The 57671-nt window shown below is 46.9% G+C and carries 55 protein-coding genes (1 of these 55 only partly in view); 49 read left to right on the forward strand and 6 right to left on the reverse strand.

What is annotated here, in order from left to right:
- Nucleotides 1–13: 13 nt before the first annotated feature.
- A complete protein-coding gene (locus WFI24_RS07145; protein ID WP_336759703.1) occupies nucleotides 14–931 on the forward strand; it encodes an NAD(P)/FAD-dependent oxidoreductase in 918 nt (305 codons plus the stop codon).
- A gap of 112 nt (nucleotides 932–1043) precedes the next feature.
- Here WFI24_RS07145 and WFI24_RS07150 read toward each other — a convergent pair whose 3' ends face one another.
- Nucleotides 1044–1253: a hypothetical protein gene (locus tag WFI24_RS07150; protein WP_145318416.1), complete on the reverse strand. Its 210-nt coding sequence runs from the start codon at nucleotides 1251–1253 to the stop codon at nucleotides 1044–1046.
- Nucleotides 1254–1494: 241 nt separating this feature from the next.
- Between WFI24_RS07150 and WFI24_RS07155 the strand changes: the two genes are divergently transcribed.
- The 5 genes from WFI24_RS07155 to WFI24_RS07175 all read left to right on the forward strand — a co-directional run bounded on the left by WFI24_RS07155 (nucleotide 1495) and on the right by WFI24_RS07175 (nucleotide 4637).
- The gene (locus tag WFI24_RS07155) at nucleotides 1495–1848 is read left to right on the forward strand and encodes a DUF3243 domain-containing protein (RefSeq protein WP_145318413.1); all 354 of its coding nucleotides are present in this window, start codon (nucleotides 1495–1497) and stop codon (nucleotides 1846–1848) included.
- Nucleotides 1849–2138: 290 nt separating this feature from the next.
- Nucleotides 2139–2705, forward strand: a complete 567-nt coding sequence (locus WFI24_RS07160) for a hypothetical protein (protein WP_336759704.1) — start codon at nucleotides 2139–2141, stop codon at nucleotides 2703–2705.
- 158 nt (nucleotides 2706–2863) lie between these two features.
- Nucleotides 2864–3721 (forward strand): heme o synthase, encoded by an 858-nt coding sequence (gene cyoE, locus WFI24_RS07165; protein ID WP_336759705.1) that lies wholly within the window; start codon nucleotides 2864–2866, stop codon nucleotides 3719–3721.
- 195 nt (nucleotides 3722–3916) lie between these two features.
- Nucleotides 3917–4399 carry a tetratricopeptide repeat protein gene (locus WFI24_RS07170; RefSeq protein ID WP_336759706.1) on the forward strand — a complete coding sequence of 161 codons (483 nt, stop codon included), beginning with the start codon at nucleotides 3917–3919 and terminating at the stop codon, nucleotides 4397–4399.
- Nucleotides 4400–4430: 31 nt separating this feature from the next.
- Nucleotides 4431–4637, forward strand: coding sequence for a hypothetical protein (locus WFI24_RS07175; RefSeq protein ID WP_336759707.1), 207 nt, complete (start codon nucleotides 4431–4433; stop codon nucleotides 4635–4637).
- A gap of 40 nt (nucleotides 4638–4677) precedes the next feature.
- On the opposite strand, the gene WFI24_RS07180 is transcribed toward WFI24_RS07175, so the two are convergent.
- Complete coding sequence (locus WFI24_RS07180; RefSeq protein ID WP_336759708.1) at nucleotides 4678–5553, reverse strand: LysR family transcriptional regulator; 876 nt, start codon at nucleotides 5551–5553, stop codon at nucleotides 4678–4680.
- A gap of 165 nt (nucleotides 5554–5718) precedes the next feature.
- Between WFI24_RS07180 and WFI24_RS07185 the strand changes: the two genes are divergently transcribed.
- The 9 genes from WFI24_RS07185 (at nucleotide 5719) to WFI24_RS07225 (ending at nucleotide 17052) form a co-directional block, all read left to right on the forward strand.
- Nucleotides 5719–6666: a DMT family transporter gene (locus tag WFI24_RS07185; protein ID WP_336759709.1), complete on the forward strand. Its 948-nt coding sequence runs from the start codon at nucleotides 5719–5721 to the stop codon at nucleotides 6664–6666.
- A gap of 187 nt (nucleotides 6667–6853) precedes the next feature.
- The gene (locus WFI24_RS07190) at nucleotides 6854–7885 is read left to right on the forward strand and encodes a LacI family DNA-binding transcriptional regulator (RefSeq protein WP_336759710.1); all 1032 of its coding nucleotides are present in this window, start codon (nucleotides 6854–6856) and stop codon (nucleotides 7883–7885) included.
- Between the two features lie 248 nt (nucleotides 7886–8133).
- Entirely contained in the window at nucleotides 8134–10680 is a 2547-nt protein-coding gene (locus WFI24_RS07195) for a beta-mannosidase (RefSeq protein ID WP_336759711.1), read from the forward strand.
- Nucleotides 10681–10893: 213 nt separating this feature from the next.
- Entirely contained in the window at nucleotides 10894–12804 is a 1911-nt protein-coding gene (locus WFI24_RS07200) for an AraC family transcriptional regulator (protein ID WP_336759712.1), read from the forward strand.
- Nucleotides 12805–13023: 219 nt separating this feature from the next.
- Nucleotides 13024–13701, forward strand: coding sequence for an SOS response-associated peptidase (locus WFI24_RS07205; RefSeq protein ID WP_091016984.1), 678 nt, complete (start codon nucleotides 13024–13026; stop codon nucleotides 13699–13701).
- 187 nt (nucleotides 13702–13888) lie between these two features.
- The gene (locus WFI24_RS07210; RefSeq protein ID WP_336759713.1) at nucleotides 13889–15019 is read left to right on the forward strand and encodes an NADH-dependent flavin oxidoreductase; all 1131 of its coding nucleotides are present in this window, start codon (nucleotides 13889–13891) and stop codon (nucleotides 15017–15019) included.
- A gap of 138 nt (nucleotides 15020–15157) precedes the next feature.
- Nucleotides 15158–15925: a DeoR/GlpR family DNA-binding transcription regulator gene (locus WFI24_RS07215; protein ID WP_336759714.1), complete on the forward strand. Its 768-nt coding sequence runs from the start codon at nucleotides 15158–15160 to the stop codon at nucleotides 15923–15925.
- Nucleotides 15926–15944: 19 nt separating this feature from the next.
- Nucleotides 15945–16403: an OsmC family protein gene (locus WFI24_RS07220; RefSeq protein WP_336759715.1), complete on the forward strand. Its 459-nt coding sequence runs from the start codon at nucleotides 15945–15947 to the stop codon at nucleotides 16401–16403.
- A 58-nt stretch (nucleotides 16404–16461) separates the two neighbouring features.
- On the forward strand, nucleotides 16462–17052 hold the full coding sequence (locus WFI24_RS07225) for a DUF2062 domain-containing protein (protein WP_336759716.1): 591 nt from the start codon (nucleotides 16462–16464) through the stop codon (nucleotides 17050–17052).
- Here the strand turns inward: WFI24_RS07225 and WFI24_RS07230 are convergent.
- Nucleotides 17030–17959, reverse strand: a complete 930-nt coding sequence (locus tag WFI24_RS07230) for an AEC family transporter (protein ID WP_145318349.1) — start codon at nucleotides 17957–17959, stop codon at nucleotides 17030–17032. The genes WFI24_RS07225 and WFI24_RS07230 overlap by 23 nt on opposite strands.
- A gap of 215 nt (nucleotides 17960–18174) precedes the next feature.
- On the opposite strand from WFI24_RS07230, the gene WFI24_RS07235 reads away from it, so the two are divergent.
- The 13 genes from WFI24_RS07235 to WFI24_RS07295 all read left to right on the forward strand — a co-directional run bounded on the left by WFI24_RS07235 (nucleotide 18175) and on the right by WFI24_RS07295 (nucleotide 34018).
- Nucleotides 18175–19257: a lactonase family protein gene (locus WFI24_RS07235; protein WP_310334641.1), complete on the forward strand. Its 1083-nt coding sequence runs from the start codon at nucleotides 18175–18177 to the stop codon at nucleotides 19255–19257.
- A 366-nt stretch (nucleotides 19258–19623) separates the two neighbouring features.
- A complete protein-coding gene (gene hxlA, locus WFI24_RS07240; protein WP_336760255.1) occupies nucleotides 19624–20256 on the forward strand; it encodes a 3-hexulose-6-phosphate synthase in 633 nt (210 codons plus the stop codon).
- Between the two features lie 4 nt (nucleotides 20257–20260).
- Nucleotides 20261–20824 carry a 6-phospho-3-hexuloisomerase gene (gene hxlB, locus WFI24_RS07245; protein WP_047842632.1) on the forward strand — a complete coding sequence of 188 codons (564 nt, stop codon included), beginning with the start codon at nucleotides 20261–20263 and terminating at the stop codon, nucleotides 20822–20824.
- Between the two features lie 267 nt (nucleotides 20825–21091).
- Nucleotides 21092–21451 carry a winged helix-turn-helix transcriptional regulator gene (locus WFI24_RS07250; RefSeq protein WP_336759717.1) on the forward strand — a complete coding sequence of 120 codons (360 nt, stop codon included), beginning with the start codon at nucleotides 21092–21094 and terminating at the stop codon, nucleotides 21449–21451.
- Nucleotides 21452–21817: 366 nt separating this feature from the next.
- On the forward strand, nucleotides 21818–23620 hold the full coding sequence (gene pepF / locus WFI24_RS07255; protein ID WP_336759718.1) for an oligoendopeptidase F: 1803 nt from the start codon (nucleotides 21818–21820) through the stop codon (nucleotides 23618–23620).
- Nucleotides 23621–23730: 110 nt separating this feature from the next.
- Nucleotides 23731–24246: a DUF2500 domain-containing protein gene (locus WFI24_RS07260; protein ID WP_336759719.1), complete on the forward strand. Its 516-nt coding sequence runs from the start codon at nucleotides 23731–23733 to the stop codon at nucleotides 24244–24246.
- A 235-nt stretch (nucleotides 24247–24481) separates the two neighbouring features.
- Entirely contained in the window at nucleotides 24482–25975 is a 1494-nt protein-coding gene (locus WFI24_RS07265; protein WP_336759720.1) for a rhamnulokinase, read from the forward strand.
- 1 nt (nucleotide 25976) lies between these two features.
- On the forward strand, nucleotides 25977–26738 hold the full coding sequence (locus WFI24_RS07270) for a DeoR/GlpR family DNA-binding transcription regulator (protein WP_336759721.1): 762 nt from the start codon (nucleotides 25977–25979) through the stop codon (nucleotides 26736–26738).
- A gap of 88 nt (nucleotides 26739–26826) precedes the next feature.
- Entirely contained in the window at nucleotides 26827–27555 is a 729-nt protein-coding gene (locus WFI24_RS07275) for a (Fe-S)-binding protein (RefSeq protein WP_336759722.1), read from the forward strand.
- On the forward strand, nucleotides 27552–29072 hold the full coding sequence (locus tag WFI24_RS07280) for a LutB/LldF family L-lactate oxidation iron-sulfur protein (RefSeq protein ID WP_336759723.1): 1521 nt from the start codon (nucleotides 27552–27554) through the stop codon (nucleotides 29070–29072). The genes WFI24_RS07275 and WFI24_RS07280 overlap by 4 nt, the downstream gene beginning before the upstream one ends.
- The gene (locus WFI24_RS07285; RefSeq protein WP_336759724.1) at nucleotides 29062–29787 is read left to right on the forward strand and encodes a LutC/YkgG family protein; all 726 of its coding nucleotides are present in this window, start codon (nucleotides 29062–29064) and stop codon (nucleotides 29785–29787) included. Before WFI24_RS07280 ends, WFI24_RS07285 begins: the two co-directional genes overlap by 11 nt.
- A gap of 215 nt (nucleotides 29788–30002) precedes the next feature.
- A complete protein-coding gene (locus WFI24_RS07290; protein ID WP_336759725.1) occupies nucleotides 30003–30557 on the forward strand; it encodes a glutathione peroxidase in 555 nt (184 codons plus the stop codon).
- A 287-nt stretch (nucleotides 30558–30844) separates the two neighbouring features.
- Nucleotides 30845–34018: a bifunctional cytochrome P450/NADPH--P450 reductase gene (locus WFI24_RS07295; RefSeq protein WP_336759726.1), complete on the forward strand. Its 3174-nt coding sequence runs from the start codon at nucleotides 30845–30847 to the stop codon at nucleotides 34016–34018.
- Nucleotides 34019–34218: 200 nt separating this feature from the next.
- On the opposite strand, the gene WFI24_RS07300 is transcribed toward WFI24_RS07295, so the two are convergent.
- Nucleotides 34219–34641: a hypothetical protein gene (locus WFI24_RS07300; protein ID WP_336759727.1), complete on the reverse strand. Its 423-nt coding sequence runs from the start codon at nucleotides 34639–34641 to the stop codon at nucleotides 34219–34221.
- Between the two features lie 124 nt (nucleotides 34642–34765).
- Here WFI24_RS07300 and WFI24_RS07305 point away from each other — a divergent pair, with 124 nt between their 5' ends.
- The gene (locus WFI24_RS07305; protein WP_336759728.1) at nucleotides 34766–35110 is read left to right on the forward strand and encodes a hypothetical protein; all 345 of its coding nucleotides are present in this window, start codon (nucleotides 34766–34768) and stop codon (nucleotides 35108–35110) included.
- A gap of 171 nt (nucleotides 35111–35281) precedes the next feature.
- Here the strand turns inward: WFI24_RS07305 and WFI24_RS07310 are convergent, their stop codons facing one another.
- A complete protein-coding gene (locus tag WFI24_RS07310) occupies nucleotides 35282–36571 on the reverse strand; it encodes a Gfo/Idh/MocA family oxidoreductase (RefSeq protein ID WP_336759729.1) in 1290 nt (429 codons plus the stop codon).
- Nucleotides 36572–36698: 127 nt separating this feature from the next.
- Here WFI24_RS07310 and WFI24_RS07315 point away from each other — a divergent pair, with 127 nt between their 5' ends.
- The 19 genes from WFI24_RS07315 (at nucleotide 36699) to infC (ending at nucleotide 56174) form a co-directional block, all read left to right on the forward strand.
- Entirely contained in the window at nucleotides 36699–37577 is an 879-nt protein-coding gene (locus WFI24_RS07315) for an AraC family transcriptional regulator (protein WP_336759730.1), read from the forward strand.
- A 19-nt stretch (nucleotides 37578–37596) separates the two neighbouring features.
- Nucleotides 37597–38043 carry a RidA family protein gene (locus WFI24_RS07320; RefSeq protein WP_336759731.1) on the forward strand — a complete coding sequence of 149 codons (447 nt, stop codon included), beginning with the start codon at nucleotides 37597–37599 and terminating at the stop codon, nucleotides 38041–38043.
- 9 nt (nucleotides 38044–38052) lie between these two features.
- Nucleotides 38053–38643, forward strand: a complete 591-nt coding sequence (locus WFI24_RS07325; protein WP_336759732.1) for a GNAT family N-acetyltransferase — start codon at nucleotides 38053–38055, stop codon at nucleotides 38641–38643.
- Between the two features lie 42 nt (nucleotides 38644–38685).
- A complete protein-coding gene (locus WFI24_RS07330; protein ID WP_336759733.1) occupies nucleotides 38686–39498 on the forward strand; it encodes a phosphotransferase family protein in 813 nt (270 codons plus the stop codon).
- A 110-nt stretch (nucleotides 39499–39608) separates the two neighbouring features.
- The gene (locus WFI24_RS07335; protein ID WP_336759734.1) at nucleotides 39609–41801 is read left to right on the forward strand and encodes a class I SAM-dependent methyltransferase; all 2193 of its coding nucleotides are present in this window, start codon (nucleotides 39609–39611) and stop codon (nucleotides 41799–41801) included.
- A complete protein-coding gene (locus WFI24_RS07340) occupies nucleotides 41798–42376 on the forward strand; it encodes a histidine phosphatase family protein (protein WP_336759735.1) in 579 nt (192 codons plus the stop codon). The genes WFI24_RS07335 and WFI24_RS07340 overlap by 4 nt, the downstream gene beginning before the upstream one ends.
- A 54-nt stretch (nucleotides 42377–42430) precedes the next feature.
- The gene (locus WFI24_RS07345; RefSeq protein ID WP_145318287.1) at nucleotides 42431–42805 is read left to right on the forward strand and encodes a hypothetical protein; all 375 of its coding nucleotides are present in this window, start codon (nucleotides 42431–42433) and stop codon (nucleotides 42803–42805) included.
- Between the two features lie 178 nt (nucleotides 42806–42983).
- The gene (locus WFI24_RS07350) at nucleotides 42984–43982 is read left to right on the forward strand and encodes an ABC transporter substrate-binding protein (protein ID WP_336759736.1); all 999 of its coding nucleotides are present in this window, start codon (nucleotides 42984–42986) and stop codon (nucleotides 43980–43982) included.
- Between the two features lie 300 nt (nucleotides 43983–44282).
- The gene (locus WFI24_RS07355) at nucleotides 44283–45749 is read left to right on the forward strand and encodes an AraC family transcriptional regulator (RefSeq protein ID WP_336759737.1); all 1467 of its coding nucleotides are present in this window, start codon (nucleotides 44283–44285) and stop codon (nucleotides 45747–45749) included.
- A 607-nt stretch (nucleotides 45750–46356) separates the two neighbouring features.
- A complete protein-coding gene (locus tag WFI24_RS07360) occupies nucleotides 46357–46674 on the forward strand; it encodes a hypothetical protein (protein WP_336759738.1) in 318 nt (105 codons plus the stop codon).
- A 36-nt stretch (nucleotides 46675–46710) separates the two neighbouring features.
- The gene (locus WFI24_RS07365) at nucleotides 46711–47043 is read left to right on the forward strand and encodes a hypothetical protein (protein ID WP_336759739.1); all 333 of its coding nucleotides are present in this window, start codon (nucleotides 46711–46713) and stop codon (nucleotides 47041–47043) included.
- 89 nt (nucleotides 47044–47132) lie between these two features.
- On the forward strand, nucleotides 47133–47465 hold the full coding sequence (locus WFI24_RS07370) for a hypothetical protein (RefSeq protein ID WP_336759740.1): 333 nt from the start codon (nucleotides 47133–47135) through the stop codon (nucleotides 47463–47465).
- Nucleotides 47466–47634: 169 nt separating this feature from the next.
- A complete protein-coding gene (locus tag WFI24_RS07375) occupies nucleotides 47635–49908 on the forward strand; it encodes a putative PEP-binding protein (RefSeq protein ID WP_336759741.1) in 2274 nt (757 codons plus the stop codon).
- 115 nt (nucleotides 49909–50023) lie between these two features.
- A complete protein-coding gene (locus WFI24_RS07380; RefSeq protein ID WP_336759742.1) occupies nucleotides 50024–51961 on the forward strand; it encodes an LTA synthase family protein in 1938 nt (645 codons plus the stop codon).
- Between the two features lie 220 nt (nucleotides 51962–52181).
- Entirely contained in the window at nucleotides 52182–53189 is a 1008-nt protein-coding gene (locus WFI24_RS07385; RefSeq protein WP_336759743.1) for an LLM class flavin-dependent oxidoreductase, read from the forward strand.
- A gap of 99 nt (nucleotides 53190–53288) precedes the next feature.
- Entirely contained in the window at nucleotides 53289–54035 is a 747-nt protein-coding gene (locus tag WFI24_RS07390; RefSeq protein ID WP_336759744.1) for a metallophosphoesterase family protein, read from the forward strand.
- A 101-nt stretch (nucleotides 54036–54136) separates the two neighbouring features.
- On the forward strand, nucleotides 54137–54460 hold the full coding sequence (locus tag WFI24_RS07395; protein ID WP_145318263.1) for a (2Fe-2S) ferredoxin domain-containing protein: 324 nt from the start codon (nucleotides 54137–54139) through the stop codon (nucleotides 54458–54460).
- A gap of 169 nt (nucleotides 54461–54629) precedes the next feature.
- Nucleotides 54630–55562: a manganese-dependent inorganic pyrophosphatase gene (locus tag WFI24_RS07400; RefSeq protein WP_036670609.1), complete on the forward strand. Its 933-nt coding sequence runs from the start codon at nucleotides 54630–54632 to the stop codon at nucleotides 55560–55562.
- A gap of 120 nt (nucleotides 55563–55682) precedes the next feature.
- Nucleotides 55683–56174, forward strand: coding sequence for a translation initiation factor IF-3 (infC, locus tag WFI24_RS07405; protein ID WP_017688902.1), 492 nt, complete (start codon nucleotides 55683–55685; stop codon nucleotides 56172–56174).
- A 130-nt stretch (nucleotides 56175–56304) separates the two neighbouring features.
- On the opposite strand, the gene WFI24_RS07410 is transcribed toward infC, so the two are convergent.
- Nucleotides 56305–57129: a protein-glutamine gamma-glutamyltransferase gene (locus tag WFI24_RS07410; RefSeq protein ID WP_336759745.1), complete on the reverse strand. Its 825-nt coding sequence runs from the start codon at nucleotides 57127–57129 to the stop codon at nucleotides 56305–56307.
- A 274-nt stretch (nucleotides 57130–57403) separates the two neighbouring features.
- On the opposite strand from WFI24_RS07410, the gene WFI24_RS07415 reads away from it, so the two are divergent.
- Nucleotides 57404–57671: the 5' portion of a PAS domain-containing hybrid sensor histidine kinase/response regulator gene (locus WFI24_RS07415; RefSeq protein ID WP_336759746.1), read on the forward strand. It continues 2480 nt past the right edge of the window; 268 of the gene's 2748 nt are visible here — the first part of the coding sequence; its start codon is at nucleotides 57404–57406; the stop codon falls past the right edge of the window.

Consider the following 57671-nt stretch of genomic DNA (forward strand, 5'->3'; position numbering starts at 1 on the left):
GAGGAGAAGGAGCATGCGAGAGGTTGATTGCATAATAGTAGGTGGAGGGCTCGCAGGGCTTCAGGCAGCCATTCAGCTTGGGCGTTATTCGGCCCATCAGGTCTTGGTGATTGATGCGGGAGAGGGCAGATCGACATTGTGTCGGACGTATCATAATATTCTCGGTTTCCCCGATGGGGTGTCCGGCGAGGAACTCCGTGCCCGAGGCAGGATGCAGGCAGAGCAGACAGGTATAGCTTTTGAGAAAGATCGTATCGTTAAAGCAGGACGTCAGGGTGAGAAGATTCAATTATTCGGTACTTCCGGATCTGAATATAGAAGCAAAACGGTGCTTCTGGCAACGGGTCTTACGGATCGAGTGCCGGATATTCCGGGACTAACCCCAACGTTGGGTCGCACAGTCTATGTCTGCCCTGATTGCGATGGCTATGAAATTCAAAATCAGCGGACTGTTCTGTTGGGATCTGGTGAAGCAGGAGCCAATATGGCGATGATTTTAATCCAGCGTACCAACGACTTGTTATACATCAATCATGAGCAGACCGCCATATCTGCAGAGCTTCATCGCAGTATGAAAGAGGCGGGCGTTCGTTATCTGGAAGCAGCTGTCCAGGAAGTGCAACAGATTGAGGATGGCCATATCACCGGTGTTCTGACCGAAGATGGACAGATTTTTGAGTCAGAACGAGGGTTTATCGCTTTTGGAGGAAATAAGGTGCACTATGAATTGGCAGAGCAGCTGGGAGCTGTGATTGCAGATAATAAACATGTAGAAGCCAACCCGCGCAGCTTGCAGGCAGCAACGAATGTGTGGATTGCCGGGGATCTGGGTTTACATGCAGAGCAAGCAACCGTTGCGATGGGTGAAGGTTCCATTGCGGCGATCTGGATTCATAAGGCGTTACAGCAGATGACAAAGGATTCACTTTGAAATCTCCGGATAAGAGGCTGATTATCAATCATTACCAAAAAGTCCTCCCAAGCCATGCGTATGGCTGGAGGACTTTTTAAGCTAACTTTTGCTATGGAGAAAAGGATCTCGCTTATTTACTCGATGAATCCGTTGACTTGGAAGAAGACGTCTCGTCCTTCGAGTCATGTGAGAAATCTTTGCGAATATTATCCACGATATCGCCTACTACACCTTCAATCATATCGGTTGGCCCAGGATTTTGCTTGTCTGGATGGATCACGGTGTTCACGCCTGGTTCAAGTTCATCGTTTGTTTTCTCATGTTTGGCTTTGTCGCTCATGGGAAATCCCTCCTTGTTCCGTAATGTACAGGTGTTTCTTAAGATATCCAAACACCATTACGTATATGTAAACGATTAACCGCTGGAGTTCATTTGAAACGTGATGTTCAAAGATCAATACGCAGACAGGATAGAAATTTACTGATTAATCTTGGGCGAGCAGTTTATATTATAGATAACCGGTTAATGTTAAGCATGCTGTATGTTCCAATGAACAATTATTCTCAAGGAGGTTATTCAGATGAATGAACAAAATCACGTAATCCATAAAGATGGCCAAGTTTCTACTGACAAAGTGGACAATGCAATTGAGAAGATTGCACCGGAAGAAAGAGAACAGATTTTACAGAACTTTGACGCATTCAAAGAGTACCTGGGTAAGCGAATTGCGATGGGAGAATCCATTGGACTAAGCGAGGAGCAGATGGCTAAAATCGCTGAGAAAGTGGCAGACTATCTGGCAGCTCGGGAGGAACCTCGCAATCGTGAAGAGAAGTTGCTTCAGGAGCTGTGGAATGTAGGTAAGGAAGATGAACGTCATATGCTGGCTCATATGCTCGTTCGTTTGGCGCAAAGCGCTACAACCAATCATTAAGATGAGCTTCTAAGCATAAGATACATTTACAAGCATAAGAATCGTATATATGTATTGAACCCCTGGATGGAGATGGCATCAGGGGTTCTTTTACCTTTTATGTTGACTACAAACTGGAGTGGTGACGCGCATTGTAACTATTTTTAATCTGGCTGATACTTTTATAGTCCCTATTGCAAGTATGATAAGAAAAGAAAAGAACGTTGGAATTAATAGTTCAGATGAGCGTTTGAGGTGGAAGACTTCCGGTTAAGGAATAGTAACGTTCATATTAAGGAGAGATGTTACCTATGAAGAACGCGGCAAAACAATGGAAACTACGAATGATCGGTGCAGTTGTTGCTTTACTTGGCATGATTGTGCTGACTACATATTTACTTACCCCTGCGAATGCTCAAGGTAGTTTGGAGGCTCAACAACCTTCTGCCAAAGAAGCTCAGGTCGCCAACTCTGAGATGTTTACAGCCTATGTGGAAGGTATGCACCAAGAGAATGGCAAGTTGGTTATGACAGTGGACAAGATTGGCTGGTACCAAGGTGAAGAAGCCGATGCGATTTTTGCACAGCGCAACCCGGAAGCAGGTATAGACGGTGCTCCAGATGGTTACTATATTGTCAATGACAGCAAAGAGCAGGAACAGGTTGAAGTTAGTGCCAATGCTGAAGTATTGATGCAGTTATATGATCGGGATGGTACGATGCAGGGCGCAGACATTCAGTGGAATGAACCTGTGACATTATCCAAGTTTGAATCGTTGTATGAGAATACCCGTATTCTCGATCTGTCCGTATTCCCTTATCATCTGACAGTGCAGGACGGAAAAGTTACCAAAATTGTGCAACAATACATCCCATAAAAGTGAGATGGGATTCATCAGTCAAGCATTCCTCCCGTTCAATAGAACGGTGAGGGATGCTTTTTGGTTATGACAAATTCATGAAAGCGATTGTAATTAATGGGAGGTACATGTATCATTATTGGAATGGCGTTTTTACATAGTTCAGGAGGAGCCTCATGCTTAAAGACATGATTGCATTAACCAAACCCGGACTTCTAAGGCTGAATGTGTTTGCGGTGGCGGTAGGATTCTGGGTAGCTTCAAAATGGGATATCCATTGGTTATCTCTGCTCATGGTCGTGATTGGATCAACATTGGTTATTGCTTCAGCTTGTGTAATCAACAATTATTGGGATCGTGAATTGGACCAAAAGATGGAGCGTACCAAAAAAAGGATGGAGTACATTAACCATCTGAAACCAGGTTTTGTTCTTGGCTATGGCATTATCCTTGGTGTTGTGGGACTAGCAGTCCTGTATCTCCTGGTGAATCCATTATCGGGCTGGATGGCACTGCTCGGATGGCTCGCGTACATCGTGATCTACACGATGTGGTTGAAGCGCAGTTCGACCTGGAGCACGTCGCTGGGTGGAATTGCAGGAGCGATGCCGCCGGTCATCGGTTATACGGCTGTAACGAATGAAATTGATGCAGGTGCCTGGTTGCTGTTTGCATTATTGTTCTTGTGGCAGCCACCACACTTCTGGTCATTGGGTATTCGCCGGGTGGAGGAGTATCGCGCTGCCGGTTTCCCGTTGTTGCCTGTCGTAAAAGGGGTAAAACGTACCAAGCTTCAGATGATTCCTTACGTTTTCCTACTGCTTCCTGCTGTATTCCTGTTGTATTACTACAACTATGTTGGTCTGGTATTCCTGATTGTATCTGTGATTGGTGGACTAATCTGGTTCGTGCATACACTTAGCGGACTGAAGACACAGGATGATGAGAAGTGGGCAAAAGTGAACTTTCTGATCTCGGTTAACTATCTCATGCTCGTATTTATTGTTATGGTCGTGAACACGACATGGTCCTAATCAAGGGATGAACAGATTACTTTGAGAGAAAAGCACCTTAAGCGAGTTGGCTGCATCGAATGAAAAAGCACACTATGGAATAGCGTTTGGACAACCTTGGGTTGTTACAACATATTCTCTAGGGTGCTTTTTTGGTATAATAAAACAATTGAATCATATATGTGGAAATTATAATGCAAGATGGGAAGTGACAGCATGAGTAATTTGGAACAGGCCGTGCGGTGGAGACAAGAAGGCAAGGTGAAGGAAGCGATTGAACTTCTGCAAGAGATTACAGTCCAGGAACCCGAGAATGCGAATGTCTGGTACCAACTGGCTTGGGCACATGATTCGCTTGGATTGGAGCGGGAAGCTGTCCCGCATTATGAGCAGGCACTGGATCTGGGTCTCTCAGGAGAAGACAGGGCAGGCGCAATACTCGGACTGGGCAGTACATATCGAACGCTTGGAGAGTACGAGCAGGCGAAAGCTTGGTTTGAAACGGGGATGAAAGAATTCCCGGCGTACCGGGAATTTGAGGTTTTCTATGCCATGGTGCTCTATAATCTGGGTGAACATGCAGAAGCGATGCAACGACTGCTCGTTCAAATCGCGGATACTTCAAGTGACAAGAGAATAAACGAATATAACAGAGCAATTCGTTTCTACGCAGATCAGCTGGATCGGGTGTGGGAATAGACCGAATACGCCAAAAAAAGGAGATGGACGAATGAACTCCAATCAAGATCTGAAACAGGTAAATGAAAGGTTGGATCAAATTGAGCAGAAGCTGGATAGCCTGGAACGCAACCAGCAGAACAAACGCTCACCTGGCCCGCGCTTCCTGATTGGTTTTGGCATCACGATTGCCGTTATATTTGTACTGCTGCTGACCCTCGGTGTTATACAATTTGTGAGTAACGTGAGTAATGGATAGAAAAAGTCGATCATAACGAAAGGTAGTTCGATCTCCCAAGTTACAGGGCTGGGGCAAGCCACTCTTGTACCTCTTCAATGAAACGCCGCGTAGCGGGTGATAGATTGCCCAAAGAGGGGCAGGCCATGCCAATCGTGCGATAAGGATCTCCAGCGAGTGGCACGAGCGCGAGCGAATCAGTATGATTTTGTAGAACCATTTCTGGGAGCAGGCTGATGCCGAGGCCATTACGGACCATCGCCATGATGGCTTGATCTTCTGCAACTTCATAGACGACATTGAGCTTGGCTGCATGCTGCCGGATCAGTCGTTCTATCTCGTTATCTCCGCCCCACTTGGGTAGAATAAAGGGTTGCTCCAACAGAATATCAAACGAAACAGATTCCTCTGAGGCGAGAGGATGATCCAGAGGCAGGATACACATCATCCTGTCTTTTTGCAATGGGATCGTCTCAAAAGGTGATGAATCGCCGAGGGACAGAAATCCGAGATCGATGGCACCTCCAGCCAACCAGCCCTCAATCTCAGCATAATCGCCTTCCCACAGCTTGATCTCAATTCCGGGATGACGCAGACGAAATTGTTTCAGGATGCCCGGCAACCACTGTGTGGACACACTGGCGAAAGTACCAATACGCACGGTACCAATCTCCGCGCCGCGAATGAGGGAGATTTCCTGGTTCATCAGTTCTGTCCAGCGCAGAATCTCACGGGTGTATCCCAGAATGCGTTCGCCTTCAGCGGTAACACGCACACCGGAGCGGCCGCGATGAAGCAGTGAAAAACCACATTCTGTCTCCAGACTTGCAATGGCATGGCTGACTGCGGATTGGGTGATATTCAGCGCTTCAGCTGCTTTGGTGAGACTGCCATACTCCACAACGGTATTCAAAATTTCGTATTTGATCAGTGACATGAATGGTCCCGTTCCTTCCTATTTTCAATACATGAGTTTATTTCATATAATCCATTATAAATATTCATTTTTATAATGCAAAGAGATCGTTTATACTTGCCAAGGCGAGTTAGTTTGACGCACGATCACACAGATCAGAATACATAGAATGAAGGTTGAAGCAAGATGAATGGTGTACAGGTTAATCAAGGTCAGGCAACGAGAAGAGCGGACATACAGATGCTGCTCGCAACGGTCATATGGGGGTCATCCTATCTGTTTATGAAATCGGGCCTGGAGTCCATGCAAGAATTGAATCTGGTCGCATTTCGTTTTGGAATTGCCTTTATTGCCGCAGGACTTCTTTTTCATCGGCGATTGTTTAAGATGGATCGCAGAACACTTGTGGCAGGAGCGATTATGGGGACAGCTTTATTCGCTGCATTTGTATTCATCACCTATGGTGTGCAACGAACAACAACATCCCAAGCGGGATTCTTGATAAGTTTGGCCGTTATTTTTGTACCGATCCTAACGACCATCCAGCATCGTCGTATGCCAGACAAACGATTGACGCTGAGTATCCTGGTTGCAGTTACCGGGCTTGGCTTGTTGACGCTTCAACATGAGCTTAGTCTGCACACGGGAGATATTCTCTGCATACTAGCAGCACTTGTGTATGCCATCTATATCATGATTGCTGGCAAGTTCACACCGAAGCATGATCCATTAACATTAGGGACAGTTCAATTGGGTTTTGCGGCGGTGTGGGGAATTGCAGCTACATTTATGCTGGAGACGCCACGTATGCCCGATACGGCTGAATCCTGGGCAGCCATTCTCGGGTTAGGTGTTTTGTGTAGTGGCTTGGGGTATATTCTGCAGACACTCGCGCAGCGTCATGCCTCTCCTGCAAGAACAAGTCTGATTTTTTCACTCGAACCACTATTTGCAGCGGCCTTTGCATTTACCTTTCAAGGAGAGTCGCTAACGTTGCAAGGGTATGCGGGAGCAGCTTTGATGTTGGTTGGTGTTCTGATCACAGAGATCAAACTTCCACAGCCTATCTTCTGGCGCAGAAAACGCCCGGTTTTACAGTCGGAACTCGGCGATCAGGGAGCACCAAGCGTATAATTGGGGGAAAGGGTCCTTTCGTCATCTTCTATGGGAGGTGGGGAGAGGGCCTTTTTTGGTTATGTCGCACACCTTGTGAAACAGATAAACATCTACCTAACAATAACAAAATAACATAACCTTGTTTTGTTGATTTTTGTTTTTTATGCTACACTGAATGGAAAATTAGGAAAAACGGGTGAGTAGGATGGCCAAAAGAGTAACGATGCAGCAAATTGCGGATGCTGCGGGGGTGTCCAAATTCGCAGTCTCCCGTGCGCTGACGGGCAAGCCTGGTGTGAGTGAGCATACACGCGAGATGATTGTCAGAACAGCGGGGCAGCTCGGGTATTTTAGAACTGAGCCTAAGCGTTATCCGGGCGAGACACAGATATCAACGGAGATGAAGCCAGAAGCGGAGCGACAAGGCACGATATTGATTTTGTTTCCCAACATTCGTTCTCAGAATCGATCTTCCTTATACTGGGGTCCAGTGTTTGATGGCATTTCTGAGAGGCTGAATGAGAAGGGAATGGATATTCTAACGCTGACAGAACCCTCTTCAGATCGGATGTTCTCGGTCCTTAATCCCGACGCAATCAGCGGAGTCATTACCGTGGGCACCATCTCGACATCGGTATTGCTGGAGATTTACAGGCTGCGTATTCCGCTTGTCATGGTGGATCATGAAGACCCTGCCATATACGCTGACTCGGTTTTTACGGACAATATGAAGTGTATGAAAGAACTGGTTCTGATGCTCGTTGGAAAAGGGTACAGAAGGTTCCAGTTTGCCGGGCAACTGCCGGATGCGGCAAGTTTTAGAGAACGCTGGCTTGGATATCGTACGGTGCTGGAAGAGAAGCAGTTGGAGGGGGGACAGCAAGAAGGGTTGCTGGGACCAGAGTATGATGAGATCCGGAGATCCATTGCTGGAATGGAGCTGGAGGATATCCCTGAAGTATTCGTGTGTGCAAATGACCATACAGCTGTCATTGTCATTCAGGCACTCCAAAGTCGAGGCATTCAGGTGCCTGAACGCTGTGCTGTAACCGGATTTGACAATACGCAGATGGATGAACCCATTCTTGCTTCGGTACATATTAACAAAGAGAATCTGGGAACAAGAGCAGTAGATCAGCTGTTGTGGCGGATCAAACATCTGGATGAACCTTATGAACGCAAGCTGATCTATTCGGAATTAATTATTCGTGATGAATATAACGCCAGTATAGAGTAGTGTGATATAAAGTTGATGAACTATTCTAACAATGAACATACGTGTAGATGAAATCAGGTGAAAGACATGGAGAGGTTGGAGCTTCATGTCTTTTTGGTATGCAGAGATTGTTTTAATAAATTAAATTACAAAACAGATTGACTATAAGAAGTGAATCGTGTTAATTTTGTTTTGTAAGTTATTTGTTTTTATAATAACAAAACCTAACAAAATAATATTTACCAACTCTAACAACAATGGAGGCTGTCATGAGCACAATACAATCACATGTTTTTCAGAATTGGACGTTTAAGGCTTGCGAAGATCAAGAGTGGATGCCGGCTCAGGTGCCCGGCTGTGTGCATACAGATTTGCTGAAGCTGGGCAAGATTCCAGATCCTTTTTATGGAACAAACGAGAAGGAAGTACAATGGATTGATAAGATAGATTGGGAATATCAGACGGAATTTGACGTTGCCGAAACGTTGTTCTCGCAGGAACATCTGGAACTGGTGTTTGATGGTCTGGATACATATGCGGATGTGTATGTGAATGAGGTGCATGTGTTATCAGCAGATAATATGTTCCGAGTATGGAAGGCAGATGTAAAGTCTGTATTGAAGGGGAAAGGCAACATTCTCCGAATACGTTTTCGATCACCAATTCAGGAAGATCTGCCGAAGCTGGAGAAGCTCGGATATGCATTACCGGCATCGAATGATCAGTCCGATGTTGGCGGACTTGGCGACAAGAGAGTAAGTATTTTTGCACGTAAAGCCCCGTATCACTATGGTTGGGACTGGGGTCCGCGTTTTGTAACCAGTGGGATCTGGCGTGAAGCACGTATTGAAGGTTGGACGCAGGTACGAATCAATGATGTGTATATCCAGCAAAATGAAGTAAGCGCTACCTCAGCTTCATTAACTGCTGTTGTGGAAGTCGAGACATCACAAGCGGTAGATACGATTATTCGTATCGGCGCAGATGGACAGAGATGGGAAAGATCCGTATCGCTACAACCCGGAACACAGACTGTGGAGATTCCAATCTCCATTGATGAACCAAAACTGTGGTGGAGCCGTGGGCTTGGTGATCCGCATATGTACACTTTCCTTACCGAAGTGCTTCAAGGTGAAAGAGCTGTGGCTGAATCTACAGTGAAGACGGGGCTTCGTTCCATTCGGTTGGTACGTGACAAAGACGAAGCGGGAGCATCCTTTTATTTTGAACTGAATGGTGTTGCGGTCTTTGCCAAAGGGGCCAACCACATTCCGAATGATAGCTTCATCACTGAAATTACTCATGAACGTTATCGTCATGAGATCGTATCCGCAGCCGAATCCAATATGAATATGCTGCGCGTGTGGGGTGGCGGAATCTATGAGCAGGATGTGTTCTACGAACTGTGTGATGAATACGGAATCCTGGTATGGCAAGACTTCATGTTTGCTTGCAGCATGTATCCAGGAGATGAAGCGTTCCTGAACAGTGTAAGACATGAAGCGATTGATAATGTGAAACGTCTGCGTAATCATCCAAGTATTGCACTATGGTGCGGTAACAATGAGATTGATTCGGCTTGGGCTCAATATGTTGAGAATGGTGGCTGGGGTTGGAAGAAAGATTTTACTGCCGAGCAACGTGAACGCATCTGGGCCGATTACGAAGCCATTTTCCATGATCTGCTGCCAGAAGTGGTTGAAGCGTATGCTCCAGGTGTGGATTACTGGCCTTCTTCACCTCTTGTATCACTGACAGGGGATGAGAAGCAGCATGCGCACCCGTCTACATCTGAGGGCGATATTCACTACTGGGGCGTGTGGCACAATGTAGAACCGTTCGAAAACTACAACGTACATGTGGGTCGTTTCATGAGCGAATACGGATTCCAGTCTTTCCCGGAATACAAATCAGTTCGGACTTATGCGGAAGAAGAGGACTTGGCTCTGGAATCGGAAGTGATGCTCGCACATCAGAAGAATGGGGCAGGCAATCGTCTGATCAAACAGTACATGGATATGTACATGCATGAATCGAAGGATTTCCCATCGTTCCTGTATATGAGCCAAGTACTTCAGGCGGAAGCAATGAAGACCGCCATTGAAGCACACCGTCGCCGTAAACCATTCTGCATGGGGACACTTTACTGGCAAATGAATGACTGCTGGCCGGTGGCCTCATGGGCAGGCATGGACTACCTTGGGCGTTGGAAAGCATTGCAGTATTACGCGAAACGAAGCTTCAGCGATGTGCTCGTCTCCGTGGACGGGACCAAGGAAGATACTACAGATATTTATGTCATCTCGGATCAGCTTGAGCCAGTGAAGGGTCAACTGCAGATTCGATTGATTGGATTCGATGGCACAGTATATCGTGAAGAAGAGCATGAGGTAACCTTGGCATCGAACTCGGGTCAACTGGTGTTGTCTCTGAGTCAGGCTGAATGGTTGCAAGGCCGTGATGTTGCAACAACGCTGTTGCGCCTGGATCTGAAGCAGAATGGAGTAGCGGACATTGTGCAGGAGCATTATTTTGCACCATCCAAAGATATTGCACTGCAGCCTGCACAAATTAAAGTAACTGAGGTTACCGAAAATGAGGGCAAATATCTTCAACTCGAAAGTGATGTGCTTGCCAAACAGGTATGGATTTCCTCCGAAGCAGAAGGCGTATTCTCTGACAACTTCTTCGATCTCATTCCTGGCATTCCGGTGAAGGTACAGTTCACTACTAGAGAAGGGCTGCAATCTTCCGATGCGGTCTCCAATACAGGACTCATTGAAGTTCGTTCCATGGCTGACTTTATCAAACTATAATAAGGCTTACACCAGAACGGTTGAAATCTCTCAATGAGGGATTTCGACCGTTTTTACATTGAGGGCAGCCAAACAAACTAAGCCAAAACAGAAGTGCACTTCAAAGATAGCTTCATCATTGCTATAATTGATAATCATTATCAACTATAGGTGGGTTTTAAGTCACAATGCTATGCATTGTGCATGTTTGGACCCTTAGGAAAGGGAGTCTATATGTGGATTCAGAATGATATCAAGTTATGGGACCAGGTTCAGGTTCGTGTGCTTGATGTCCGTCTTATATCACTGGCAACACATGAGTTCATGCGCAATTATGTGTTACCGACCAGTGCATTTGTGTATGTTCAAGGCAGAGGGCAAGTGTGGCTGGATGAAGAGGTATGGTCTACTGGCCAGTTCTTGCTGCTGCACGGGGGAAAAGGAAGACGTCTGACATTTGAAGCGACCGGGGGGATGGAGGTACATCTGATCTTGTACAAATCAACGCTACCATCCAACGTGCTTGTGGAGTACCGAATGATGCTAAACCAGCGAAATCCGTTTGAAGAGTCTTGGGCAACAGCGCCGGATCATGCCCTTGAACTGCGTGAGCTTGTGCGGAATATACATGAATGCTGGTCAGGACAGGAGCAATTGGGGAAAATACAGGTCAAAGTGCACTTCTTTCAATTGGTACAGCTTGTATTATTACAGCGGAGTCGCATGCTTAACGAAGTTCAGCAGCCTTCGCTTACCGATCAGGTATTGCGATATATCAAAGCTCATTTCCGGGAATCGATCTCACTTGATTCACTTGCCCAGTCCTTGAATTATAGCCCGCAGTATTTATCACGCAAATTCAAGGAACAGACGGGATGCACACCGACAGAATATGTGATTCGGTTACGAATGGGTGAGGCAAGGAATTTGCTTGCGTCCACGGAAGCTTCATTACAGGAAATCGCTGCATATGTGGGCTACATGGACCCATTCTATTTTAATCGAATTTTCAAAAAAGAGACTGGCATCACACCTGGACAATATCGGTTGAAGCAGCAGGAAAACTCAAAAAAAGTTTCGAAAAGTACATTAAATGCAACAAATGACTCCATTGTAACAGCAGGAGAGGAACGTTATCCTTTAATTGATGATGATAATCATTATCAATATAGGGGAGATGAGGAAATCAACATGTTTAATCATTTTAAATCAGCGATCATGTCGCTTGCGCTTGTACTCACATTGAGTGCTTGTGGAACAGCCCAGCAGGGGGCAGAAACATCCGAAGTTGCGGCTGAACCTGAACAACCGGCAGTCGTGGAAACCCAAATGGTGAATACGACCTTTGGTGAGGTAGAAATTCCTGCACATCCGCAGCGAGTTGCTGCCATTGATTATCTGGGTACGGTGCTTGCTCTGGGTGTCAAACCGATTGGTGGAGGACAATTTCTGATGAACAGCCCTTATCTGGAAGGCCACTTGGATGGTCTTGAAACAATAGGGGATTCCGTTGAACAATTGATGGAGCTGGAACCTGATCTCATTATTACATTGAATCCGGACAAGGCCGCTTATGAGAAATACAGTAAGATTGCTCCAACTGTTTCGATCGCATCCATCACTTTCCCGACACTGAAGGACGAAGTAAACTATTTCGGTAAAGTTCTTGGCAAAGAAGCGGAAGCAGAGAAGTGGCTGGCTGATTTTGATGAGGAGATCGCCAAAATCAAGCAGGAGGTGCAGCGTGTTGTTCCAGCTGACGCTACATTCTCCGTGATGCAGGAATATGATCACCAAGTCTTCATTTTTGGCAATCAGTCGGGCCGGGGGGGACGTAACATCTACGAATTGCTTGGTTTGCAGGCACCAAAGAACATTCCATCCGAGTTGATGCAGGGCGCCTATCATGAATTCTCCATAGAACTGCTCTCCAAATACGCTGGAGACTACATTGTGCTGACCAGCAACTCTCAGCTGAAAGAACTAGAGGCAGATCCGATCTGGGGTTCATTGCCTGCTATCAAAAATGGAAAAGTGTACATATGGACGGAAGAACAATCCTGGTTCCGTGACCCTATCGCCTTGTTGAAACAGACACAGGATCTGGCTGAATGGATTATTGGACTTAATACACCGTCTAAGTAAGGAACTTCAAAAAACCGTGCCGCCCAATTTGCTGAGCAGCACGGTTTTCCTGTTTCTATAGGACTGAACAGTAGAAGGGGATTAGCTGCTGGTTCGACATATCTTAATCTGACCCTAATCGTGTTAAAATAAGTCATTTTTTGTTCGATGTGCATGCATAATTTCCCTAAAGTTACAAACAATACATCCAACTTACACAGGGAAAGGTCGTGCTTGAGCATGTGCAATCGTTTTTCATTGGCAGCCGATTTGGACGAAGTCAGAGATCATTTCAAGATTCAGCGAGTGATGTATTATTACAAAAACCGATACAATATCAGCCCAACCCAGCATACGCCGATTATTTTGCATCAGGATGGTGAGCGTGTATTGGATGAATTCCGGTGGGGGTTCATTCCATTCTGGGGTCGTGATGCCGTTAACGCGAATCTCATGACGGTGCATGAGAATCCTTCCTATTACAAACTGGTAGAGACCAAGCGCTGCGTCATTCCCTGCAATGGATTGTATTACTGGCGGCAAGAGGGCAAGAAAAGTTATGCGGTCCGCGTTGTCATGCCGGATCGCGGTCTGTTCGGCATTGCTGGGTTATACGAGGTGTGGAGAGATACACGGAAAGAGCCGCTTCGTACCTGCACAATGCTTATGACAGGCGCGAACATGGTTACACGCGAGTTTGGCAGTAAAATGCCAGCGATCCTCTCCGAAGAAGAGATCAACACTTGGCTTGACCCGGCTAATACACGAGTCACTCAGTTGCTGCCACTATTGAAATCGTATAACAGTACTGAGATGAATCTGTATCCAGTCACCCCAATGGTCGCCAACGATGAACACGACTGTTACGAATGCGTAGAAGAGATGGATCAGAAGCTGGCCTACGTTCGGAGTTTCTGAGTCCTCTTTGGATCGAACGAAGAAGATGAAGAGGGCTGAGAGTCTGATGACACTCTGCTCTTTTTTTTCTTTCTGAAAATGAAGAGTTGCAATCGCAGTGAAACGTAACTATAATAATTACAGTAAGTGAACGCATATATTCATATATCTATTAAAAGAGATATTTATTACCAGGAGGGAACCACGAATGAATCCAAAGTTTAACCAGATGTTTGAACAAGTTTCACTACCGACTGGCATTACATTGAAAAACCGTATCGTGCTCGCTCCCATGACTCATATGTCCTCAAATGCTGATGGTACCATATCCGACGCTGAACTTGCTTATTATGCACGTCGCACCGGTGGTGCTGGCATGTCGATTACGGCTGTAGGGCATGTAACAGAGCATGGCATTGGTTTCCCGGCTCAGTTCGGCGTATATAATGACAGCTTCATTCCCGGTCTGAAACGATTGGCTGATACGATTAAACAGCAGGGCTCTGTAGCCATATTGCAAATATTCCATGCAGGCCGTCTGACGCCTGAACAAGCCGTACCCGCGGGTCAAGTAGTTGCTCCTAGTGCGGTTGCGAGTGAGCGTCCGGGATCTTCTGAACCAAGAGAGTTGACTGATGCCGAGATTACTTCCATTATCAAAGACTTTGGTGAAGCGACACGTCGCGCAATCGAAGCTGGATTTGATGGTGTTGAGATTCACGGTGCTAACGGTTATCTGATCCAGCAATTCTTCTCCCCGCATTCTAACCGACGTGAAGACCGTTGGGGCGGAAGTGTAGAGAAACGTCTGGCATTCCCACTTGCTGTAGTGGATGAGATTCAGAAAGTGGTTGCCGAGCATACGAAATTGCCATTCATCATTGGTTACCGCTTCTCCCCGGAAGAACCGGAAACACCGGGACTCACGATGGAAGATACGTATGCACTGGTGGATGCACTGAAAGATAAAAATCTGGATTACCTGCACGTTTCTCTGAACGAATTCTGGTCCAAACCAAGACGTGGCGAAGCAGATACACGTTCAAGAATGGAATTCATCCTCGATCGTGTGAACGGCAAATTGCCTATTATCGGTGTAGGTTCGATTCATACGGCTGATCAGGCCGCTGAGGCGCTCCAAACGGGAGTACCACTGCTTGCCATTGGACGTGAGCTGATTATCGAACCGGATTGGGTTGAGAAAATCGAGAGCGGACGGGAAGAAGATATCGAGACGATTCTGACCAAATCGGATCAGGAGCGTCTGGTTATCCCTGACGGGCTGTGGAATGCAATCATCCACACACCGGGCTGGTTCCCTATGGCAGAAGATAAATAAGATACACTTCAGGACTGGAATGGAGGGGGCGAGAGCTCCCTCTTTTTGCACGTGGTCCAAATTCTCCTGGTGATCGCACTGTGGTATGATGGGATGAACAGGATCAACTGGATAATCAACGGTTTGGAGTGAAGGAATATGCTCGTTGCTGAACGGTATGAGAAAATAGTGGAATGGGTGGATACGCAAGGCAGCATGCGTGTGACCGAACTTAGTGAGCGCTGCGGGGTGACAGAAGAGACGATTCGTCGTGATCTGGACAAGCTCGAACAGGCGGGTAGGCTCAGACGGTCCCATGGCGGGGCGGTCAGCGTAAAATATAAGGATGAGTTACAGTCGGAGATTCCGTATCCGGAACGGGCTATAGCCCATGCAGAAGAGAAGCGCAGGATTGCAGGCGAAGCGGTGAAAATGGTGGAATCTGGCGACCGGATCGCCCTCGATGCAAGTACAACGGCTTGGTATATGGCTGCAGGATTGCCAAACATTCCACTGACGGTATTAACCAACTCGATTAAGGTGGCCGCAGAGCTGAGCAACAAGGAGCAGATTCGCGTGATTGCCACAGGTGGGCAACTGGCTTCGAAGTCCCTGTCTTTTGTAGGGCCGCTGGCGGAACGTTCGCTGGATGCTTACCATGTCGATAAAGTATTTTTGTCTTGCAAAGGGGTGCATCTGACCAAAGGCATTAGTGAATCCAATGAATTACAGGCCTTGGTGAAGCAGAAGATGATCCAAATTGCGGATAAGGTCATTTTACTTGCAGATTCCAGCAAGTTTAACATACAGGCTTTTACGAGAGTTGCTGAGATGAGCAGTGTGGGGAAAGTGATTACGGATCAAGGCTTAGACGAAGAGCAAGTAAGTGCACTAACTGAGCAGAATATTACGTGTATACGTGTGTAAATAGAAAGGAATGAATGTCATGAAACATCCTTTTCATCTGAAAGCGGTATGGAATGGTGGACGTAACAGTGAGGGAACCATTGATGCAGGTGGATTAAAAACGGTCATATCGATTCCGCAGGAGATGGGCGGACCTGGTACGGGAACCAACCCCGATGAGATGCTACTGGGTGCAGCCTCTACCTGTTACTTGATCACGTTGGCAGCAATGCTGGAGCGTTCAGATATTAAGCCAGATGAGCTGACGCTGGAGTCGGAAGCAACGGTAGATGTTACGAATAACGTGTTTACGTACGAACGGATCGTACATAGACCCCGGATTGTGCTTAGCACAGATGCTTCTGATGCAGATCTGGTCAAAGCCGAGCGCTTAGCGCACAAGGCTGAGTCATCCTGTATGATCTCCCGAGCGGTGGCAGGCAATGTTGCGATCGAAACACAGCCAGTCGTTGTAACTACAGGAGCCAATGCAGTGTGATATACTTAAGAATAGGCGACGCAAGTCGTCATTCGTGTAAAATAAGGAGAAATTCGGCATGAACACACAGAAGCGCAAGATCAACCGATGGATACGTTTAACACGTGCTATGAAGCTGAATTTCCTCAAATTGTTACGTGCTCCCGGAGGTGCCCATAAAGTATCTACCGGATTTGCCATAGGGTTCGGACTGGAACTAATCGTGATCTCGACCGCATCCCTGATATATCTCATATTCTACCCGATTGTGCGACTGTCTGGGGGTTCGATGCCTGCAGCGATTGTTGGTAATGTGATCGGGAAACTTACGTTTTTGCCTATCCTTCTGATGCCACTCGCCAAGCAGATTGGTTCCTGGATTCTGCCTGCTCACAGCATGGGACAGGGATTGGTACACGAGAGTGCATTCATGGAGCTGTTTCGCGGGAACTGGTCGGCAGTGAGCGAATTGTTGCTTGGTGGACTGGATATCCTGGCAGGCATGTCCGTGTTCGGTATCATTCTGGGTGTAATTTCGTACTTTATCGTGAAATTCTTCTACGTCAGAGCGCTCAACCGGCGTTATGAACGCCGGCTGGAGAAACGCCGACAAGCGGATATCGCTTCGGTATCACCTCCGGTATTAATCAGGAAGCCATCACAATCATAATGGGCAGCATCAACATGGATGCAGCGGTGGTCCACAGAATACAGCGAGATACAAACTGCGGAGAAGCATTGAACTGTTCAGCCAAAATAACGGCGTTCACTGCGGTTGGCATCGATGCGAGGATCAGCAGCACACTGAACAACGTGCCTTCGACCTGAAGCGCGGTCAGAATCAGCCAAGAGAGGATCGGTGCAGCTGCGAGACGGACCACAAGCCCGGTCCAAAATGCCCGGCGTACATTGGGTAGCCAAGGCGCAGTAGCACCTTTTGGTCTGAGCATCTGTGCTCCCAGAATAGCGAGAACGACAGGGGAATAGCCTGTAGCCAGCATGGAGATACCTCCATCCAGCGCGTCAGGCAAGCTCAGATTGGATGCGCGCAGCGCAATGGCGATACCGGCAGCATAGATGGATGGCATGCGGAAAACGGACAGAATTGCATCTTTTACCGTGAATTCAGATCGCGCTGCAAAAAAGATACCTACCGTATTGACAATGATCATCTGTCCAATAACGTAGACGGAAGCCTTGTCCAGTCCAAGCTGACCAAAGGCTAGCAGTACAAGCGGGAGCCCGTAATTCACGCAGTTCGTAAACGTGGAGACGAGGGTGAGGCCCGCTTTTTCGCTTGCACCCAGACGAAAAATCCGGCTTAACAGCTCGGCAAGTGCCCACAGGGCAATCAGATTAATGATAGAGAACCAGAACGTGCTGGTGACGTCCGTCCAGGTAATCTCTGCGTGCAGCAATGTATTGAAGATGAGCGCAGGGCTCAAAATATAAAGGGAAAAGGTCGAGAGCGACCGGGTATCCCAATTCTTGAAGCGTTTTAACAGAATACCTCCGATCACGGGAAGTGATATCGGCAGGAATACATGGTATAACGTGAGTAAAAATGAGTGAAGCAATGCAATTCAGTCCCTTCTGGATGAAAAACCTATCTTATCATAGCAGAAGATGCACTTCATATGAATGGATTTCAGTATGATTGTGTGTAGTCAGCCGCGTTGCTTAACGGATGATTTCACGGATGTGCAGCGACAGCGGATTGCTATTTTGATATGGCAGATTTATTATAGAAGAGGTGCAACAAGATTACATACACATAGAGGAGGAAACTGTAATGAGTGAATCAAAACGCTTGCTCGTACTGGCCGGCTCATATGCCGAAGCGGAAAATGAGGGCATTTATGCATATGAATTGAATGAGGATACAGGCAGCTTGTCCAAGCTTGACGGCATCGCGGGTGTGAAAAACCCAACGTTTGTCAACGTGGATGCTGAGGGTAACAAACTGTATGCGATTGGTGAAACAGCGTCAGCTGAAGGCAACAAAATGTCTGAAGCGGTAGCTCTGAGCATTGATCCTTCTACAGGAAAATTAACGTTGCTGAACCGGAATAACTCCATTTCAGCTCCACCATGTCATATCCAGCGTGACCCTTCCGGCAAATACTTGATCCTGTCCAGCTACCACGGTGGTCTGGTAGGATTGCAAGCCTTGACGGATAACGGTGAAGTTGGAGCGCTTCTGGACGAGAAGAAACATGAAGGCCAAGGTGCGCATCCTGAACGTCAGGACAAGCCACATGTGCACTCCGCATTCTTCAGTCCAGATGGCAAATACATGATGGTACAGGATCTGGGCGCGGATAACATCGCGATCTATTCCATTGATGCAGACAAAAATGAACTTGTGCTGCACAGTGAAACCAAAACGCATCCGGGAGCTGGCCCACGTCACTTGGCGTTCCACCCGAATGGTCAATTCGCTTATGTCATCAATGAAGTGGATTCTTCGATTACTTCGTTCCAATATGATGCAGCAGCGGGCACGTTGACTGAATTGTCCACGGTATCGACATTGCCTGATGGTTATGATGGCAAAGAGAATACAACAGCCGAGATCACAGTTTCCAATGATGGACGTTATGTATATGGTTCTAACCGTGGACATGATAGCATCGTTGTATTTGCAGTAGACGCAGACAAAGGTCATCTGACACTGGTTGAGCATGTATCTGCTGAAGGTGAGCACCCACGTCATTTTGCTCTGACACCTAATGGCAAACTGCTGATTGCAGCCAACCGCGATACGAATAACCTCGTGACATTCACAGTGGATCAGGAAAGCGGGCGTCTGAAATACACAGGTCACAGCACAGGTGTATCCAAGCCGGTATGCGTGAAACCTGTATATCTGTAAGATTATAAATGCTAAAACCAGCTCTGGCTGGATTGAAAATTAGAAAGGACCCTGCCTATATGGCGGGGTCTATTTATTTGAATATCCAATGAGATGATTAGGACTTTTTAGTATGCAAATTCGATTCAAATGAAGGGTTTCGCCTAAAAAAAATCATATAACAACCAATTGGTTTCATTAGTTTCGCCCAAGTAACTACCCCACTTCAAAGTGCGTACTTCCTGAATGGATAGTCAGGGTCTACAATGAATGAGTAGCCAAAACAAACACTGCATGCATCTGAACAGAAGAATTGGTGCAGGCTAAATATCTGATTATATTTTTACAGGAACGACTCATACTTGAACAACAAAGGAGAAATAAATGATGAAATTGCAATTGGCACTCGACTTGGTAAACATCCCTGAAGGTATCGCACTGGTTAAAGAGGTTGAACAATATATTGATATCGTTGAGATTGGTACACCAATCGTTATTAATGAAGGTCTGCACGCGGTAAAAGCAATGAAAGAAGCCTTCCCTAATCTGCAAGTTCTTGCAGACCTCAAAATTATGGACGCTGGTGGTTATGAAATCATGAAAGCTGCTGAGGCTGGTGCGGATCTGATCACTGTGCTTGGGGCAACCAATGACAGTACAATCAAAGGTGCAGTAGCAGAAGCGAAGAAACAAAACAAACAAGTTCTTGTAGACATGATCAACGTGCCTAACCTTGAACAGCGTGCTCGTGAAATTGATTCGCTTGGCGTAGATTACATCTGTGTACACACAGGTTATGACCTGCAAGCTGAAGGACAAAGCCCATTCGAAGATCTGCAAACGATCAAAGCAGCTGTGAAAAACGCTAAAACGGCTGTCGCTGGTGGAATCAAGCTGGAAACATTGCCAGAAGTGATCAAAGCACAACCGGATCTGGTTATTGTAGGCGGCGGTATCACAGGACAAGCAGACAAAGCGGCAGTTGCAGCTGAAATGCAACGTCTCGTTAAACAAGGGTAAGCGGATGAGCAAAACACAATACGCAGCTGACATCTTGAAGGAGCTGGAACGCACGTTAAGCCAGATCGATGATGCAGAGATGCAAGCAATGGCTGAACATATTCTGGCTGCAGAACAGATTTTTGTAGCAGGAGCAGGCCGGTCAGGACTTATGGGAAAGGCTTTTGCCATGAGACTGATGCAGATGGGGCTTCGTGTATATGTGGTGGGCGAGACCGTAACACCTGGGATCAGCTCGAAGGATTTCCTCTTGCTGTGCTCTGGCTCAGGAGAGACAGGCAGTCTGGTAGCCATGGCTCAAAAGGCTAGTCAAGCTGGTGCACCTGTAGGTCTCATTACAATTAAGCCAGAGTCCACGATTGGCAAATTGGCGACTACGGTAGTGCGTCTCCCGGCTTCAGCCAAAGAGGACACAGCAACTTCCGGGGCGGCAGTAACCATTCAGCCGATGGGCTCGTTGTTCGAACAAGGACTGTTAATCGGCATGGATGCTCTCATCCTTACCATGATGGAAATGAAGGGTATGACCGGAGCGGATATGTTTGGCCGCCACGCAAACCTGGAATAGTGAATAGATGCAAGACCGAAATCCTTTGATTGTGAAGGGTTTCGGTCTTTTTCTGCGATGAACAGTCATTCTTATATATAGGTTTTATTCGTGATTTCCACTTAAGCTTTGCATCCCGTGCGGGCTGTAGTAGAATTAATAGAAAGCTGTATCGAATGAATGCACTTATTACATCATGTATGGAGCGGATAGTTAACTTCTTATGGAGTGTCCCCGTAACATGCGTATGATACCGATATAAGATTGAAGATGAGGGGGCTCGGAGCCATGGCATCCGAAGTGAAGGAACGGATTAATCTGAAAGAAATCAACTGTGAGAAGGAATTGACTCTTGCGGTGATCGGGGGCAAATGGAAACTGATTATTTTGTGGCATTTGGGTCTGGAAGGCACCAAACGATTCAGTGAGCTGAAACGCCTAATCCCTCATATTACCCAGAAGATGCTGACCAACCAGCTACGTGAGCTGGAGGAAGACAAACTGATTGAGCGCAAGGTGTATGCAGAAGTACCTCCTCGGGTGGAATATACGTTAACGGATCACGGCCAGAGCCTGATGCCGGTCCTGCATGCGATGTATAACTGGGGTAAAAACTATGGTAAAAATGTAATCTGGAAAGAAAGCTAAATAAGTTATATTCAATTAATCGCTCGGTGTATGGGGGTTTTCCATCACCGGCGTTTTTTAGTTACTTTCAAACCATGGTCACATGAGCAAAAGTTTATACGAAACGTAGAGGACAGAAATAGCTTGAAGAAGCGGAGCGTTCGCCTTTATCACCGGATTTTCACCTTTGAAAAAGGGAATCAAAAAATCTGGGGATAACAGCGATCGGAAGGTTGTTCTGTCATCGGAGTGGTAAGTGTGAATAATCTTTAGTCCAATCTATACTCTCCTGAATCAAAAGTCTTATTTTGGCAGATGTCATGTATAGATGAGCGGAATATGATACGATGAGAGATATTGGAAATGCAAGGAGGATGACAACAAAAGATGGAAAAAATACGTACACGTGCTGAGGTAAATCAGGAAACGACTTGGGATCTGAGAGACTTGTTTACAACCGATGTAGAGTGGGAGCAGGAGCTTCGATCACTTCCTGAGGCTGCTGCCGAGATTGAAACGTTCAAAGGACGTTTGGGCGAAGGCGCTGGACAATTGCTGGCTTGTCTGGATGCGCGTGAAGCTTTGCAGGAGCGGATTGGCAAGACGGCTTCTTATGCCCGCCTGAAGCAGTCAGAGGACAGCACCAACCCGGTGAATATAGAGAACTCTGCCAAAGCAGGAGATATCCTATCAAATCTGTCGTCGTCCTTGTCTTTTATAAATTCAGAGATCGTCGAACTTCCGGATGGAACTGTAGAGCGTTATATTCAAGAGCTTCCGGATCTGGAACCATATGCGCGAAGTTTGGAGCGTTTGATTCGAGAAAAAGCACATCGGCTCACACCGGAGACCGAGAAGGTACTCGCCTCACTCGGAGAGGTGCTGGATTCACCATACCGTATCTATCTGCGCGGTAAACTGGCAGACATGACGTTTGACGATGCTCTCGATGGAGAGGACAATAATCGTCCACTGTCCTGGTCGTTCTATGAAAATAATTATGAGATGTCGTCTGACACAAAGCTGCGCCGTTCTGCTTATGCTGCATTCAGCTCCACATTGAATGAGTACAAAAATACGTTCGCAGAAGGTTATGCAACCGAAGTGAAGAAGCAGGTTGTTCTATCCAGGCTGCGTGGTTACGACGATGTTACAGATATGCTTCTCAGCCCACAGCAAGTGAGCAAAGAGATGTACAATAATGTGCTCGATATTATCCAGCAGGAACTTGCACCTCATATGCGCAGACTGGCTGCTCTCAAGAAACGTGAACTGGGCTTGGACAAGCTGATGTTCTGTGATCTGAAGGCGCCGCTTGATCCTGAATTTAGCCCTGCCATTACATATGATGAGGCATGTACGCTCATTCGCGAGGCACTGGATGTGCTCGGTCCGGAGTATGGCGAGATCGTAGAGCGCGCATTTCGTGATCGCTGGGTGGATTACGCAGATAACGCAGGCAAATCCACAGGAGCGTTTTGTTCTTCCATATATGGTTCGCACTCCTATATCCTGATTTCATGGGCGAACAACATGCGCGGAGCCTTTACGCTTGCCCATGAAGTGGGACATGCAGGGCATTTCATGCTCGCGGGTCGTTACCAACGACTCACGAATACACGCCCATCTCTTTATTTCATTGAGGCACCATCGACGATGAATGAAATGCTGCTTGCAGATCATCTATTGAAGCGTTCCGATAATCCGAGAATGCGTCGTTGGGTCATTTTGCAACTATTGAATACGTACTATCATAACTTTGTTACACATCTGCTGGAAGGTGAATTGCAGCGCAGAGTATACGCTCTCGCTACAAGGGATGAGCCAATTACGGCGAAGACGCTAAGTCAGCTCAAAGGTGACATCCTCTCCGAATTCTGGGGACCTGATCTGGTTATTGATGAAGGGGCCAAGCTTACGTGGATGAGACAACCTCATTATTATATGGGACTATATCCATATACCTATGCGGCAGGTCTGACAGCTTCCACAGCGGCAGCACAGCAGATTCGGGAAGAAGGACAGCCTGCGGTAGATCGCTGGCTTGATGCACTCAAAGCTGGTGGAAGTCTCACGCCGCAGGAGTTAATGAAGCTTGCGGGTGTGGATATGTCCGGACCTGAGCCGATTCGCTCTGCGGTTGCTTATGTCGGCAGTCTGGTCGACGAACTTGAACGTCTGTATTCCTGATCTGGTTCATATAGTATACGGACAAGGCAGAACGGGTTGTCTGCATGCACCGCCTTCCTTGCGTGGGGGCGGTGCATCTTATTTTTGCAAGGGGAAAGGAACGATGATGAATGGCGTTAACGAGCGTGTCCTCATCGATCGGCCGAATAAGCGTGGATGGTTTCGGTGTTTTTGATGACATGAATGGAGTACCGGGTTTTGAGGGCAATCAGGGTGGTTTTTTTTCGGGAATCAATGAGTTTGCTGCAATGAATGCATTTGCTTCGATTTTCATTGGCGCCATATTTCTCATCATTGCGGGAGTTATTGTTTTTGTTATTATTTCAGGCATACGCTCAGGGTTGTCAAATAACGCGGCGGCCTTGTTAACCCTGCACTCAACGGTGGTGGCCAAACGAACGGAAGTCTCAGGCGGAAGCGGCGATAGCAGGGCGACTACCCGGTATTATGCTACATTTGAATTCGACAATGGGGAGCGCATTGAACTAATTGTTGGGCGAAACCATTATGGCATGCTGGTGGAAAATGATCGAGGGATGCTGACCTATCAGGGGACACGCTTCAAGCATTTTGAGAGAGATGTACAGCCCCAGTCGGGGGTAAGCAAAGGCCAGTTTTATACGTAAAAAAAGAGCTGCGGCTCCTCCCAAGTGGGAGAGAGTCGTTTTTGGTATGCAGAAAAGAAAGAAAAATCGGAGGGTATTCAAACGCTTACAATGGTGATATACTCGTAAAATAAAGTTAAACAGTATTAAACAAAAACAAACAAACAATAAATACAGAATAAAGTGCAGGGTTACGGACTGAATCAAGAGATACCGTTTGGAAAATAGGATTGGTTCGAAAGGTTGGTGAAGCGCGGTGAGTGTGCTGGCTTATGATTTGGGCGCTGGGAGCGGGAGAGCGCTATTGGGACATCTGAATGATCGAGGTATCGAAACGAGTGAAATTCATCGGTTCAAGAATGAACCGGTGAAAGTTGGCGAGCGGATGCACTGGGATATTCTGCGATTGCATCATGAATTGTTGCAAGGGCTTACGCTTGTAAAACAGCAGGGCGAAGAGCCGGAAAGCTTGGGAATTGATTCCTGGGGCGTAGATTTTGGTCTGCTCGGCAGTAATGGTGAGTTGCTGGGTAACCCGTATCATTACCGTGACACACAGTTTAACGGCATGATGGATCAGGTACGCCAAGAGCTGACCTCTCAGCGAATCTTCGAACGTACAGGCATTCAATTTCTTAGCTTCAATACCCTGTATCAATTAGCAACGCTTCAACGCTCCGGTTCTCCGCTTCTTCATGAAGCAGAGCGTTTTCTCATGATTCCGGATTTGCTTCGTTATTTCCTGACAGGGGAAGCGGTGAATGAGTTCACTAATGCAACGACAACGCAATTATACAATCCATCGGCAGGGCAGTGGGATAGTGAATTGCTGGCTCATATTCGCATTTCGGAGAAACTGTTTGGTGAAGCCGTGCTGCCAGGTACCCGTGTTGGACAGTTGCGCAGCAGTATCTGTAATGATCTGGGGCTTTCTCCTATCCCGGTAATTGCTGTTGCAGAACATGACACGGGTTCAGCCGTTGTGGCTGTTCCTGCAACGGAACGTTCATTTGCTTATCTGAGCTGTGGAACCTGGTCCCTGATGGGTACGGAAATAGATCATCCTGCGATAAGTAGCCAGAGTCTGGCCTTGAATTTCACGAATGAAGGCGGGGCGGGCAGAACATTCCGTCTGCTGAAGAACATTATGGGCCTGTGGATTTTGCAGGAAAGCATGCGGGAGTGGGACCGTCAGGGCCAGGGAATTAGCTACGATGCGTTATTGGCAAAGGTGGAACAGGCATCTCCATTTGCCAGTGTGTTTGATCCGGATGATGAACTGTTTATGGCAGCCGGAGATATGACGACGCGTATACGGCAGTATTGTCGTGCTACAGGGCAAGTGGTACCAGAAGATCAGGGGGCTATTGCCCGGGCAATTCTGGAGAGTTTGGCATTGAAGTACAGAAGAGTCTTGGAATGGACGGAGCAATTGTCGGGTCAGACGTTCAACGGATTGCATATGGTCGGTGGAGGCATCCAGAACCGCCTGTTATGTCAGTGGACTGCCAATTCCATTGGCGAACCGGTATGGGCAGGTCCGGCAGAGGGAAGTGCCATCGGAAATATGGCTGTGCAATGGATAGCGAGCGGAGTTTTTAAAGATATATGGGAGGCACGTAAGGCCATTCGAGATTCATTTACGGTAACGGCTTATGAGCCGCAGGACAGGTCAATCTGGGAAGAGGCTTACGGCAGATTTCTGCGTGTGACGGCTTCAGCTAATTCACAAGCGGGGAGTGAGGTGTAACATGCTGGCAGCCGAGCGATATGACCGGATTGTGGAGATGGTGAATGTAAAAGGCAGTATGCGTGTATCCGAGCTTAGTGAACGCTGCCGGGTGACGGAGGAAACCATCAGGCGGGATCTGGATCGGCTGGAACAGGCAGGACGATTGCGTCGTTCTCACGGTGGTGCAGTGAGTGTGAAGGAAGATCAGCCGGAGATCCCTTACCGGATCAGGGAGACAACCCATGCGGAAGAGAAGAAAAGGATTGCACAAGCGGCTCTGGCGATGATTAATCCGGGTGATCGCATTCTGTTGGATGCGAGCACAACAGCAGGCTATATGGCAGCGAACATGCCGGATTTTCCGCTGACGGTATTAACCAATTCCATTCAAGTAGCTACGGAACTCAGCAGCCGTGACAAGATTGAGGTCATCTCAACAGGGGGCCAACTGGCATCTCGCTCGTTGTCTTTTGTCGGGCCGCTCGCGGAGCGTTCGCTAGAGATGTATCATGTGGATAAATTGTTCTTGTCTTGTAAAGGTGTACATCTCGAAGGCGGCGGAATCAGCGAATCCAATGAACTCCAGGCAAGGCTGAAGCAGAAGATGGTTGGCATAGCCGATCAGGTCATCTTACTTGCAGATGCCAGTAAATTTGGCGTTCGTGCCTTTGCACGGGTATCCGAGTTAAATGCGGTCCATACGATCGTTACCGATCAGCCATTGGAGGCTGAACAGACAGACCGTTTGAGCGGATACGATATTGGTATCATCACGGTTTAATCTTTCAGATTTTATCTATATAAATTGAACTAAATCAAATATTCTTTAGTCAATTCATCTACTAATCAGTTAATAGGAGCGTGTAATTATGAAGGTCTCCTTATTCATTACCTGCCTCAGCGATGCCATCTATCCCCGAGTTGGGGAGGCCATGGTCAGATTGCTCGCCGCTCATGGCGTTCGGCTGGATTTCCCGCGGGTTCAGACCTGCTGCGGTCAGCCTTCCTACAATAGCGGGTACTGGGATGAGACTCGGGTAGCAGCCAAGACGATTCTGGAAGCGTTCGACGACAGTGATTTTGTGGTCTGTCCTTCGGGATCGTGTACGTATATGATTCATCATTATCCCGAACTGTTCGCAGATGAACCGGTATGGTTGGAGAAGGCAAAACGACTGGAAGCCAAAGCCTATGAATTCACTCAATTCCTCGTTCAGGTACTCGGGATTACCGATCTGGGCGCACATTTTCCGCACAAAGTAACCTATCATCCATCCTGCCATGGCAGCCGTCTGCTTGGTGTGAAGGATGAGCCGATGGCGCTGCTCTCTCAGGTTAGGGGACTGGAATTGGTTCCACTTCCATTCGCTGAAGATTGCTGCGGGTTCGGGGGTACTTTTGCCATCAAAATGTCCGATATTTCAGGAGCGATGGTTACGGAAAAAGTCGATCATGTCAAAGAGACACAAGCCGAAGTACTGGTTGGGCTGGATATGGCCTGTCTGATGAATATCGCAGGTAATCTGCGTTATCGGAATGAACCGGTGCGTGTGATGCATCTGGCGGAACTACTGTATGAGGGGGTGCGAACAGGATGAGCCAACCGGGAGTCATGGATACGACGGTCAAAGAACGTGCCGGACTGGCCTTGAATGATGATTTTCTGCGTAAAGCGGTCAAATTCACGACAGAACGATTGCGTAACGGGAAGAAGTCTGCCTCAGAAGAACATGGAAACTGGGATGAATGGCGGGAGCGTGGACGTCAGATTCGTCTGCATACCATTGCGTATCTTGATTATTATCTGAATGAGTTTGTGAATAATGCTCGTGCGAATGGGGTTCATATTCATTTTGCAGATACCTCGGTGGAAGCAGCGGCGATTGCGCTGGATATTGCGGCGCACAAACAAGCTTCTACGGTGGTGAAATCCAAATCAATGGTATCGGAAGAAGTACATCTGAATCATGTGCTGGAGTCGGCAGGCATTGAAGCCATTGAGACCGATCTGGGTGAATATATCATTCAGCTGGCAGGTGAAGCTCCTTCTCATATTGTCATTCCAGCGATTCATAAGAACCGCTACCAGATCGCAGAACTGTTATCGAAGGAAGCAGGCGAGATTCTGGAGCCGGACACGACGGTACTTGCCGGATTTGTACGCAAAAAGCTGCGCGAGAAGTTCCTCGAAGCGGATATTGGCATGACGGGTTGTAATTTTGCGATTGCAGAGACGGGTTCTATGATCTTGTTCGAAAATGAAGGCAATGCCCGTATGGTATCCACTGTTCCGAAAACGCAGATTACACTGATGGGTATGGAGCGGATTATTCCGTCGTGGACGGATCTGGAGGTTATGGCAACCTTATTGCCGCGCTCCGCAACTGGTCAGAAATTAACGATGTACATGTCAGGCATCACAGGTCCTCGCCGCACAGCGGATGGAGATGGGCCGGATGAAATGCACATTATTATCGTGGACAACGGTCGATCCTTACAGCTCGGTGATCCCGAATTCCAAGAATTGCTGAATTGTATCCGCTGCGGTGCCTGTCTGAATGCTTGCCCAGTATATCGTCATATTGGAGGTCATGCCTACGGCGGAACATACAGTGGTCCCATTGGTGCGGTACTGACGCCTGCACTCAATGGCAACATTGATGAATGGAATGACATTGCGGGTGCTTCGAGTCTGTGTGGAGCCTGTTATGAAGCATGTCCTGTTAAAATTCCACTGCATGATATGCTTGTTTATTTACGTAGGCGTAAAGTGGAAGACGGCCATGGAAACAAAATGGAAAGTATGGGCATGAAGGGATTTGCCGCTGTTGTATCCAATTCCAAACGTTTCAGTGCGGCCATACGTCTCGGACAGATCGGGCAGAAGGCAGTTGTACGCAACAACGGCATTTCACTCAAGCTGGGTCCACTTAAAGGCTGGAACAATTATCGGGTTGCCCCAAGTCTCGCCAAGAAATCCTTCCGGCAGCAATGGAACAAGCTGGATCAGGAATTGAACCAAGAGCATCAAGCCATGGATTCTTCCGTCCGCAACCGCATGGAGCAGATTATTCGTGAACGAGAGGAGGAAACGGGGGATAAGCATGGTCACTGAACATCAGCAATGGCTTGCGGAATTGGAGAAGAAGTCCATTGAGAAACAGGAGCAGTTCATGAATGATATTGCTTCGAAATTGAGAAGACCAAGGCAACGTCATGCGCCGACCCAACCCTTTCGGGGAGCACCCGACTTTTGGACTGAACTGGAATGGGATGAAGAGAAACGTGTTCAAGCATTTACCGATAACTTTGTGAGTGTAGGTGCCCATATTGCCCGGGTTCAGAACATGGATGAAGTATCTCATTTCATCGCCAACAAATCTCATGAGTTGAGTGCCAAATATATCATTCGCCAAAATGAACAGGCGCTAAAGGATCTCGGTTTGGAAGAGCAGCTTCCGGATGTACAGATCTCAGTCTGGAATAGTCAAGCAGATGAGAACTGGAAGGCGCGTGCAGCCGAGGCTGATATCGGTGTGGTCATGGCGGATTACGCTACAGCATACACTGGATCCGTCACTGTACTTTCTTCACCAGAAAAGGGACGGTCAGTTAGTCTACTGCCTACGGTACTCATCATCATTATTCCAGTGGACCGACTGTACACCAGACTGGGTGAGACGCTGGATCGATTTGACGAAGCGGGAAGAGAGAATCTTCCGGCAGGCATCCACTTTATTTCAGGGCCAAGCCGCTCTTCTGATATAGAAAATGACTTAACTATTGGCGTACACGGACCAGGCATTGTATATGGTTTAATTATGGGTTAACGGTGTGTTGAGCGTGATGGCGCATCATGATTTTGATAACTGTCCAAGATGCAGTATTTGAATGCTGAGGGCAGTTTTTTATTTTATCTATTATAGTTAAAAACTATTAAAATTATATTAATTATATATTTCACCTATTAATGATAGCAGTGTATAATCCATCTCAAGAGAGAATTCATATGAGATACAAAAGAGAAAGAGGAGGATGAATACAGATGAGTATATTTTCTTACCAAGTTCCGTTTATGGATGGGCACAAGGGTGATTTTTCAGATTTAAAAGGGAAAGTCCTTCTTATTGTGAATACAGCAAGTCAGTGTAGCTACTCCCGCCAATTCAATGAACTTCAGCAGATGTATGAGAAATATGGTGATCAGGGGCTGGAGATTCTGGCCTTTCCTTGCAACCAGTTTAACGACAAAGAATCAGGCAGTAGCAATGAAATAGTCGAGTATTGCAGGAAACAGTTTCAGATATCCTTTCCTATCCTGGAGAAGGTTGAGGTCGTTGGGCAGTCGATGCATCCGTTGTTTCGTTATCTGATTGAAGAAGCGCCATTTCATGGTTATGATCTGGACACGCAAGAAGGACAGTGGATGGACACCTTTGTTAAGGAAAAGCATCCAGAATTGTACCAAGGAGACGGCATCAAATGGAATTTCACCAAATTCCTGATCGACCGTAGGGGAGACGTCCATGGCCGCTTTGAAACGACAGTTGCCCCATCAGAGATGGAGTCAGCTATTCACAATCTGTTGAAGAATTCCTAGGTATGCTGCAATTACTGTCCTGAAGTCCTATGACTTTGGGACTGTTGAAGATTGGAACTGGAAATGTTAGGGTAAAAGAAGATAACGAATGAATACATTTTTTTTAATCAAAAATGACCAATATACCATTTCGGTCAGTCAGTTCTTTTGAGGATTTTATGGTTATCTGGATGAAATGTGAAAATGTGCAAAAAATAACTCAAGTCTGTTGATCTGAAGTGTAAGTGTAATCACGTCATTATTTTTTTAGTTGTTAACTTTTAACTTGGAAAGAAGGAGTGAGTGTCATGTCACCAATTTCAGTGCCTCAACCGAAAACATTTGGTCCGCTGGGCAATTTGCCGCAATTGAACTTTGATGAGCCCGTACAATCTCTGGTGAAACTTGCTGAGGAATATGGACCGATCTTTCGAATGGAGTACCCTGGGCGAAGTGAATTGTATATTTCGGGTCACGAACTGGTTGCCGAGGTAACGGATGAATCCAAATTCGACAAACGTGTGTGGGCACCCCTTGCGAAGGTACGTGCATTTGCAGGAGATGGACTATTTACGAGTTGGACCGATGAGCCGAATTGGAAAAAAGCGCATAATGTACTGCTGCCAAGTTTCAGTCAACGTGCCATGCAGGGATACCACAACAAAATGATTGACCTGGCTGTACAGCTGGTTCAGAAATGGTCACGATTGAACCCGGATGAGACAGTTAACGTTCCGGATGATATGACACGTCTTACGCTCGACACGATTGGCCTGTGTGGGTTCAACTACCGGTTTAACAGCTTCTATCGGGAAGAACCACATCCATTCATTACGAGCATGGTTCGTGCGTTGGATGAATCCATGAGTTCATTGCAGCGCCTGCGTCTGCAAGACAAGCTGATGATCACCAAAAAGAAACAGTTTGAACAGGATATTCGTTCGATGTTCTCGTTGGTGGATCACATCATTGCCGAGCGCAAAGAGAAACCGCAGGAAGGGGCAGACGATCTGTTGTCCCACATGCTCAGTGGCAAGGACCCGGAGACAGGAGAAACACTGGATGATGAGAACATCCGCTATCAGATTATTACATTCCTGATAGCTGGACATGAGACCACAAGTGGTCTGTTATCCTTCGCCATCTATTATCTGATGAAGAATCCCGATACACTGGCTAAAGCCCAAGCTGAAGTGGATCAGGTTCTGAAAGATCCGGTACCAACGTACAATCAGGTCCGCAATCTGAAGTACGTTCGTATGGTTTTAAACGAAGCACTACGGTTATGGCCTACAGCTCCGGCCTTTTCTCTGTATGCCAAGGAAGATACAGTGCTTGCGGGTCAATATCCTTTGCAGAAGGGTGACAGCGTCAGTGTACTTATTCCCAAGCTTCATCGGGATCGTGCAGCGTGGGGAGATGATGTGGAAGCATTCCGACCGGAACGTTTCGAAGACCCGAGCAAAGTGCCGCATGATGCCTACAAGCCGTTCGGTAATGGTCAACGGGCATGTATTGGTCAGCAATTTGCACTTCAGGAAGCAACGCTGGTGCTGGGCATGGTGCTCAAACATTTTGACTTCATAGATCATGCGGATTATCAATTAAAGGTGAAAGAAACCCTGACGCTCAAACCGGATAACTTTACGATTCGCGTACGTGCTCGTGGGGGGCAACCGGTTATGGCCGTTCCGGGAGTAGCGGTCGAAGAACCGACTCCAGTTGCCAAAAGAACAGAGCCAGATGCAGCGAATGCCCACCACACACCGATGCTAGTTCTGTACGGTTCCAATCTGGGTACAGCGGAAGGCATTGCGCGTGAAATTGCCGATACCGCCAGATATCAGGGTTTCCGCAGTGAGGTTGCTGCGCTGGATGATCGCGTGGGCAAACTGCCGAAGGATGGTGCCGTTATTATTGTCAGCGCATCTTATAACGGTCAGCCGCCAAGTAATGCCAAGATGTTCGTCGAGTGGATTGAACATGCGGATGCCAATGAATTCAAAGGTGTGCGTTTCGCTGTTCTCGGATGCGGTGACCACAACTGGGCCAGCACCTATCAGCGTATTCCGCGTTTAATAGATGAACAGTTATCTTCCAGAGGAGCAGAGCGGTTATCGCCGCTGGGTGAGTCAGATGCCAGCGGTGATTTTGAGAAACAGGTGGGGGATTGGACGGAGCAACTATGGCCGGATCTCGCACGAACGATGGGGCTGAAACTGAACACCAGCTCCAATAGCGAACGCAGCTCATTATCTGTACAATTTGTCAGCGGACTCGCCGTGACCCCGCTTGCAGATACGTATGATGCACATGTAGCGGAAGTACTGGAGAACAGAGAGCTTCACGACGCGGGCAGTGAACGCAGTACACGTCACCTGGAGATCAAACTGCCTGAAGGCATAACCTACAAGGAAGGTGATCATCTGGGTATTCTGCCACAGAATCCACCGGAACTTGTAGAGCGTGTACTTCGTCGATACGGGTTTACCGGAACAGAGCATCTGGTTCTGGATGCATCCGGTCGGAGTGCCGCACATCTACCATTGCATCAACCAGTTAACCTGTATGACCTGCTTAGTCATAGCGTTGAGCTTCAGGAGGCGGCAACTCGTGCGCAACTGAGAGAAATGGCAGCATACACAGTATGTCCACCGCATAAGAAGGAACTTGAAGCGCTGCTTGATGAATCTGTGTATATGGATGAAGTGCGGAACAAACGGATTTCCATGCTGGATTATCTGGTGAAATATGAGGCATGTGAACTGCCGTTTGAGCGTTTCCTTGAATTACTGCCTTCACTGAAAGCCAGATATTATTCGATCTCCAGTTCACCGCGTGTTCAGCCCGATCAAGTGAGTATTACGGTGAGTGTTGTGCGTGCCCCGGCATGGAGTGGGCAGGGAGAATACAAAGGTATTGCGTCGAACTATCTGGCCAATCTGAAGTCGGGCGATGAGATTGTCATGTTCACCCGGACACCAGAGTCGGGGTTCCAATTGCCGGAGGATGCACAGGTTCCCGTCATCATGGTAGGTCCGGGTACAGGTGTGGCCCCATTCCGAGGTTTCTTGCAGGCGAGACATGTATTGAAGCAGCAGGGTCAAGAGCTTGGTGAAGCGCATCTGTACTTTGGGTGCCGGAATCCTGAACATGATTATCTGTACAAAAATGAACTGGAAGCAGCCCAGCAAGAAGGGCTTGTGAAGCTTCATACGGCCTTCTCCCGTGTAGACGGGGAGGAGAAATGTTATGTACAGCATCTGATGAGAGACGATGCCCGTCATCTGATTCCTTTGCTTGAAGAGGGTGCGCATCTGTATATCTGCGGTGATGGCAGCAAGATGGCACCCGATGTGGAAGCCACACTCCAGCATGCATACGCTGATATTCATGGCAAGTCCGCGAAGGAAGCAGAGGATTGGCTGTATCAGCTTCAGCAGCAAGGTCGTTATGCCAAGGATGTATGGACAGGCATCTAATGTAAACAAGTGAAGGATCATAGTGATCCCTAACTGGCTAAGCGGTGAGACACAGAAGCAGTTCTGTTCTCACCGCTTTTTGCCATAAACTGATTCTTCAGCAGATGAGTGGGAGTATGAGTTATAATTATAAATTGGAAGGGAGCACCCGTAGGCAGACATTGGGGAACCCGTGCAACGCTTGTTATTATGAATCAGCTTTACTTCAGGGTACACGGACGTTTCAGGCTCTTTCTTCGGACGGTTGGCCGATAGATCGACTCGACGCTGGAGAGAGGAAATAGAATACGGGAAGGGACTCTGCCTTTTCCCTGGAGTTCAAGATAATCCAGTCCCACGCCTACAAGTCTGATATTGTTAAATGCATTCCAGGAAGGAAACGTCGTGCGGATTCCCACTCGGATGCCTCGCCGTGTTCGAGGAATATCGAACACCCGAATGGAATTCAGACTGAGTGGAATGAATAATTGACGGTTTACTTTGATAAACTGCCTTGAATAGACACGACGAATGCGTCCCGGCTCCAACCCGGAGAGTGGAGTATTCAGTTCTGCAAGATGCCCCTGGAGTTCTGCCAGACGCTGCTGAAGTGTTTTTCCAGTATGGAGATGCTGCCAGCTCATAAGTATTCCTCCGTTCGCCATTTGTACCTAGTATATGAAGGAACGGGGTCGGAAGGTGTACGTTTGATAGCCCATGTTCGTTACGGCTAACAGGGTTTTATTTGATAATAGGGGAGTGATCCAAATGATCGTAGAAATGTATAAAGACCTCATTAAGGATGAGCGTGGTAATTATTATATGGCGGTGCAGGTCGAGGGTAGTGAGCTTACGCTCGTTAATGCATTCGTCGAAGCGGCATTCACACCTGACCTGATCTACAATGAAGAGTTTCGTGCCAAGCACAAGGAGATGGAAGGTGGGTTTGTAGGAAAAATAGCGATGGATCTGCTAAGGCACGATGTGGTCATGGGGATGAAGCAAATCGACCGCAAGCTGTTGAACCTGTCGGATGTGGAACAGCAGTTCACGGTAAATTATATTGATACCATTGAATTTTATCGTCACCCGGCTTGGAAACGAAAGGTGTAAAAGGAAAGTCATCTCCTCTGTAACGAGGGAGAGGGTTCTTCTCCAATCCAATTGGCCATGATCTTACTTATACCAGCAACAGAATATATTGAGATGTAAAAGCGCAAGTGCAGGGCAGTAAGCCTTCGCAACTTGCGCTTTTTGGCATATATGGTTAACGACGTGTGAGACCTAGAAGCGAACCAGGTTATTGACGTTGACAGGCAAACCTGTGGCAATGGCGCGATTGGCCGCAATACCGGTCAGAATGGATCTGGCACCGTCCACGTGGTTAGCAGCACGATGGAACGGATCTTCTACAGGCTCTCCAAACAGATCATTCAGAAGAACCGGGTCACCTCCGCCATGTCCACCTGCTTTCTCTTCCACTTCAACCTCATATGGCGCATCGAACATCGGGAGAACCCGCAACGTTTTGCCGATCAATGCACCTTCCTTACTTTTGTCACCCAATGAATTGACATAGGATTGTTCCACGATATTCATCTCAATCCGACCTTTGGTGCCATTAATGGCAATGCGGTAACCTTCCCATGGCTGGTAGGCAACGAGGGAGTACGTCAGAATGGCTTTGTTCCGATACTTCACAAGAACACCCATCGTATCCTCAATGTTAATGCCATCCCCAAATACGCTCTGATCCCGCTGATAACCATCTTCCGATTCGGCATCCAGATACATGGACTTCATATGAGCATCCGAATCCAGATGCAGTGCAAAAGGATCATCCTTTGCGATCGGGTTGCCGGTTGCCCGGTTGTAGAACTGCGTTACACCGCGTTCTTCTGCGTTTTCTCTGCCGTAATACATCAGATCACCAAATGCAAACACGGTATCCGGTTGCGAGCCGATCCAGAAATTCACCAAGTCGAAGTGATGGGTGGATTTGTGCACGAGCAGTCCGCCGCTATTACGCTTGTCCCGATGCCAACGGCGGAAATAATCTGCCCCGTGGCGGGTATTCAGCAGCCATTCGAAGTGAACGGAAGTGACTTTCCCGATGGTATCATTCAGAATAAGCTCGCGTATTTTGGTATGGTGGGGCGCATAACGGTAGTTAAAGGTAACTCTTACGTTCTGCCCGGTCCGCTTCACGGCATCCAGGATGTCCTGACATTTCTCCTCATCGATGGTCATCGGTTTCTCGGTGACAACATCACATCCAAGTTCCATCGCACGAATGATATACTTGTGATGGGTACGGTCAACGCTCGTTACGATGACATAGTCAGGCTTCTCGTTCTCAATCATCTGATCAAACTGATCTGCAGGATAAGTGGGTACCTCAGGATAATTGTACTTTTCCTTCAATAGTTGATTCGCGTAGTTCATGCGGACTTGATTTATATCACAAAAGCCGACAAGCTCGGATGTATCCCTGTAATCCCGGGTCAAAGCACCATAAAAAAATTCGGCGCGGCCGCCAGTTCCAACTAGTACATAACGTTTCTTGTTACTCATGTCTATCGCCTCCTTGAATATAGGTCTAGACTATAACAAGGGAGTACTTCTTTCGCCGCATTTTATGCGTAACCGCTTTCAAATGCCGCATATTTTGCTATAATTTATGGAAAGGAGAGAGGGAGACATGACTGAACCTTTTCGTGCGGATTTTCATGATCCCACAGACCTACTGCACATTGAATATGATCGACGTATCGGATATTTCTCGATGACGGATGACCACCTGCATGATCATTATGAGTTATATTACCTGTTGTCCGGTGAACGTATTTATTTCATCAAGGACCGAACCTATCGGGTAAAGGCTGGCGATCTGGTGTTTGTAGACCGGAATACGGTTCACAAGACATTGGAGAGCGGCATGCCCGACCATGAGCGGATGGTACTCTATATGAAGCCTGAGCTTTTTGCAGCCATGGCTATTTCAACAGAGATAGTTGAAGGCTTGAAGGAACCCTTTTGCTGGGAGATTCCTATTGTAAGGTTTCCATCTCAAGTCACTGAGGTTCTGGAACGGATGGTTAGCGAAATGGTTGATGAAATGCTGCATCCCCAACCTGGAAGCAATCTGTTACTGCGTCATCGAGCTATTGAATTGTTGCTGCATGCCTATCGTAATCAACATCTGGGCCGGTTATGCTCCGATGATCGTGAGCCGGTTCTTCATCCCAAGACACAAGCAGTTGTGCGTTACCTGAATGAAAACTATCAGAAACCACTGACATTACCGGAGGTGGCGGACGCGTTTCGCATTAGTCCGCATTATCTGAGTCGGTTGTTCAAGCAAACGACGGGGTTTACCTTTAGTGACTATCTAAATCTGTTACGGGTAAAGGAAGCACAGCGTTTGCTGCGGGAAAGTGAGGAGTCCATTACGAACATCGCCTGGCTTGCCGGATTCAGTAACTTCTCTCATTTTGGCAAGATGTTCAAGCGTACTGTTCAGGCATCACCGAGAGCCTACAGGCAGGAGTCCAGGGAAACCGGTTCAATGAGACGATAAAATAAGAGGAGAATAAACGATGATAGAAGCGAGATTGAATGAATTGGGGATCATTTTGCCGGAGGCAAGTGCCCCCGCAGCGAAATATGCCAATGTCGTTATTGTTAATGGAATCATGTATGTATCCGGGAAAGGGCCTGATACCTCCGAACGCGGTAAAGTTGGAGCAGACTTCACAACAGAACAGGGATATGATTTTGCCCGGAACGCCGGACTGGAGGTACTCGCTGTCGTTCGAGACGTGCTGGGTTCACTGGATCGGGTGAAGAGAGTGGTTAAAGTGCAGGGCTTCATCAATGCATCGGCTTCATATCAGGAACATCATAAAGTGCTGAACGGATTCTCGGATCTGATGATGGAGGTATTCGGGGATCAGGGGATACACGCCCGTTCGGTATTCGGAGCCGTATCTGTGAGGGATAATCTGCCGTTGATCATTGATTCCATATTTCAGGTGGAGGAGTAGATAGTATATATGACTGATTCATCTTCATTTAATCCCATAATGCTAACGATTCCCGAGAGCTTCCACACGGAACGCCTCACGATTCGAGCACCGCAGTGGGGAGACGGCGCGGCCGTTAATGAAGCGGTCCGTGAGAGTGCGGAGCAGCTGCGGTTGTGGTTGCCTTTTGCCGAGAAGATCCCTTCATTGGAAGAGTCTGAAGTGACTGTTCGCCAAGCAAGACTGAAATACCTGGAACGTACCGACCTGATGCTACATTTGCGTGACAGACATACGGATGAATTGGTAGGCAGCAGCGGGTTACATCGGATCGACTGGAATGCACGCTGTTTCGAGATCGGTTACTGGATTCGAACATCACGAGCTGGCGAGGGTTTGATGACGGAAGCGGTGAAAGGGATAGAGCAATTCGCCATTACTCATCTGGAGGCCAATCGGCTGGAGATCCGCTGTGATGCCCGTAATGTGCGAAGTGCCAACGTAGCTAAACGAGCGGGATATACGCTAGAAGGTATACTGCGCAAGATGCGCCGGGACAGTTCAGGCACGTTGGTCGATTGTATGGTTTTCTCTAAAGTCAGGGGAAGCGAGTTTGAGTAGTGGGTTAACTACTTTTGGATTAGATGACGATCGGAGGCAGGTATGGAGCAAATCGGTCAAGGAAGAACTGCGGAAATCTATGCGTATTCGAACGACCTCATTATGAAATTATACAGAATTGATTTTCCTCACGAAGCGGTTCAAAATGAATTTAGAATAAGTGAGCTGGCATACAAAAAAGGACTACCCGTCCCGCAGGCAGTATCCTTGATAGAACATACTACATCGCGAGCAGGCATCGTTTTTGAACGAATTGAGGGTACCACGCTGTTGTCACTTATGATTCAGAAATTAGAAGTAGTCGAGCAGCTCTCATTCAAAATGGCTGACTGCCACTACAAACTTCATTGCGAGCGGGATGATGAAGCAACACTTCCCTCTCAGAAGCAGATTTTATCGGGAGCGATCCGCAATGTCCAATTATTGTCTGAGAATGATAAAGCACGAATACTTTCCTACTTAACAACATTGCCTGATCGGCAGCAGATCTGTCATGGCGATTTTCACCCCGATAACGTGATGCTGAGTGAGGCGGGCGAGCAATACTGGGTTATCGATTGGATGACTGGAATGTCTGGGGATCCTGCGGGTGATGTGGCTCGAAGCTGGGTAATATTAATGAGCGGTACAATGTCTGAAGATACTCCGCCTGCTATTCGAACGGGTTTTGAAAAGGCTCGTGAGTTGATTCTCGAACATTATATCCATCACTACATACATCTTTCCGGGATTTCCCGTGAAGCGATTGAATCCTGGATGCTGCCAGTTGCTGCTGCGCGTCTTGATGAAAATCTACCTGCTCAAGAGGCGCAGCAGTTGCTCAAGTTTGTTCAGGAACGACTTCGTCTGTTATAAAAGTTAAATTAAAGATGATTTAGACTGACACATGTTAATGATTAGTTCAACTTCTACAGACGAAGCTAATCATTTATATGAAAGGGTAGAGAAAGAGAGGGGACAAATTCATGCTGCATTCATTAAAGGCCATACAATCTTACAAGTCAGGCAATACGCCGGAAGCCCAGCAGCATTGGTTGCAACTGCTGGCAGCAGCGGAGAAACCCCATATTAACCTCGAACGCATTCATTCCATCGCCGAACTTGAGGGTACGAATCCGGTGCTGGATTACACGGAGCGTACACTTCAAGTGCTGGATAAGCTTCAGGTTTCTTTTTGGGTGCGAGAAATTCTGGAGGAAGTATTAATGTGGTCAGAGACGGCGAAGGCCGGATCACGGGAGCAGCGGCGGGCATGGCAAAAGCAAGGCGTTAACCTGTTTGTGCACAATGTGGGGTCCGCTCAGTTGTATGACCTCTATGTGGCGGCAGGCCAACTGGATAACAACATCGATAAGAACAAGGAGACGAGAAATAGTCAACCGGGTTCTATAAGCGAACACACTACACCGATTTCATCCACACCGAGACATGAGGTTATTCGTACCCTAATTGCTACGCATGGACTAATTGGACAGTACATACGCGGGGAAATTCCATTTGCCGAGAATACACCGCTTCACTCCATAATCGGTAAAGGATGGCTGTCTACAGAAGAATTACACGCCTTACTGATGGCATTGAATGAGTGCATTATTGCAGGTGTTGATCCAGCGCTATGGCAACAGGTTCAGGCTGAGGTGGAGCGAATTGTAGGCTGGATTATCACCGGACCGGATCATGAAGACTGGAGCGTGAAAGAACGGTTATCCCGTTTGAGAAGTTCATCCATCCAGCAAGGAGAAGCTGTGGACGCGGCTTATGCCAAACTTCAAACGGAACTGGATGTGGAATCAATTCTGGCTCCGCTGGCTCATCGTACGCTGTGGTATGTGGAGTCGGCTATGCAGGATTTCTCGTTGCAGGAGATGGTGAAAGTGTTCCTGTTAACGCTTTACAGTGAGAGTATGAATTCTACACTTATGGAAGGTCAGTCCACTATCGTTCGTCACATCAGCTTCGAACCATTGATGAATACGATGTATTACGACTATAAAGGCGTCAAGAAGCTGAATATTTACAAAAAACGAATGATTGAAAAGTATTTGGAACAGTATTCGTGGGAACAGTTAGCTGCAGGAGAGCAGATCGTGTACCCCCATCTAACACATCGAATTGAGCGCCATACAGATTTACCAGATACCCTGTTCGTGACCTTTGAATTTTCCCCGGCTGCAGAGAAGTTGATTGCATTCTGTATTGAAGCGGAAAAGTCTCCATTGTATGAGAAGGCTGTGCTGCTTTTATTCGATCTGTTCGGGTTGCGCTGGGATGCCTATGACCGGTTCCACAACGAAGAGACGTATTTGTCCGACATGAACAGTTCGGGTGATTACAAAAAAGTACTGCTGGACTATATCGTGGGTAAACGGGTACTTGATATTGGTCCGGGTGGAGGTATTCTGCTCGATCTGATTGAACAGGAAAAACCGGAAGTGGAGCCGATCGGTATCGATATCTCAGCCAATGTGATTGAAACGCTGGAACGCAAGAAACAGCGTGAGGGACATCGCTGGCAAGTCATGAAAGGGGATGCCCTGCAACTGGAGCAATATGTGCAACCAGGCACAGTGGATACAGTAATTTTTTCATCCATTTTGCATGAATTGTATTCATATATTGAACTTGACGGCCGAAGATTTAATTCCGACACGGTGGTGGCAGCGCTGAAAAGTTCATTCCATGTGTTGTCACCTGGAGGAAGAATTTTGATTCGGGATGGCATCATGAGTGAACCGGAAGCACAGAAACGCCGGATTCGTTTCCTGGAACCGGATGGGATGCGCTCGCTGGAGCGGTACACAGAGGATTTTCAGGGGCGTGCGATTGAATATGAGCGTATCTCAGACAACGAGGTCATGATGCCGATCAACGATGCGATGGAATTTCTCTACACCTATACGTGGGGCGAAGAGGCATATGTGCATGAGATTCAGGAACAGTTCGGTATATTTACACCGACGGCCTATGACCATTGCATTCGAGAAGCGCTGGGCGAGCAAGCCGAGATCATTACGTTCCGACATTTCCTTCAGGAAGGGTACACGGAAGCACTCGGAGAAAGATTGATCTTCATGAACGAAGATGGCGAGCCTGCGCCTTTGCCAGACAGCACCTGCCTGATTGTCATTGAGAAGAAGAAAGGGTTGGCGGACAGATGATGAGCGAAGCCAGCACGTTTTTGTATTTTGTTAGACATGCGGAGTCACGATATGTTGAAGGACAGGAACGCGAGCGTGGGCTGACAGAGCAAGGACATCAAGATGCGGGAACGGTTGCCAATCTGCTCCATGGGGAGCAGATTCAACGGTTCTATTCAAGCCCTTACAGGCGAGCGGTGGATACGATTCAGATTCTGGCAGATCGGTCAGGTGGAATTGTAGTGACAGAGGAAGATTTGCGGGAACGCCAGTTGTCGAGTTCGGATGTGAAGCATGAGAGTTTTCGTGAAGCCAAGCAACGATTGTACCGAGATCCCACGTATGCATACCCTGGAGGAGAGTCTGGTGAACAGGCTCGCTTAAGGGCAGTAGCGGTGATCGAGAAGATTCTGAGTAAACATGCGGGTCAGAAGGTAGTCATCGGAACACATGGAGACGTGATGACGCTTATTTTTCAACACTATGATGCTTCCTACGGTTATGATTTCTGGGAGAGTACTACAATGCCGGATATCTATAAATTGGTGTTTGATGGGACGCACAAGTTGGTGCAGATCACCCGAATGTGGGAGTGACCGAGTTTTATATGAGAAATGCATTAGCCAGAATGAGAACTGGAGGGGAGATCAATGAGCAGAACGGATGTGGAGAAGCTGCTGGCTGATCTGAATGAGGGACGGATTCTGACCCAACAGACATTCGAAGAGTTGGATGTGGAGGTTTATTTGGATGAAAGGGATGCCACAGCATTTGCCGACGACTGGATGCAATCTTTTGAACGTTGGGCTCAAGCTTCCAATGTGGCTGAAGAAGAGGTGCTGCGAGCATGCAGGGAACAGGCGTTCAAACAAACCTTAGCATTTACAAGAGAACCTGAGTTGGCGGGGTATGTGAGTGATGATATGGGTTTAATCGGTGCTGCATTGTTACAGGGTACGGCGAATGATTCCTTTGTGGATCAGCTGTTGGAAAGTTATCGTCAAGGCAGGTTGCCCCTGCGATAAGCGGGGGAGGACCAACAGGTTTTTTTTCTTTTGTATAAAAAAACAGCATCAAATGTACATTGTGGGTCGGTTGAGGCATAAGGTACAATTCACCTAAGCAATCGATGAGAATGATAATCATTATATGTGAAACATTCTCACGGTTACATCAACAGATCACATAGGGGTGAAGGGGAACATGGTAGGTTTAGTTAAAGGTTTCAAAGGGTGGACGATTACATTACTGCTCATGGGTCTAGTTATATCGGGATGTAATTCAAATACCGCTACAAATGCGGAACAGACTCCTGCAACTGAGAGTGCGGCTTCTGGAGAAAATACTTCTGGAACAGAGACAGAGCCTGCGACACGAGTTGTGCAGGATGAATTTGGAGATGTGACGATTCCGGTTCAACCGCAGCGGATTGCTGGAATATATGTGGAAGATTATCTGAAGGCGCTCGATATTACACCTGTAGTGCAGTGGTATAACCCGATGTGGGGTGTACAGGATTATTTAGAACTGGATGCTCCACAATTTGATACTACAGGGAGTATTGAGGCTTTGTTGGAATATGATCCGGACCTTATCATTGTAGATGGTGGAGCGGATATGGAGAAATATGAGATGTACTCCAAGGTGGCACCGACGTATCGTCTGCCTGAGAGCGTACTGCAGGATTCCAATCATATTTTGAAAACCATTGCCGATGTTGTAGGTAAACCGGAGAAGGGTGAAGAAGTTGCTGCGGCATTTGAGGCCAAAATTGCAGATGCGAAGACGAAGCTGCAGGAAGCGGTCGGGGACGAGACCGTTGCAGTTGTCCGATTGAATGTTAACGATGATACACTGGCACTGTTCGGTGTGAAAAATCGGTTCACCGGATTTATTTATTCGGAGCTTGGTCTAACACCTCATTCGCTGGTTAGCAAGATGGAAGAATACCAGGAAATTCTGTCTGAAGAGGCCGTACCGCAACTTGATGCAGATCATCTTATTGTGTTCCCTTCCAATGGTGAATGGTCTTCCCCCGAGAACAAGGAAGCCTTGAAGGTACTTGACAGCACATTGTGGAAATCTCTTCCGGCGGTTAAGAATAATCAAGTTTACATTATGGAGAGATCACATTGGCAATCAGGTGCGATTACAGCAAATTCCATGAAAATTGATGATCTCTTGGAAAAAATGACACCATAAGTATAACGCCATAAGAAAGAAAGTTCTTCAATCAGGGTTGAAGAGCTTTCTTTTTTCGTATACACTGTTTTTAATGATAATAATTCTCAGTTAAGGACGATGAACATGTGCCACACGATAATGCAACGGATTCCAAAACCCTGGTTATGCGCACTTCAGCATATGGAGTACATAGATCATAAATCTCATATCAATAAACGTTTGCTATACAGAATGTCGTCTTCTCACTCCATATTTGTTGTAACGTCTGGCAAGGGCTCAATGGTGTGCTCAGATCGGGAATCTCATCTGGAAAAAGGAATGATTATTTTTGTTCCGGCTGGAACATCCGTTAAAATAGAAGGTTCTCCTTGGACAGAAAGTCAATTGCAGTACTATAAGCTTGATCTGATGGTGGCTGAATTAAAAGAAGAGACTTCGAATGCTTTGCATACCAAAGACACTGCGGGGCAACGTGAACTTCACAAATGTACAGATTCTTCGACAGTACGACCTCTTATTCAACTGAATTACAGTCCGTGGAGTTCCTGCCTTGAATCTTTGGAACAAATGTTGCGTCAACAGATCACCAGCGATTGGCTGGAGCAATGGGACGTACAGCTTCGTTTCCAAGAGTGGTTCCGTGTCTTGCTTCGCCAGAGTGATCCCGAAACCGAAGCAGCAGATGACCGTGCCCGTCTTCAAAGTTCCATTCGTTATATTGGTGATCACTATGATCAGACGATAACCGTTGATGAGCTCGCAGCAGATATTGGTCTAACAAGAGCCAGCTACACTCGGCAATTCAAAAAAATTACGGGCAAGCTCCCACTTGAATATGTAAATGCGGTTCGGCTGGAACGCTCGAAGCAACTCTTGCAGCTGACGGATGATCGCATCCATGAAATTGCTCAGAATGTGGGATTTAGCAGCGAGTATTATTTTGGTCGCCGTTTCAAGCAATATGCTGGTATATCACCTGGACTATACCGCCGTCATCACCGTCAAGAGGTTCGTGTATTTGCTCCGTATCTGGAGGATTTCGTGTTGGCTCTTGGCGTAAAACCTGTACTGCAATGCTCCCATCATTCTTGGGGGAGACAGCATTATCTGGGATTGGATGATGTACCCGAATTCGATGTAAGCCAGCAGGATGCTCAATTTAATGTGGGCAATATACCGGACTTTATCATGCTGAACAAGGGACATGATCGATGGAATCTGGACCGTTTTGAGCAGATAGCACCTACATTCTACGTAGATCATTTGGGAGAAGATTGGCGCTCCATTTTGAGATCGACCGCCGATGTATTGGGAAAGGTGAATCGGGTTCAAGATGTAATTGGTGCGTATGAGGACAAGGCAATAGAAGCCAAAGGACGGTTAGCAACTTCTTTACGTGGTCAGACGGTGGCTTTTTTGCGTATATCTGCATCGGATATTACTCTTTATGGGGATCAGCAGGGTTACGTTGGGCCTGTAATTTATCAGGATCTTGGATTGACTCCGCATTCCCGTGTGCAGCAATGGACAAGTCGTGAGCGCAGAATCTTCATTGGATTGGAGCAGTTAAGTCAGCTTGAAGCGGATCACTTGTTGATTACATTTGACACTGGGAATTCTGTCAAACCTGGAGATGAGCGCGAACTGCTCGAAAGGGACGAATGGAAACGCCTGCCTGCGGTGAAGAGTGGTAACGTGTATGAAGTAGATTTCATGAGTTGGATGAACTACGGTGTGATCTCTCATGGGAAAAAGATTGAGGATGTACTGAGGTTCATGGCTTGAAGAATTTATAATCTGCTTGTTTGATAGACCAAATAAAGGGGTTTCAATTAGATTGAGGAATATCTTATAACATAGGATACAACCTAAAGGAGCAGATTAATGATAAAGGATAAAATTCCAATATGGTTCTGGTGTACCTCGATAGTAGTTGCCTTTATGTTGGTATTCAACTTGTTTCAAGTAGATTCTCGTATTAGCATGCTTGCACTAGGCATTCTAAATATTGCTAATGCCATTCGGATGTGGAATAAATATCGGAACTCAGCAATTATATTTTTGATAATAGGTGTTCTGGGTACAGTTTTATTTTTCAAATATCTATTTCAATAATTATCCGGAAGCCTGACCGTCATTTATATGGCGGTCTTTTACGTTTTCAAAATTAAAAAAATGAAGGAATCAATGAGCGGAACTTTCAGAAAACTAAGGACGCACATTTTATATCCCATGGGAAAAAGATTGAGGATATACTGAGGTTCATGGCTTGATGGATGGGAGTTGAAATAACATACATGCTGGATTCAACTTTAGGAAAATGAAAAATATTATAATAATCCATTTTAATGTATGATATAGGAAAAATTGAATTGAAGGAAAGGAATAACTTATGCAGAAAAAAATCGGGATATTACTTTTAGTAGTAGCTGCTATTGGAATAATTCCAGTTACATCAATATCGACGACTACAGTTGCCGAATCACATGAAATTTCAAGTGAAGATCTTCCTGAAAGCCTAAGATATGATTCTAACCATCCAGATGTAATTTATGTAAAGGAATATGGAGTTTTTGAGAAATCGGATACTAGTTTAATAGATTATAGTGAAGAAGAAGTTGTAGTCGCTGATTTACAAAAGGTAACTGATAAAACGAATGTAATTGTTGCTTATGATGCAACTTATATCAAAAAAGGTGAATGGGAATAGCTAATCCATTAAACAAATTAGGAGCGCAGTTATTACGTGAAATTGATGCAAGGGCTCATTCGTTCATCATCTGAACTGATCGTGACGGAGGCGCTGGCACTTGGTGCCGATCTGGTTGGTGGTGTTGACCCGGCAGGTCTGGATGGGGATATGGAGCGCAGTTTGCAGATGATGTTCGACATCGCTACTGCCGCAGACAAGGGGATCGACCTTCATCTTCATGATGGAGGTGAACCCGGTTTAGCTACCTTACGGCGATTTGCTGAATTGACAATGAGTCCGGACTTCAACATCGAACAGCAGTTAGTCATGCCTATTGCTTGGGGAAGCAAACTGAATCTGACGTACAGCCAACCCTTGATATGTTAAGACATGCCGGAGTAACACTCGTATCTAGTGTACCTATTGATCGTCCGATGCCGCGGGGAAGCCGGGTTCTCAATACAGGTGTTAACTTTATGCTTGGTTCCGATAACATCCGTGACGCCTGGTCACCATTCGGCAATGGGGACATGTTGCAGCGAGCTTCCCGAATGGCTGAACGCGAAAATTGGGTCAGTGATAATAGGTTGCTAGGCACCTATGCGTGGGTGAGTAATGGCAAGTTAACCCCAAGCATCGGTGATCCGGCTGACTTCATGTTGGTACGGGCATTGAATGCCCAGCACGCCATAGCTTCTGTACCCGCGCGCGCGGCGGTATTCAAAATATACGTTAAGATAGAAAATATGTTCACATATGAATTTACCACCAAAGCCCGTTCGTTGATGAACGGGCTACATGTGTATTAATTTAGTTAACATTGATTACACTCCGCAATACGTTTTACATTCCGAACACAAATTGCTCAAGCAAATGTCCTTGACTGTCTCATTGCAACATACCATTAACTAAAGGACAATTCGAAAGGTTGGGTTGCCTTTTAAGCATAGCCATGTAATGGCAGATGGGAGCGCTGTAATGACGAAACGGGTAGTTCTGTTGGAAGAAGAAGGTACGGCAGAGATGAAAGGGCTGATTGGTAATAAAGGGGCTGGACTTGCAGTGTTGCTTCAGGTAGGTTGGCCCGTTCCGGCCGGGTTCATTGTAACAAGGGAAGGCTGTCGCGCGTTCTGTACCCGTCTTGGACATCTTTCCACAGAAGGAGTTCAAGAGATTGGCAGCGCAGTTCGGCACTTGGAGGAGCAAACGGGCAAATTTTTCGGCGATTCTTTAGCACCGCTGCTGCTTGCCGTGAGGTCAAGTGAAGCGAGTTCGCATGATATGGAATCCCATGCTTTGCTTCGTGTGGGACTAAATGATGTGACGGTTGAGGGGCTCGCCAGACAAACAAATGATCGACAGTATGCGCTTAATTGTTATCGAATTTTATTGCAGGATTATGGTCAGCTAGTACACGGCATCCCGTATTCCCTATTTGAAGAGAAATTGGGAGACCTCTCGATACTCAATGAATCGAAGCTGGAATTCGCCATCGCAGAATATAAGCAATTAATAGAAGATATAGGGCTTCATCCATTCCCTCAAGATGTTCAATTACAATTAAAAGAGGCGATGCGTGCGGTTTCTAATATACAACGTGCACCTCGGCTCAACTCCCAACAAGAACTTCTTCTCCAATCCACTCCATTCTCAGGGGATCATCAAGGAAATGCTGTTCTTATTCAGGTGATGGTCAATGGTGAGCAAGGTGAACGCAGCGGTATTGGCACGTTATATTCCCATCATCCAGCTACGGGGGAAAGAGGCATGACGGGCGAGTATATTGCATCTGTTGTTTCCCAATCTCAGGATGAAGAACTGGGTCAGTTGCAGAGAGAAGAACCTGAATTATATGGTCTTCTGTTGGATGCTTGTAGCTATCTGGAGAATTGTATGGGGGAAGTTCAAAAAATCCAATTCATTATCGATTCAGGGGAGCTGTACCTTCTGCATGTCAGTCCAGCGTGCTTGAGTGCTAAGGCCGCCTTGCGGAGTACGATTGATTTCGTGCATGAGGGGGTAATCACCAAAGCGGATGCGCTATTACGTATCGAGCCGTGGCATGTGACGGAGATGTTGAAAGGGTTCTCAAGTTGTACACCAGAGTTAGAGCTTCTGCTCGAATGGGCGGATGAAATAAAGGAATTGATGATACTGTCTAATGTAGATCACCCACAAGACGCAATTACAGCTAGGGCCCTTGGTTCGGAAGGTATCGGTTTGTGCCGTACAGAACACATGTTGTTGTCACCGGCGCGGTTACCTTTTGTACAAAAAATGATTCTGGCTGATAGTGAATCCGAACGCAGGCGTGGTTTGGAGCGTCTGTTGCCGATGCAGCAGTCTGATTTTGAACAGATATTCGAAGCGATGGATGGATACCCGGTAACGATACGTTTGCTCGATTTGCCGTTGCATGAACTGCTCCCGGATCTGGGAGTATTGGAGAAACGGCGCGAGTGGCTACAAGCAGAGGAGCGGCAGGAAGTAGACCATCAGAATGAACTGGAGGAACTGGAGCGTGTAATTCGTAGAGTCACTGAGTTGCACGAACACAATCCTACACTGGGGCAACAGACTTGCCGTCTGAGTACAGTGTTCCCGGAAATCGTTGATATGCAGCTGGAAGCGTTATTCCGCGCAGCGGTGAAAGGTATTCATCAAGGTTGGTGGGTACGTCCGGAGATTATGATCCCGCAGATCGGTCATGTGCATGAACTTCAGGTGATGAGAGATCTGGTGGATCATGTGGCTGACCAAGTACTTGGTGAGGAGAAGCGGCATTGTCTCTATAGAGTGGGAGCGATGATCGAAGCTCCGAGAGCAGCGCTGACGGCGACTCACATTGCTCGCCAGGCAGACTTTTTCACGTTTGGCGCGGATGAGCTGACAGAGATGACATTTGGATATAGTCGCCAAGAAGCCGAGAAGCGATTCCTTCAACGTGATACGGACTCTCGTACGGTAACGAATAATCCATTCCATGTGCTGGACATCGAGGGAGTCGGACAATTGGTGGAGATGGCTGTAGTCCAAGGTCGAATTCGAAAACCTCATCTGAAGACAGGGATCTGTGGAGAAAATATTGTGGATCTGGAGTCGATTACGTTCTGCCACCGCATTGGTCTGGATTACGTAAGCTGTTTGCCTGAACAGATCCCTTATGCACGAATTGCTGCTGCACAAGCAGCCATTAAGGGACAGAGAGAGGGAGCGGACACGCAGAACACGGATATATCTACAATTGCGTAACGCTCACCCTGTCTTACACGGAACTTCCATGGAATAGCAACCAGAAAACTGTTATACTGAAATATGCGTTTTGTAAAATGAACGTAAAATTTCAGGGTAAGGGTTGAAGGCGACCATGTATAATTCCAAAAATGAACGAACTCCATCACGGACCTTATTCGCCGTGTTATTCATTCTTATGCTGTTGAAGCTGTCACTGCTGCGGTATTTCTTTTTCCAGGGTCTGTCCGGCATCGGTCTGTTAACTGACGCATTAGGCGCACTAACTGTGGTATGCCTGCTGGATCTGATCGTGCCCAAAGGCTGGAAGCGAGCAGTATACGGAGGATTCAATGTTCTGTTTTCTCTGGTGCTGTTCGCGGCTACGCTGTATAACGTTCATTTCAGTTCGGTACCCACCTATACTGTGCTTAGTGAACTGGGGCAAGTTGCTCAAGTGCGGGGAAGTATAGGGCCTCTTGTACGACCAACGCACTTTCTGTTTTTTGCAGACATCGTACTGGCATTGCCAGTATGGTTGATTATGCGCAGACGTGCGGGCGGGCGTAACTACAGCAGTTATCGCGATAGCGGTTTGACGTTTGGCAGAATTCGCAGACGTTACTGGGGCAAGCTTGGCGTTGCGCTTACCGCTGCATTCTGCATCGTGCTGTCTGGCAGTTTTATTGTCAAAGGTGAAACGATTGATAACGAGTTGGTGCGAGCCGAGAATCTCGGTTTCCTGAACTATCAGGTATCGTCTGCCATTCTAACGAGTAAAGAAAATGAGGCTATTGCGAATGGCAACATTACCGAAACGATCGCCAAGATCAATGAGCTGGTTAGCCAGTATCCGTATCAGGATAAACCAAGTGATGGTACAGCCGTGAAAGCCAAATACTTTGGTCAGGCCAAAGGTAGTAATCTGATTGTACTGCAACTGGAGTCCTTTCAGAATTTCCCGATTAATGCTTCATTGGACGGTCAGGAGTTAACGCCGGTACTGAATGATCTGGCCGAAGAAAGCTATTATTTCTCTCATTTTTTCCAACAGATCGGACAGGGAAACACATCAGACGCTGAGTTCATGTCGAACACATCTATCTATCCAACTGGTGTTGTTCCCATGTCAGCCGGGTATAGCGATCGTGATCTTCCAAGTCTACCCAAGGTACTGGCGGAAAAGGGATATGAGTCAGAGACGTTCCATGGGAATGACGTTACTTTCTGGAACCGGAACAAAATGTATCCGGCACTCGGATTCACTCGTTACTTCGACAAGCCCAGCTTCGAGAACGACAGATTCAATGACTTTGGACCATCGGATGAAGAGTTATATCGTGTAGGTGTGCAAAAAATAACTGCGCATCAGGCTGCGAATCAGCCGTTCTATGCTCAGTTCATTACGGCTTCAAGTCACTCGCCGTTTACCGTTCCTGCTGATCGGGCACGAATTACGATTCCCGCGACGATCACGAACAAACTGCTTCACGATTATCTGCAAGCCATCAATTATACGGACTACGCGGTCGGTCAGCTCATTAATGAGTTGAAGGCGAACGGTTTGTGGGATAACACAACGTTGGTGCTCTACGGAGACCACTTCGGTCTGCCTGCTGACGAAGAGATCACACAGCAGATTCAGGCCAATCTGGGCGTCCCTTATGACGGCAAGGTAAGTCGTTTCAACATCCCGTTAATGATTCATACTCCGAAACAGACCAAAGGGCAATTGATCGAGCAGCCTGGTGGACAGCTGGATATGCTGCCAACGATCATGAATCTGATGGGAGTTTCGCTCCAGGATGAGAAGTTCACTGCTTTCGGGCATGATCTGCTCAATATGGATCACAACGCATTCGGTATTCGTTATTACTTGCCAACAGGTTCATTCATCAACGATGACATCATGTTTATTCCGGGTGCTGACTTTGATGATGGAACAGCGTACTCGCTGAAAACATATGAACCCGTAACGGATTTGGAACCTTATCGTTCCGATTATAAACATGTGCTCAGCCTGATGAAACTGTCTGACGAGTATGTGAAGTTGTTACCGAAGCGTGCACCATAAGCCATAAGTTAAGATTTTTCCAATAAGATATAGTAAAAACGTCACTGGTCTAAGAACTGGTGGCGTTTTTTGCATGTTTATTAGACAAGTGTGGTAATAAAGAAGATAACTAAAGTTTGAAACTGTAATAATTAATGTTACAATGGGGAAGTAATGAAGTGAACAAAAGAGCGTAATTCACAGTACTCATGAACCAAACAGACGAGAGGATTGAATATATATGAAATTGAGTGTACTTGAACATGGACATATCAATGAAGGCCGGAGTGTACAGGATACGTTACAGGAAACGGTGAAACTCGCTCAACATGCGGATCAATTAGGGTATTCCCGGTTCTGGATGTCCGAGCATCACGGTAGCGGTGCGCTATCATTTTCCAGTCCTGAGGTTATGATTGCACATGTGGCCGCACATACGGATCGAATTCGGGTAGGTTCCGGCGGTGTGATGTTGCCTCATTATAGTGCCTACAAGGTTGCAGAGAATTTCCGTCTGCTGGAAGCTCTTCATCCGGGACGGATTGACCTTGGGATTGGCAGAGCGCCAGGCGGCATGCCGATTGCCAGCAGAGCGCTGAATGAGGGGAAATCTTCGAATGTACACTTCTTCCCCCAACAGATTTCGGATCTGGGCGGATACTTCCACGAAGAATTGCCAGAGGATCATCGATTCGCATCCCTTGTAGCGGGACCATCGGTTCCCACTGTCCCGGAAGTATGGCTGCTGGGTTCCAGCTCTGAAGGTGCGAGAATTGCTGCAGCGCAAGGAACCTCGTATGCGTTTGCCCAATTCTTCGGAACTCCTGGAGGCGAAGAAGCGATGAAGCATTACCGCAGACATTTCAAGCCATCTATCCTGAATGAAAAACCACATTCGATGATTGCTGTCTCAGCATTCTGCGCGGAGACAGAGGAGGAAGCAGCTGAACTAGCACGCAGTAATGAACTTTTCTTCCTGCGCCTGGGACGAGGTCTTGAACAGAGCTCATTCCCATCCCTGGAGACGGTGAACAACTATCCATTCACAGCGATGGAGATGGAACAGATTCGTCAGCGCCGTTCTTTTTCCATTGTGGGTACACCGGATCAAGTGAAAGACAAAATTACTGCAATGGCTGAACGTCATGAAGCGGACGAAGTGATTATTGCGTCAGCGGTTCATTCGTTTGAAGCACGTCTGCGCTCATTCGGTCTGATTGCAGAAGCCTTCGGACTCAAGCAGGACTAATGGTGAGCAAGCGGGAATAACTACTCTGAATAGACCGGAATCTTGCTCTTGCAAGGTTCCGGTTATACTCTTGCGTGATCAGGGAGAGGAGAGATTCACATGCGCAGATGTGTGATTAGTGACATTCATGGCTGTTACGATGAATTTAATGCGCTGCTTAAGCGTGTAGACTATAATCCGATGCAGGATGAATTGATTTTGCTGGGGGATTATGTGGATCGCGGTCCGAGCAGCAAACAGGTCCTTGAACAGATTATGCAGCTTCAGCAAGAGCATCAAATTATTGTGATCAAAGGAAATCACGATGCCATGATGGTCAAGGCATTGATTCATGATGTTGAGGATTATGACCAACACTGGATTCGTAATGGCGGGTTACAGACGATAGCAAGTTATCTGGATCTTACTTTTGATGAGCAGCAGATGGACTGGAATGCTTACACTGAAGCCAAACAGTGGATACGTACACACTATGAACACCATCTTCGTTTTCTGGAACAGCTTCCGCTGGTATACGAAATTCCGGGTTATATTTTTGTTCATGCCGGGATTAACCCCGATATTGAGGATTGGAGAAGCCAGTCCGAGCGGGACTTTATTTGGATTCGTGAATCATTCTATTCCAGACCTACCAGGGTTACAGAGACGGTTGTATTTGGACACACACCCGTGAAGCATTTGCATGATCAGAGAGGCATTTGGTTTGACCCGAGCGGAGACAAAATTGGCATTGACGGTGGTTGTGCCTACGGAGCGCAGCTGAACCTGCTGGAGATTAGTGAGGATGGCAGTTTACAGACCTTTTTTGTGCAGCGAGAGCAGAACCCAGAAGAGCCTGAGATTTAATATTTTCGTTGCGTATGAGGGTTTCATATGCTAATTTATAAGGTTGTAACATGGAATAATTAGGATACATATCATATCGACTTGAGGGGAATGAACCAAGTTTGGCTATCTACAATCTGGATCAACTGCAACATCACATTTTACTCTGCAACGGTGGAACATGCATGCGTAATGGGGGAGAAGAAGTAACTCAGGCGGTGCGGGACGAGATTCTTAAGCAGCAGGCTGGGGGATTCATCCATACGACGCGTACCAAATGTAATGGTCGGTGTGATGATGCATGTGTAACCATTGTCTATCCACAGGGTGACTGGTATGGCCAAATGACACCGGACTCAGGCAGAGCGCTCGTACAGGCCTTGTGTGAAGGGGAGAAATTGGAGAAGCACCTCATTGCTAATGTGGCCAAAACCTCTGTGAATTAGAATTACAGGGCGTATATTATTTTTTCAAAATAACTGTCCTGAGAATGATTTGCAATTAATTCGCTGTAAAGGGATTGGAATTAAGCCCTATAAGCGCTATAATCAGTAGGGTATGATTAAAAATAGGACATGTATTATTCTAAATCAGAATTGACGGAGGGCTATGAATATGGAAAAAGCGTTAATCTTCGGTCACAAAAATCCCGACACGGACACGATCTGTTCGGCAATCGCCTATGCAGATCTGAAAACAAAATTGGGTCAGGACGTTGAAGCTGTGCGTCTCGGCGAAGTCAATGGTGAAACCCAGTTCGCACTGGATCAATTCAAAATCGCAGCACCGCGTCTGATTAAAACAGCTGCCAATGAAGTAAACAAGGTTATCCTGGTTGACCACAACGAGCGTCAGCAAAGTGTAAGCGATATTGAGGAAGTGACTGTCGTTGAAGTTATCGACCATCACCGTATTGCTAACTTTGAGACAAGCGGACCTCTGTATTTCCGTGCAGAACCTGTAGGTTGTACAGCAACCATTTTGAATAAAATGTACAAAGAAAATGGTATCGAAGTGAGTGCACCGATTGCTGGTCTGATGCTGTCTGCCATTATCTCCGATTCCCTGTTGTTCAAATCCCCGACTTGCACAGAGCAGGATGTAGCTGCTGCGCGTGAACTGGCTGCTATTGCTGGTGTAGATGCAGACAGCTATGGTCTGGATATGTTGAAAGCCGGCGCGGATCTGAGCCAAAAAACGATTGCTGAGCTGATCTCTCTGGATGCCAAAGAATTCGTGATGGGTCAGTCCAAAGTGGAAATTGCACAGGTTAATGCTGTTGACGTGAATGATGTTCTCGTGAAGCAACCTGAGCTTGAAGCAGCTATTGAAGCCATTATTTCGAGTAAAGGTCTCGACCTGTTCGTATTCGTCGTAACAGACATTTTGAACAACGATTCCGTTGCCCTGGCATATGGTACATCCACTAAAGCGGTGGAGAAAGCCTACAATGTGACGCTGTCCGACAGCAGAGCAATCTTGAAAGGCGTAGTATCACGCAAATCACAAATTGTACCGGTTCTGACTGAAGCATTCAACACGCTGTAAATCAAGCCGATTGGCGTACTCGTACGCTGATATGTATTACAAATAAGTAGCAACACCATCCTAGCCTGCTCTGATCCGTAAATGGTCAGGACAGGCTTTTGATGTAGAGGAGGAAGAATCATGATCAAAAATGAAAAGATCAAAGCAGCCGAAGTGCAGCTTACGGGTCTGAACGGCGAAGATTTGGGTGTCATGTCTACGCAGGAAGCACTTCTACTTGCGAAGCAGCATAAAGTAGATCTGGTGTGCTTGTCCTTGATGACCAGTCCGCCACCATGCAAGCTGATTGGAGCTGGAGCAGCCAAAGCGGAAGCGCAACAGGCGAAGAAAAAAGCGAGTAAATCTCCCGATAAACGTAAAGTAAAGGAAATTCGGTTGAACCTTGCGATGGAAGATCATGACCGGGATACGAAGCAGTCTCAGGCAGAGCGCATTCTGAAGAAGGGTGATTCGGTAAAACTCGTTATTCAGGTGCATGGAGCCAAAGAGGGAGTTGCTGGCAAGGAGTGGGCAGAGCAACTGAGCAAATCACTTGCTGAATTCGGCAGCAAAACGACAGGGGTTCAGGTAAGTGGTAAACAGGTTGTTGTGCAACTGGACCCGATTGCCTAAACTGCCGGAAGCAATGTAGGGAAAGCCCAATGAGGTGGCAGGGAAACTGCTGCTCCATTGGGCTTTTATGTCATTATCGGGATTGATATACCAAGTGATTCAATGTGTGAGCGGTGACCGTTCCCGTCGTTTAGCTTCGTAAATAACGACTGCCTCCAAGACGGACATATAACTGTCCGGGTAATACAGGCGTAGATCCGGCGGGAATGTTGGCTTGGCTGTTCTTGGCGAATCGGGATAAATAGTAGAAATCAGGATAGATAACCATATCCATTAAATAAGCGGAGACTTGGCTGCCAGGAAAACGAAACTGATTCAGGGTACGAATGATATCTTCGCCGCGTGCAATGCCGATGCCATGTCCGTAATACCAGTTTTCACGCAGCATAATCGTATTTTCCCCCTGCCATTCGGGGGTTTCCGGAGAGACATCCGGGTTTTTGAAATAAAGCACATCTCCTGGAAGGGCGGTTTCCCAACCGTTTTTTTCGGTCAATCGCAGATCACTGTCATAATGCCAGTCAAACAGTAACAGATTACGGAACAAGGCATTAAAGGCATCTTCGCGAATGCTGCCCAGTACCCCGCCATATAACACAATGACTGTCGCGGTTGCACATTCAAAGGCATACAAATGTCCATTCCGCCAGATATCCCGGATGCCATCGGCAGGGGTCACGTTCGACTTTAGTTCGAATCCACCCTCCGCATTACGATTCCAGTAGGCAGGATTACATCTGGATTTTTCAAAGGATGCAAAACTGACCCCGCTACGATCCAATCCTTCCGCTGCATCGACGAGAGAGCTCCTCAGATCCCATTCAAAATGAAGATGATCCATGGACTGGTAAACGTACCTTGTTGGACGATTCTGGAGTTGTTGTAACCAATGCCATTCAAAAGCAGACCATTCCAAGTGGTTCAATTCGAGGGGGTGATTGGCGACAATGATCATGATCCATAACCTCCGTTCATGTTCATATTTTCAACATTGTATAATCGGGAGTGCACGGGTATTGTGTAGTATATGACGTCATGTGTTCGAATTGGTATGTCTGCAATGAAAGTCGTCAGTAGCAATAATTAAGAAATGTGAATTCATGCGCGGATTTTAACCGATTTCGTTTAAAAATCATGGCATTTGGGGTAGTAATCTTATAGATGAAGTTATGTTCAGGTGGATCTGTTCATACGGAATACATTCAGATTCTCATAAAGGAGGACATGTGGTGTCGAAATCCATTACAGAGAGCCGGTCTCTGTTCGAACAATTATACACGCACGCACCAATAGGCATTGCTGTCGCTTCGCATGTGAATGGACGTTGGTTGCAGCTTAATCCGGCATTTTGTGAGATGCTCGCATACAGTGAAGAAGAACTGATGGATACTTCGGTCATACATATGATCTATGAAGAAGATCTGCACATGGAAGAATTCCGCAGCAAGTTCTGGGAAATGACCGATGAAGCACGTCCGATGTACGAGACAGAGGTTC

The organism is Paenibacillus sp. USHLN196 (genome assembly GCF_037144955.1).
Taxonomy (GTDB): Bacteria; Bacillota; Bacilli; order Paenibacillales; family Paenibacillaceae; genus Paenibacillus; species Paenibacillus xylanexedens_C.

What these genes read in the sequence shown, in the direction of transcription:
- WFI24_RS07170 (WP_336759706.1), top strand. Translation starts at nt 3,917, where the DNA reads ATGAGTAATTTGGAACAGGCCGTGCGGTGGAGACAAGAAGGCAAGGTG.
- WFI24_RS07260 (WP_336759719.1), top strand. Translation starts at nt 23,731, where the DNA reads ATGGCGTTAACGAGCGTGTCCTCATCGATCGGCCGAATAAGCGTGGAT.
- WFI24_RS07205 (WP_091016984.1), top strand. Translation starts at nt 13,024, where the DNA reads ATGTGCAATCGTTTTTCATTGGCAGCCGATTTGGACGAAGTCAGAGAT.
- WFI24_RS07195 (WP_336759711.1), top strand. Translation starts at nt 8,134, where the DNA reads ATGAGCACAATACAATCACATGTTTTTCAGAATTGGACGTTTAAGGCT.
- WFI24_RS07185 (WP_336759709.1), top strand. Translation starts at nt 5,719, where the DNA reads ATGAATGGTGTACAGGTTAATCAAGGTCAGGCAACGAGAAGAGCGGAC.
- WFI24_RS07310 (WP_336759729.1), bottom strand. Translation starts at nt 36,571, where the DNA reads ATGAGTAACAAGAAACGTTATGTACTAGTTGGAACTGGCGGCCGCGCC.
- WFI24_RS07325 (WP_336759732.1), top strand. Translation starts at nt 38,053, where the DNA reads ATGACTGATTCATCTTCATTTAATCCCATAATGCTAACGATTCCCGAG.
- pepF (WP_336759718.1), top strand. Translation starts at nt 21,818, where the DNA reads ATGGAAAAAATACGTACACGTGCTGAGGTAAATCAGGAAACGACTTGG.
- hxlB (WP_047842632.1), top strand. Translation starts at nt 20,261, where the DNA reads ATGAGCAAAACACAATACGCAGCTGACATCTTGAAGGAGCTGGAACGC.
- WFI24_RS07330 (WP_336759733.1), top strand. Translation starts at nt 38,686, where the DNA reads ATGGAGCAAATCGGTCAAGGAAGAACTGCGGAAATCTATGCGTATTCG.
- hxlA (WP_336760255.1), top strand. Translation starts at nt 19,624, where the DNA reads ATGAAATTGCAATTGGCACTCGACTTGGTAAACATCCCTGAAGGTATC.
- WFI24_RS07210 (WP_336759713.1), top strand. Translation starts at nt 13,889, where the DNA reads ATGAATCCAAAGTTTAACCAGATGTTTGAACAAGTTTCACTACCGACT.
- WFI24_RS07290 (WP_336759725.1), top strand. Translation starts at nt 30,003, where the DNA reads ATGAGTATATTTTCTTACCAAGTTCCGTTTATGGATGGGCACAAGGGT.
- WFI24_RS07355 (WP_336759737.1), top strand. Translation starts at nt 44,283, where the DNA reads ATGATTATTTTTGTTCCGGCTGGAACATCCGTTAAAATAGAAGGTTCT.
- WFI24_RS07370 (WP_336759740.1), top strand. Translation starts at nt 47,133, where the DNA reads ATGCTTGGTTCCGATAACATCCGTGACGCCTGGTCACCATTCGGCAAT.
- WFI24_RS07340 (WP_336759735.1), top strand. Translation starts at nt 41,798, where the DNA reads ATGATGAGCGAAGCCAGCACGTTTTTGTATTTTGTTAGACATGCGGAG.
- WFI24_RS07300 (WP_336759727.1), bottom strand. Translation starts at nt 34,641, where the DNA reads ATGAGCTGGCAGCATCTCCATACTGGAAAAACACTTCAGCAGCGTCTG.
- WFI24_RS07215 (WP_336759714.1), top strand. Translation starts at nt 15,158, where the DNA reads ATGCTCGTTGCTGAACGGTATGAGAAAATAGTGGAATGGGTGGATACG.
- WFI24_RS07305 (WP_336759728.1), top strand. Translation starts at nt 34,766, where the DNA reads ATGATCGTAGAAATGTATAAAGACCTCATTAAGGATGAGCGTGGTAAT.
- WFI24_RS07345 (WP_145318287.1), top strand. Translation starts at nt 42,431, where the DNA reads ATGAGCAGAACGGATGTGGAGAAGCTGCTGGCTGATCTGAATGAGGGA.
- WFI24_RS07315 (WP_336759730.1), top strand. Translation starts at nt 36,699, where the DNA reads ATGACTGAACCTTTTCGTGCGGATTTTCATGATCCCACAGACCTACTG.
- WFI24_RS07285 (WP_336759724.1), top strand. Translation starts at nt 29,062, where the DNA reads ATGGTCACTGAACATCAGCAATGGCTTGCGGAATTGGAGAAGAAGTCC.
- cyoE (WP_336759705.1), top strand. Translation starts at nt 2,864, where the DNA reads ATGCTTAAAGACATGATTGCATTAACCAAACCCGGACTTCTAAGGCTG.
- infC (WP_017688902.1), top strand. Translation starts at nt 55,683, where the DNA reads ATGATCAAAAATGAAAAGATCAAAGCAGCCGAAGTGCAGCTTACGGGT.
- WFI24_RS07280 (WP_336759723.1), top strand. Translation starts at nt 27,552, where the DNA reads ATGAGCCAACCGGGAGTCATGGATACGACGGTCAAAGAACGTGCCGGA.
- WFI24_RS07220 (WP_336759715.1), top strand. Translation starts at nt 15,945, where the DNA reads ATGAAACATCCTTTTCATCTGAAAGCGGTATGGAATGGTGGACGTAAC.
- WFI24_RS07385 (WP_336759743.1), top strand. Translation starts at nt 52,182, where the DNA reads ATGAAATTGAGTGTACTTGAACATGGACATATCAATGAAGGCCGGAGT.
- WFI24_RS07410 (WP_336759745.1), bottom strand. Translation starts at nt 57,129, where the DNA reads ATGATCATTGTCGCCAATCACCCCCTCGAATTGAACCACTTGGAATGG.
- WFI24_RS07360 (WP_336759738.1), top strand. Translation starts at nt 46,357, where the DNA reads ATGCAGAAAAAAATCGGGATATTACTTTTAGTAGTAGCTGCTATTGGA.
- WFI24_RS07350 (WP_336759736.1), top strand. Translation starts at nt 42,984, where the DNA reads ATGGTAGGTTTAGTTAAAGGTTTCAAAGGGTGGACGATTACATTACTG.
- WFI24_RS07155 (WP_145318413.1), top strand. Translation starts at nt 1,495, where the DNA reads ATGAATGAACAAAATCACGTAATCCATAAAGATGGCCAAGTTTCTACT.
- WFI24_RS07275 (WP_336759722.1), top strand. Translation starts at nt 26,827, where the DNA reads ATGAAGGTCTCCTTATTCATTACCTGCCTCAGCGATGCCATCTATCCC.
- WFI24_RS07175 (WP_336759707.1), top strand. Translation starts at nt 4,431, where the DNA reads ATGAACTCCAATCAAGATCTGAAACAGGTAAATGAAAGGTTGGATCAA.
- WFI24_RS07390 (WP_336759744.1), top strand. Translation starts at nt 53,289, where the DNA reads ATGCGCAGATGTGTGATTAGTGACATTCATGGCTGTTACGATGAATTT.
- WFI24_RS07270 (WP_336759721.1), top strand. Translation starts at nt 25,977, where the DNA reads ATGCTGGCAGCCGAGCGATATGACCGGATTGTGGAGATGGTGAATGTA.
- WFI24_RS07225 (WP_336759716.1), top strand. Translation starts at nt 16,462, where the DNA reads ATGAACACACAGAAGCGCAAGATCAACCGATGGATACGTTTAACACGT.
- WFI24_RS07375 (WP_336759741.1), top strand. Translation starts at nt 47,635, where the DNA reads ATGACGAAACGGGTAGTTCTGTTGGAAGAAGAAGGTACGGCAGAGATG.
- WFI24_RS07250 (WP_336759717.1), top strand. Translation starts at nt 21,092, where the DNA reads ATGGCATCCGAAGTGAAGGAACGGATTAATCTGAAAGAAATCAACTGT.
- WFI24_RS07380 (WP_336759742.1), top strand. Translation starts at nt 50,024, where the DNA reads ATGTATAATTCCAAAAATGAACGAACTCCATCACGGACCTTATTCGCC.
- WFI24_RS07320 (WP_336759731.1), top strand. Translation starts at nt 37,597, where the DNA reads ATGATAGAAGCGAGATTGAATGAATTGGGGATCATTTTGCCGGAGGCA.
- WFI24_RS07335 (WP_336759734.1), top strand. Translation starts at nt 39,609, where the DNA reads ATGCTGCATTCATTAAAGGCCATACAATCTTACAAGTCAGGCAATACG.
- WFI24_RS07400 (WP_036670609.1), top strand. Translation starts at nt 54,630, where the DNA reads ATGGAAAAAGCGTTAATCTTCGGTCACAAAAATCCCGACACGGACACG.
- WFI24_RS07235 (WP_310334641.1), top strand. Translation starts at nt 18,175, where the DNA reads ATGAGTGAATCAAAACGCTTGCTCGTACTGGCCGGCTCATATGCCGAA.
- WFI24_RS07200 (WP_336759712.1), top strand. Translation starts at nt 10,894, where the DNA reads ATGTGGATTCAGAATGATATCAAGTTATGGGACCAGGTTCAGGTTCGT.
- WFI24_RS07160 (WP_336759704.1), top strand. Translation starts at nt 2,139, where the DNA reads ATGAAGAACGCGGCAAAACAATGGAAACTACGAATGATCGGTGCAGTT.
- WFI24_RS07150 (WP_145318416.1), bottom strand. Translation starts at nt 1,253, where the DNA reads ATGAGCGACAAAGCCAAACATGAGAAAACAAACGATGAACTTGAACCA.
- WFI24_RS07145 (WP_336759703.1), top strand. Translation starts at nt 14, where the DNA reads ATGCGAGAGGTTGATTGCATAATAGTAGGTGGAGGGCTCGCAGGGCTT.
- WFI24_RS07295 (WP_336759726.1), top strand. Translation starts at nt 30,845, where the DNA reads ATGTCACCAATTTCAGTGCCTCAACCGAAAACATTTGGTCCGCTGGGC.
- WFI24_RS07190 (WP_336759710.1), top strand. Translation starts at nt 6,854, where the DNA reads ATGGCCAAAAGAGTAACGATGCAGCAAATTGCGGATGCTGCGGGGGTG.
- WFI24_RS07180 (WP_336759708.1), bottom strand. Translation starts at nt 5,553, where the DNA reads ATGTCACTGATCAAATACGAAATTTTGAATACCGTTGTGGAGTATGGC.